Source organism: Polyangium fumosum, assembly GCF_005144585.1.
Taxonomy (GTDB): Bacteria; Myxococcota_A; Polyangia; order Polyangiales; family Polyangiaceae; genus Polyangium; species Polyangium fumosum.
The window spans coordinates 1-43,355 of record NZ_SSMQ01000091.1 but is presented as its reverse complement, the minus strand read 5'-3'; the positions used below and the strand labels follow the sequence as shown (position 1 = coordinate 43,355).

The following is a 43,355-nucleotide window of genomic DNA, read 5'->3' as shown; positions in this document are numbered from 1 at the left end:
TGCCCGAACTCCTCCTGTGCCCACGCTTCCGCCGACGAGGCCACCTCTGCATCCAACATCTCCCTCGCTAAATGTCGTCAGAGGGGGGGAATGTACCGATCGGAGATGGAACCAATGCTCAGGGCACGGCCTGGACCGGGCTCGATGAACTGCGCGATGCGCAGTTCATCGAACAGCCGGTGGCAAGACCGGCGACGACCCCGCCCACCAAGGCCACAGCGCTGACGGCTCGACCGGCAACGTGGCCGTTGCCAGCTTGAAACCCACCTCCGCGGTCTTGCCACGGGCCCGTTGGAAGAACTGCGCGGAGCGCAGTTCTTCCACCCCCGGTCCAGGCCGTGCCTGGTCCGGGGTCGAGGGGGCGGACAGCCCCCCGCGGGGTCCGGGGCAGCGCCCCGGCGCGACGTCACCCGCCAGCTCAGCCGAGCTTCTTCAGCAGGAGTTCGTTCACGCGCTCGGCGTTGGCCTTGCCGCTGGATGCCTTCATCACCTTGCCGACGAAGAAGCCGAGGAGCTTGGTGTTGCCTTCCTTGTAGCGCTTCACCTCGTTCGGGCTCTCGGCGAGGACCTTGTCCACGATGGGCTCGAGTGCCGAGGCGTCTGAGACCTGGCGCATGCCCTTGCGCTCGACGATCGCGCGTGGGGCTTCGCCGCTCGTGAGCATCTCGGCGAGGACCTCCTTCGCGATGGTGGGCGTGATCGTCCGGTCGTCGATGAGGGATGCGAGCTCGCCGAGGGCTGCTCCGTTGAAGGGGAGTGCGCTTGGCTTTTTGCCGTCGAGCTTCCGGGCGAGCTCGTTCACGACGAGGCTTGCCACCGTCTTTGGGCCTGGGTGGGCTGCGACGGCTTGGTCGTAGAAGGCGCGGAGATCGGCGTCCTCGGCGAGCACGATCGCGTCTTCGCGGCCGAGGCCTCGGGACTCGAGCGCCTCGGCGATCGCTCGCGCTTCTGGCGTGAGTTTTCCGAGCCGCTCCTCTGGGCTCGTCTTCACGGCGGGCTTTGCCTCGTCGGCCTTTTTCCCTGCTGGCGATGCTTCCTGCTTCCGCTCTGCGATCTTCGCCCAGGAGTCCTTGAGGGAGACCGTGCGGTTGAAGACGGGCGCGCCGGGCTTTGCGTCGATCGGGTCGACGAAGAAGAAGCCTTGGCGCTCGAACTGGAAATGCTGCCCGCCCTCGGCTGCGGCGAGGCTCGGCTCGACGGCGGCGCCCTGGATCGTCACGAGCGAATCGGGGTTCAGCCCTGCTTTCCAGTCCTGGCCTTCCTCCACGAGGTCCGGCCTTTCGTCGCGGAAGAGCCGGTCGTAGAGGCGCACCTCGGCCCGCAGCGCGTGCGCCGCGCTCACCCAGTGCAGCGTGCCCTTCACCTTCTTGCCGGCTTGTGCTGCGCCCTCGCGCGTCTCCGGGTCGTACGTGCAGCGGATCTCCGTCACCTCGCCCGTCGCGGGATCCCGCACGACGTCCTTGCACGTCACGATGTACGCGTACCGCAGACGCACCTCGCGTCCCGGCGCCAGGCGGAACCACTTGTCCGGCGGATCGAGGGTGAAGTCGTCGCGCTCGATGTAGACCTCCCGCGAGAACGGGATCTTCCGGCTGCCGCCTTTGCCGGGCTCGTCCGGGAAGAGTGGCGCCTCGAACTCCTCGACCTTGCCTTCGGGGTAGTTCTCGAGGACGAGCTTGATCGGCCGGAGCACGGCCATCACGCGGCCGGCGCGGCGATCGAGGTCGGCGCGGATGCAGGACTCGAACTTCTCGACCTCGACGGTGCTGTTCGTCTTGGCGACGCCGATCTCCTCGCAGAAGGCGCGTAGCGAGTCGGGCGTGATGCCGCGGCGGCGCATGCCCGCGAGCGTCGGCATGCGCGGATCGTCCCAGCCGCGCACGAGGTTGCCCTTCACGAGCTCGAGCAGCTTGCGCTTGCTCATCACGGTGTATGTGAGGTTGAGCCGCGCGAACTCGTATTGCCGCGGCCGCGCGGGCACGTCGACGTTCTCCACGAACCAGTCGTAGAGCGCGCGGTTGTTGTCGAACTCGAGCGTGCAGATCGAGTGCGTGATGCCCTCGATCGCGTCCGAGAGGCTGTGCGCGAAGTCGTAGAGCGGGTAGATGCACCAGGTGTCGCCCGTGCGGTAGTGGTGCGCCCGCTTGATGCGGTACATCGGCCAGTCGCGCATCTTCATGTTGGGCGAGGCGAGGTCGCCCTTCATCCGCACCACGTGCGCGCCCTCGGCGAACTCGCCCTTGCGCATGCGCTCGAAGAGGTCGAGGTTCTCCTCGATCGAGCGGTCGCGGTAGGGGCTCGGCTTGCCCGGCTCGTTCACCGTGCCGCGGTACTCGCGGATCTCGGCCTCGTTCAGGCTGTCGACGTACGCCTTGCCCTTCTTGATGAGCTCGACCGCGAACGCGTAGAGGCGCTCGAAGTAGTCGGACGCGTAGAAGAGCTTGTCGCCCCAGTCGAAGCCGAGCCAGCGCACGTCGCGCTGGATGTTCTCGACGTACTCGACGTCCTCCGTCGTGGGGTTCGTGTCGTCCATGCGGAGGTGGCAGACGCCGCCGAACTCGCGGGCGAGGCCGAAGTTCGTGCAGATGGCCTTCGCGTGGCCGATGTGGAGGTAGCCGTTCGGCTCGGGCGGGAAGCGGGTCACCACCTTGGTGTGGCGCCCCTTCTCGAGGTCCTCGCTGATGATGGCCCGGATGAAGTTCTGGGCCGCGCTCTCTTCGCGCTCTTCCGGGCGCCTTGTCGTCGTCACGGTGGGCTCTCCAGGGCAAAGCGACGCTCGTGGCCGCTCCGCGGACGCGGGAACCTACTCCACGAGGCGCTTTCCTGCTAGCGCCGCTTGATCCGCTCGATGACGTCCTCGACAGCGGCGGCGATCTCGTCGGGGACCTCTTCCTGGAGGAAGTGGCCCGCCTGGGTGGTCGTGACGCTCGCGCGCGGCAAGACGCGCTGGTGCCGCGCGAGGGCCTTGCCGAGGATCGGATCCCGCTCGCCCCAGACGAGGGCGACGGGCCCGGAGAAGTCGCGGATCCAGGCCTCGACGCGCTGGAGCGCCGGGAGGCTCGGGTGCTCGGGGCTGTCCGGGACCATCCGCGCGAGGGCGAGGGGGCCGATCCGGTCGGCGAGGCTGCGCAGCGGGTAGGTGTAGGCGCGGGCGGTGGTGCCGCGGATCGAGTGGCGATCGCCCTGGGCGATGGCGAGCAGGTTCTGCGGGAAGCCGAGGCCCCGGAAGACGACGTCGCTCACGACGGGGACGCGGGCGAAGCGGTGGAACAAGGTGCCCCGCGGGCGCGCCGGGGCGAGGATGGAGGTGTTCGCGAGGACGACGGCGGCGATCCGGTCGGGCACGAGCGAGGACGCGAGGACGCCGATCGGCCCGCCCCAGTCCTGCCCGACGAGGACGAGGTCCGAGAGGTCGAGCGCCGTGACGAGCTCGGCCACGGCGGCGGCGTGGCGCTCGACGGAGTGGTCTTCGAGGCGGGCGAGTCTGTCGGAGAGCCCGAACCCGAGCAAGTCGGGCGCGATACAGCGCAGCTCGGGCAGGCCGGCGATGACCTTGCGCCAGAGGAACGACCAGGTCGGGTTGCCGTGGACGAAGAGCGCCGGGCGCGCCCGCTCCGGGCCGTGGTCGACGAAATGCACGAGCTTGCCGGCGTCGTCCGTGTGTTCGAGCCGGTAGGCGCGGCGGCGCAGGGGCATGTCGGCGGCGAGGAAGCCGGGCAGGGGGGGCGGAGGCGCGAAGGGCATGACGAGGCTCGTTCGTGGGGCTCTCCCGAGCGATAGCCCGAGGGATCCGCGAAAAGCAAGGGAAAGAGCGCGCCGGGAGGGGCGGTCACCTTGGCGCGGAGGGGCTGGCTCGGCTACGAACGAGGGGCGTGATCTCGCGTCGATCCCTGCTTTTCGGCCTCGCCGGCGCGGGCGCCGCGGCCGCCACGACGGCCGTCGCCCGGAGCCGCGGCGGGCGCGCCACGCGGCTGCCCGATCCGTTCGGGCCGCTCGCCGCGCTGACGCCGCGGTTTCCCGTGGGCTTCGGGGTGCGGCGGGTCTTCGTGGATCCGGGGCACGGCGCGGCGGGAAACCCCGGGAACTCGTCGTGTTTCTGCCGGGAGGAGCAGGATTTTACGATGGCCGCGGGCCGTGCGCTCGCCGCGGAGCTGCGGGCGACGGGGGCGTTCGAGGTGCGCCTCGCCCGGGAGGGGCCGGGGCCCGTGGCGTACCAGGCCCGCGTGGAGGACGCCGAGGCGTGGGGGGCCGAGGTGTTCTTGAGCCTGCACTCGGACGTTCGGGGCCAAACGGGCGAGCGCTGGAACCCCGCGCCCGGACGCGAATGCGTGGTGAACCTCGCGGCGCCGGGGTATTCGGTGCTCTGGTCGGACGAGGGGGAGCCGAAGCTCACCGACGCGCGCCATGCGCTCGCGCGGGCCGTGGCGCGGCGGATGCGGGAGGCGGGGTTTTCGGCGTACGCGGGCGTGGAGTACGGCGACCTGTACGCGGTGGATCCGGAGCAGCCCGGGGTCTTCGTCGACAGGCACACGCCCGAGCGGCGGATCTTCGTGCTGCGGCGGCCGAAGATGCCCTCGGTGCTGGTGGAGACGCACCACGCGCTCGATCCGCGTGATGCGCGGCGCTGGGACGAGCCGGCGACGCTCGTCGTGTTCGCCTCGGCCGTGGGCGCGGCGCTCGTGGACGTCCTCGGCTCCTAGGGACGCCCGCTACGGCGCGGATGACGCCGCAGGGTCGGTACGCCGGTTGCCGGTGCCTCGCCCGGCGCCCTCGGTGTGTGCACCGGCACGCCATGCGGAAAGGATCGGTCATGGATCGGCGGACGTCCCTCGGGGTGGTGGCAGGTCTCGCAGGCGCGCTCGTGCTCGCGGGGGCAGACGCGCAGGGCGCGAAGGCCGCGGGGGCGTACGGGATGAGCGCGCCGGTCACGGGCTCGGTCGTGGATGTGTTCGGCCATGTGACAGGGCAGCTCGCCGGCACGGTGACGGTCGAGCATTTTGCCGCGCAGAGCGGGCAGCTCGTCGCGAACGGGAAGGTGACGGCGCGGCTCACCGACCTCGCGGGGAACGTGATGGGGACGGTGAGCATCGGGGTCGCGATGGGCGCGTCGATCACGCACGCGACCTGCACGCTCCTCGAGCTCGAGCTCGGGCCGCTCTCGCTCTCGGCCCTCGGCTTGCAGATCGATCTGAGCCGGGTCGTGCTCGTCCTGACGGCGAACGCCGGGGGCGGGCGCCTGGGTCAGCTCCTCTGCACGTTCGCCGATGCGCTCGGCGGAGGCGGGATGCCGCCCTCGCTCGTGGACATGCTGAACGACGTGCTCGTGCTCTTCGCGCGGTAGGGATCAGGTCCCGAGGACGAGGCCGCCGTTCACGTCGATGACCGCGCCGGTGATGTACGAGGCGTCATCACTCGCGAGGAACGCGTAGACCGAGGCGATCTCGGCGGGGTCGCCGAGGCGCTTCAAGGGCGTCTGGCCCGCGATCGCGTCGAGGTTCTCCTTGGGGACCTTGCGGACCATGTCGGTGAGGATGAAGCCCGGGGCGACGGCGTTCACGCGGATGCCGGCCCGACCGAGCTCGCGGGCGAGGGTCTTGGTCAAGCCGATCACGCCGGCCTTCGTGGCGACGTAGTTCGCCTGGCCGAAATTGCCGTAATGGGCGACGACGGAGGCGGCGTTCAGGATGACGCCGCTCTTCTGCTCTTTCATGAAGGCGGCGGCCATCTGGCAGAGCTTGAAGACGGCGGTGAGGTTGACGGCGATGACCTGATCCCAGTCCTCGGCCGAGAGCTTGGCGAGGCTCTTGTCGCGGGTGATGCCGGCGTTGTTGACGAGGACGTCGATGCCCTTCTTGTCGCGCACGGCCTGCTCCAGGGCGGCGAGGCCCTCGGGGCGCGCGACGTCGGCCGGGATGTAGGTCATGCGCTCGGGGAAGGCGGAGGCGAGGTCGGCGCGCTCGGCGGGCACGACGTCGTTCAGAAGCAGCTCCGCGCCCTCCTCGTAAAACCGCGTCGCCGTGGCGCGACCGATGCCGCTCGCCGCCCCCGTGATGAGCACCTTCTTGCCGGACAATCCTCGCATCACTTCCGTCCTCCGTCATGCTGCGGCGCACAACGGTACGCGCAGGCAGATCGAGCCCCTGCCGGGGGCGCGCGCCCGCAGCAGGGCGTAAAATGGGGCTGAGCTGATCGATAGGGGATCGAGCAGCCAGTCGCCGGTCAGCGTAGGGCGGCGCGGGGAGGGGCGTCAAGGAATTTCATGTTGCGGCGCAGCATGACGGGGGAGGTGGCGCCGCCGGTCGGGCGCCATGGCGGCGCCATGCTTTTTCGATCACGTCGCGCGGTGTTTCCCCGCGATTCTCGTCGGGCACGGCGCTCGCTCAGGGCCCGGGCATGGCGGGGAGCGAGGAGGACGACGAGGAGGACGACGAGGAGGACGACGAGGAGGACGGCGACGACGACGTCGACCTGACCCTGCGCCACGTGTCGCAAAAGCTCCCGCTGGCCCTGGCGAGGGCATTTTCAAAGACACGCGCGCCGATCACGTCGGCGACGTGGTCCGAGACGCAGCTCACCTCGCGCCAGCGGCGGCTCGATCGGGCGCTGCTCGTCAAGGCGGGGAGCGAGGAGCGGCTGCTCCACGTGGAATGGTCGCTCGTGATGCCGCGCGACCTGCCATGGCGGGTCTTCGAATACCACGTGATGACGGCCATGGCGCTGCGGGACGAGGCGCGCGCGAAGGGGGTGCGAAGGCTTCCGTGCATCGAGAGCGTCGTCGTGCTCCTGTCCGGTCGGGACGACCCCTGGCCCTGAGCATTGGTCTCATCTCGGGGCCGCCTCGCTGGGGCGTTGCCCCAGGCCCCACCCGGGGCTATCCGCCCCGGGACCCGGACCAGCGCCAGCGCTGGACCGAGGTTCGATGAACTGCGCATCGCGCCGTTCATCGAACGGGCCGAGTCAAGACCACGAGCGACCCCGCCAGCCAAGACGGCAGCGCTGACGGTTCAGCCGGCAACGAACGGCCTGTGGGAAGAACTGCGCATCGCGCAGTTCTTCCCCAAATGGTCCAGGGCTGGCCCTGGTTCGGGTCGAGGGGCGAACAGCCCCCGCGGGGCCCGGGGCAGCGCCCCGGCGCGGCGGCTTGCGATGAGACCAATGCTCAGCCCCTGGCCCGAGGAGGGGGAGTATCGCACCTCGTCCGAGGAAACGGGTTTTTCCGGGGTGCGTTTTCGGATCGAGCCGGTCTATCAGCGGACGGTGGCGGAGCTCGAACGCAGGGCGGCCGAATCCGCGAGCCCGCTGTGGACGCTCTTCACGCCGCTCGCCCGGGACGCGGATCCGGCCAAGATGCGGCGAATCCTCGATAGACTCCGCGAGGGCAGTTCGGCGGAGAGCTTCGAGGAGATGGGGGTCGCGATGGCCGTCCTGGCCCGGCTCAACAGGCGTGACACCACGCTGCGCCGTGTGATACGCTCCTGTTTGCCGAGGGTGCTCGTCATGAAAAACTGGATCTATCGCGAGGGTCGAGAGGAAGGACGGAAGCTCGGACATATCGAGGTCGCCGCCAGCCTGATCGAGCGGCGCCTCGGGCGGACGTTGTCCGCAGAGGAATGCGCGCGCCTGGCCCTGCGGATCGGCAAGCGGGAGAACAGACTCCGGCTCGTGGATGCGGTCCTCGACCTGTCCACGCCGGACCTCGAAGTTTGGCTCGCCGCACCCGTCGACGGATGACCCCGGGGGCGCGGCGAGCGTCCCTCGCTCATTCCTCTTCGATCAAAATCCCGAACCCCGGATCCTCGTAAAGCCGGTCGAAGACCTGGGCGAATTTTTTCTCGATGGTCTTGCGTTTCACCTTGAGCGTGGGCGTCACCTCGTCCTCCTCGAGGGAAAAATCCCGTTCGAGCAGGTGAATCCGCTTGATGCCCTCCACGCGCGCGAGCTTCGTATTCGCGCGGCGGACCGCCGACGCGATCCGCTTTTGCACCTCCGGATCGGTCGTGGCCTTCTCCATCACCGGCGCGAGCCCCGGCGGACGGGAGAGCGGGCTCGCCAGAAGGGCGCGGCGTAACGCGTCGGCTTGCGCGTCCCCGAGGTGGCCACGCGCCTTCGCCCATTCCACGGCTTCGAGCGGGTGAATCGTCACGATCGCCGTGCAATAGGGCCGCCGGTCGCCGTGCGCGTGCACCTGGCTGATGAACGTGTCGCTCGCCTTGATCTCGTTCTCCACGTTCGCCGGGCTGATGTTTTTCCCGCCCGACGTGATGATGAGGTGTTTTTTGCGATCGACGATGAACACGAAACCATCCGCGTCCTTCCTGCCGATGTCGCCCGTGTGCAGCCAGCCCTCCTCGTCGATCATCTCCCGCGTCGCCTCGGGGTTCTTGTAATACCCCTTGAACACGTTCGGGCCACGCACGAGGATCTCGCCGTCCTCCGCGATCTTGTCCTCGACGAACGGGAGCGCGCGGCCAACGGAGCCGAGGCGGACCTGATCGGGGCGATTGCCGTGCGTGACGACCGTGGCCTCGGTCATGCCGTACATCTCGTAAATGGGAAGGCCCGCCGCCCAGAAAAACGCGAGGATCGGCCGCGGGATCGGCGCCGCCCCCGTGATGAAACGTTTCACCCGGCCGCCGAACACCTCGCGGACCCGGGAAAACACGAGCTTGTCGGCCACGCGATGCGCGAGCCGCGCCGGGAGCGACGGCTCGTCCCCGCGTTGCCAGGCCTCCACGACCGCGAGGGCCGCCGATTCAGCCCACCGAAAGACCCGCTTTCGCGCCGGCGGGGCTTTGTCGACCTCGGTCTGGATGCGGGCGTAGGCCTTTTCGAAGATGCGCGGGACGCTGCCGAAGAGCGTCGGGCGCACCTCCTTGAGCTCCTCCAGCACCGCGGGCACGCTCGTCGCGTACGCGGTGGCGATGCCGAAATCGATGCGGCCCCAAAACGCGAGGATCCGCTCGGCCGCGTGCGCCATCGGCAAGAACGAGAGCGAGATGTCCGAGCGCGAGAACGCGTTGAAATGGACGCCCCCGAGCGTCACGAGGATGTTGCGGTGCGAGATCATCGCGCCCTTGGGCGGGCCGGTCGTGCCGCTCGTGTAAATGAAGAGCGCCGTGTCGTCGGGGTCGATGGCTTCGACGCGGGCCGCGACGAGGGACGCGTCGCCCGGCGCTTCGAGGGCCTCGTCCCAGCCCATCAGCCACGCATGCTGGCGCAAGGTCTCTTCGAGGCCCCGCGTGTCCCACACGACGACGAGCTCGAGCTTCGGGACCTCGTGCTTGACGGCGAGGATCTTCTCGACCTCGTCCTTGCCCTCGACGAACACGACCCGCACGTCCGCGTGATCGAGGACGTACGCGAGTTGCCCCGGGGCGAGCGTGGGGTAGGCGCCGACCGTGACCACCGCGGCGAGCTGCCCGCCGACATCACAGATGCACCACTCGGGGCGGGTGCTGCCGACGATGCCGATCTTGTCGCCGGGCGCGAGGCCACGCTTCGCGAGGAAGGTCGCGAGGGCCATGGCGCGCGCCTTGAACTCGGCCCAGGTCGTGGACCTCCATTCCCCGTTTTTTTTCGCCTTCCAGGCGACGGCCGTCGGCGTGGCGGCGGCGCGGCGCAAGAAGAGGTCGGCCAAGGACCGCGCCTCGTTCGCGAGTGGTACGGCGGGATCGAGCGGCGGGACGACACGATCGAGCATGAGCTCAGCCTCCGGCAGGTGCCTTCACGAAGGAATCGAGGAGCGCGACGAGGGTCTCGGGCGCTTCGAGGTTCGGCGAGTGGCCCACGTCGGGGACGACCTCGTGGCGCGCGCCGAGCAGATCCGCGGTCCGCGCGCCCACCTCGCGCGTGGAGAGCATGTCGCGCGCGCCGCTGACGACGAGCGCTGGCACGCCCGCGAGCGCGCGGAGCCGCTCGCCGGGCGCCCAATCGCGGAGCGCGTCGAGCGTGGCCATCGTCGCCTCGGGGGCTTGCTGGTGGCTCGCGGCGACGAGCTCCTGGAAAAACGCGTCGTTCGGCGCCGTGGGCGCGATGCCGCGGAACGCGGCGGCGAAGAGGGCGAGGTTCTCCTGGGCGAGGCGCTGGCGGTCCGGGACGTGGTAGGCGCGCGGCATGCCGTCGGGCCAGGCGGGCGCGACGAGCGTGAGGGAGCGGGCGCGGGCACGATCGGCGAGCGCGAGCTCGAGGACCACGGCCGTGCCGAGCGAATGCCCCACGAGGTGCACCGCGGGTAAGCCCAGCGCGTCCATCAAGACGGCGAGGTCCTGGGCGAGGCGGGAGACGCTGTAATCATGTGGCTCGGCGCGGGTCTGCCCCCGGCCGCGGAGGTCGGGTGCGACGGCGCGGTAGCGCGCGGGCAAACGGTCGAAGACGGGGCGCCAGAAGAGGCTCGTGGTCCAGTTGCCGTGCACGAACACGAGGGGCTCGCCGTGTTCGTCCCCGCGCGTCGACCAATGGATCGTGAGTGATCCGGATTGGAGGGAGGGCATACCGGCATCATCTTCGACCCGCGGCCCTTCGTCTATGCGCTTCGACGATTGGGCTGCGCGACCCCCCATGCCCCTTGTGTACCCACCACGCGCCCCCTAAGCAGGCGCCATGAAGAGCCTTCGGGTTGGATCGGTCGTCTTTGCGGTGCTCGTGGGGGCCGCGGCGCTCGTCGGTTGCGACGGTGGCTCGCAACCTCCGACGTCACCAAAAGCCGGGACGGATCCGGCCGGGGGAGCCGCGGCCCAGGAGGGCCCGAAGGGGAGCCTGCACGATTTCAAGATGAAGACGATCTTCGGGGAGGAGCGCTCGCTCGGCGACTTCCGGGGCAAGGTCGTGCTCGTGGTCAACACGGCCTCGGAGTGCGGCTACACGCCGCAATACGCGGGCCTCGAGAAGCTGCACGAGCGCTTCGAGGCGAAGGGCTTTTCCGTGCTCGGCTTCCCCTCGAACGACTTCGGCGCGCAGGAGCCCGGCACCGACGCCGAGATCGCCACGTTCTGCACGAGCAAGTTCGGCGTGAAGTTCCCCATGTTCTCGAAGATCACCGTGAAGGGGAGCGACAAGCATCCGCTCTACACGTTCCTCACGCAGGCCGCGCCGGCGGGCGAGGTGAAGTGGAACTTCGAGAAATTCCTCGTCGGCAAGGATGGCGTGGTCCTCGGGCGCTTCCCGTCGGCCGTCGAGCCCGAGGACGAGAAGCTCGTCGGGGCCCTCGAAAAAGCGCTCGGAAGCTGAGCCCGCTCGGCGGAACGGCTTCCCACCCTCGCTTCGATCGAACAAGATCCCGGACATGACGCTCGACGAGGAGCTGCTCGATGCGGCCCGACGCGGCGACGAGGCGCGCGTGAAGGACGCGCTCGCGCGTGGGGCGAACGTGGACGCGACGCGGAGGTACACGACGAGCGTCGATCGCGAGGTGCTCGAAGGGACGGCCTCGGCGTTGATGCTCGCGATCATGAACGGGCACGACTGCGTCGCCGAGCTTTTGATCGAGCGCGGCGCCGATCCCGATGCCGCCGACGAGCTCACGGGCCGCACGCCGCTCGTGGAGGCGGCCGCGCGTGGAGAGATCAGCGTCGTGGAGGCGCTCATCGACGGCGGCGCGAGCCTCGACGCGCGGGACGCGAGGGCGAAGGAGAACGCGGTGACGGCGGCGGCCGCGGGTGGACACGCGGGGATCGCGCGGCAGCTCGTCGAGGCGGGCGCGCCGATCGAGCCGCGGGCCTTCGAGGAGGCGACGCGGCGCGGGAAGCTCGACCTCGCGGCGTTTTTCGTGGATCGCGGGCTCGATCCGGACAAGACGGAGGCGCTCGAAGGGGCCGCGACCGCGGGGCGCGTGGACGTGATCCCGTGGCTGCTCGCGCGCGGCGTGGACCCGAGAAAACACGGGAGCGCGGCGCTGCTCGCGGCGGCAAGCGCGGGCCAGGCCGAGGTCGTGGAGCTGCTCGTCGCGGCCGGCGTGCCGATCGACGCGACGACGAGCTACGGCTGGATGCCGCTGCACCTCGCGGCCTACAACGGCGACACGAAGACCGTGCGCGTATTGCTCGCGCTCGGCGCCGATCCACGCGCCGACGACGGGACGGGCAAGACGGCGCTCGACTGGGCGCGCGAGGCGGGCAAGGCCGAGAGCGCCCGGCTGCTCGAAGAAGCGCTCAGAAGGTGAGCACGAGCTTGCCGACGGTGCCGCCGCCTTCGATCGCGCGGTGCGCGTCGGCCACGCGCTCCACGGGGAACGTCGTCACGGGCGGCGCCGTGATGCGGCCCTCGTCGATCCAGCCGACGAGCTTCGTCATGTACTCCTCGAGCAAGTCCTTCCTGTGGAAGAGGTAGGAGAGGTTGAACGCGAGCACGCTCTTGTTGTCGTTCGTCAGGTCGAGGGGGTTGTAGCGGGGCGTGCGCAGCCAGTCGCGGGCGAGCTTGAGCCAGTTCGGCCGGCCTCCCTTGCGCGGCATCATCGTGTGGAAGCCGTAGACGACGAGCTTTCCGGCCGAGGCGAGGTGGCGGTAGCTCTCGCCGAGCGTCTCCACGCCGTTCGCGTCGAACACGGCGTCGTAGCCCTCGGGCGCGAGGCGCTCGGCCACGGCCCAGAGCGGCTCGACGCTCTTGTCGATGACCGCGTCGGCCCCGAGCTTGCGCGCGACGGCGACCTTGTGGCTCGCGCCGACGACGCCGACCACGCGGCAGCCCGCGATCTTGCCGAGCTCGACGAGCGCGCTGCCCACGCCGCCCGCCGCCGAGTGGACGAGCAGGTTCATGCCGCGGCGCACGTTCGCGAGCTCGAAGAGCGCGTAATACGCGGTCAGGAACACCGAGGGGAAGCCCGCGGCCTCGGCGACGGAAAAACCCTTCGGCAGGGCAAACACCTGGTGTGCGGGGATGGCGGCGCGGCTCGAATAACCGTCGAACCGGGTGACCGCGAAGACGGGCGTCCCCGGCGCGGGCCCTGCGACGCCTTCGCCGAGCGCGGCGACCTTGCCGGCGACCTCGAAGCCGGGCGTGATGGGCCAGCCGACGTATTTCTTCGCCGACTCGTAGAGGCCCATGCGCACGATGCAATCGGCGTAGTTCACGCCCGCGGCCTCGACGTCGACGAGGATCTCGCCGGGACCCGGGCTGGGATCCGGGTGCTCTTCGAGCTTCAACCGATCGTAGCTGCCGGGCCCATGGATCACGACCTTTCGCATGGGCCCACGCTAGCCTGCGGGCAGGCTCAGCGCGAGGGCTGGCCGACCGGGAGCGCGACGATCGTTTTGACGCTCTTCTCCTTCAGGTCGAAGAAGACGATGTCGTTCGAGTCCGCGTCGTCGAGCACGAGCCGGTCGCGCGTGGGCAGGATGTTCACGTGCTCGGGCGTGAACGTCGTCTTCACCTCGGTGATCTCGCCGGCCGCGAGATCCAGCCGGAAGAGCGACTGATCGTCGACGGCCCACATCTCCTTGTGGCCGACGCGGCTCACGAACTCGGTGAGGCCCACGGAGGGGCCCTCCATCTGCGTGGATTTGTCCTGGTCCACGTCGTAGAGCACGAGCCGCTGATCGCCGTCCGAAGAGGCGACGACGACGAAATTGCCGTCGCGGCTCACGAAGTACGAGAGGCCGCCCTCGATCGTCACGGGCTCCGGATCGACGTCGAGCGTCGCGGCATCGACGAGCCAGAGCTCCTGGTTCCCGTTCATGTCCTGATCGCCGTAGGACACGATCGTCGAGCCGTCGGGCGTGAAGCCCACGGGGCCACGCGCGCCGGGGACCTCGCGCAGCGCCTTCGTCGCCGGTTCGAGCACGAGCAGCTCGTTCGTGTAGACGATCGCGTCGTTCGGTTGGACCTCGGCCTTGCGGACAGGAAAGACGATGTACTTGTCGTCCGGGCTCATGCCGACCCACGTGAACGAGGCTCCGATGTCCGCGGTGATGTTCGGTACCTCGATGTCGAACAGGGGCGCCGCCCAGAAGGAGCCGCCCGCCTCGACCTCGAATTCGCGGCTCACGACCTCCTGCATCGACCACGCGAGGAGGCGCGCGCGCGGGGCGGGCGTGTTTTGATCGTAGAAGACGATCGCCACGAGCGTGTCGCTCTTGTTCAGGAACATCGCTTCGAGCCCCTCGCCGTCGTGCGGGATCACGTGCCGGTCGAGGGTGTCGGCTTCGAGGATGTGGATCGGGGTCTTCTCCGAGGTGTTGTCCGCGACGCCGATGAACTTGCGGCTCGGGCTCATGCGGGTGCCGTTGTACCGGACGTCGAGGTCCACGCTCTTCTTCAGCACGAGCGTCTCGTGATCGTAGAGATCGAGCCGATCCTTGTCGCTCGCCTCGCTCATCACGAGCAGGCCCGAGGCCGGGAAGAGCAGGCGCGGATCGTCGCGGCCGGTGAGGTTGGCAGCCTCGCGCACGAGGCCCGTGTCGGGGTCGATCGCGAAGAGCGTGCTCGCGGGGATTTTTCCGGGCTCAGCCGCGTTCGTGGTGTCGCTGGCGAGGACGAAGGACGTCTCGGTGCGGTCGTCGACCGCGATGGCGCCGTTGCCGAGCCAGGTGTCCTGGCCCGGGTTGTTCTCGCCGAGCGAGAGGCCCGTGCAGCCGGTGAGGGCGAGCGTCGAGGCGAAGGCAAGGTAGGGAAGTCGAAGCATGCAAAGTCCTCCTGAAAGCGCGTCGCGCGGGCCCGCGGTCGGCAAAAAAGGTGCCACCGCCGGCCTGTGACCAACGCCCGGGGACGGGGAGGACAGCGCGCGGCGTGCACGCGTCGCCTCCCTGACAACGACGTCATGCCCGAGGAGCGCGCTTTTTACGGCGGTGCGCCTCGGCGGCCGAGCGGAGCAGGCCCGTCCGCGGACAAACATAGAAGGATTGCCAGAGGCCATGGCTGCGGAGCGGGAAGAACTCCTCCCGCCGCGGGCCGCGGCCGTCGGGCGCGTAGGGAATGCCGTCGATGAGGACGGGGTTCCGCTCGACGAACTGGAGGACGTGATCAAAGACGTGCTTCTGCACGGCGCTGTTCGGCGAGAGGGACGCGCGGATCTCCGACCACACGGCGTCCCACGGGCGGCCCACGCGGCGCGCGAGGAAGCGCCGGAGCGGGGCGAGGTTCTCGTTCAGATCCCGCGTGCGGCCGCGATACTTCATGCCCTCCTTGAGCGGCGCGGCCTCGGGATCGGCCTTCATGCGCGTCGCGTAGCGCCCCTTGCCCGCGCCGCGCCCGCGGCCCCAGTCGTACCGCGGCCGCTCGATGATGAGCTCGAACATGTCTTTTCGCATCGTTCACCCCTGAGGAATCACGTCTCCACGAGCGCGCCCTCTTGCGAGAGCGCGTACGAGCGCACCGGCGCGCCTCGTTCGAGCCGCGCGTGCGAGGACCAGCGCGCGGCCTCCTTCGCGGCCGCCGCGCGCGCCGACCGCGCCCGGAGCAGCGCCGCGATCCGCGCGAGCGCCCGCCGCAGGTTCGCCCGCTGCGATCGCTCGTCCGCGACGCGCACGACGATCCCCGTCGGCACGTGCTTCGCGCGGACCGCCGTCTCCGTCTTGTTCACGTTTTGCCCGCCGGGGCCGCTCGCTCGCATCGTCGTCACCTCCACGTCGCGCGGGTCGATCGCGGCGCCGTCGTCCGCGCCGAGGTCCTCGTCCTCGTGCAGCACGACGGACGCGTACCAGCGCTTGCGGGCGGCTTTTCCGCGGCCTTTGCTCCGCGCGACGAGCGCGTGCGTGCCGACCTCGCCTTCGAGGAGCGCACGATCCCCCGCGGCGACGAGCTCCACCGAGAGGGGAGACAACTCGTCGCCGTGGGTCACCGTCTCCTCGACGACGAGGCCACGCGCCGCGCACGCGTCCGCGAGCCGCGCCGCGAGGAGCGCGACGAACCTGCGCACCTCCACGGGCCCGTAGCCGGCCGTCACCTGCACGACGAGCCTTTTCATTGCTTCACCGTGACGAGCGGCACGAGCGAGGCGATCGGCGCGGCGAGGCCCTCGTCGACCAGGCTCGCGACGACCGGCTCGATCGGCTTGTAGGCGTCGGGGTGCTCCTCGTAGAGCAGGTCCGCGTCGTCGCACACGATGCGGCCCCCGTGCGCCGTGCGGCCGAGCTCGGCGCGCTTGTACCGCGTGGCGAGCTTGGCCCGCGCCTCGGTGCGGGTCATGCGCCGGCCCGCGCCGTGCGCGACCGACGCGAGCGCGCCCTCGTGCCCGTGGCCGAGGAGCACCCAGGAAGGCGCGCCGCGGCTGCCGAGCACGACCGTGGCCTCGCCGCGGCTCGCGGGCGCGGCGCCCTTGCGGTGGATCCACACGGGGCAACCCGCGATGTCCTCGCGCCGGATCGTGTTGTGCACGATGTCGAGGACGCCGCGCACCTTGTCCCGGCGCAAGGCCGCGAGCGCGCGGAGCAGCCGGCAAGCGACGAGGAAGCGGTTCGCCTGCGCGAACCGCACGGCGCCCGCGAGATCCGCGAGGTAGACGTCGATCGCCTCGCCCGTGAGCGTGGCGTCGCCGTAGCGGCGCCCGATCTGCGCGCCGAGCCCCCGCGAGCCCGTGTGCACGAGCGCGACGAGGCCGCCTTTTTCGAGGCCCATCGCGTCCGCCGTGGCCTCGTCGCGCACCTCGGTGACGCGCGTGATCTCGGCGAAATGGTTGCCGCTGCCGATGCTGCCGAGCGCGCGGCCGTGCGAAGGATCGCGGTAGGCCGCGGGATCCCCGCTCGGGACGAGGTCGAGCGCGCACTCGCGCTCGGCCATCGCGGCGATGTCGTCCGGCACGTGCGCGACCTCGGTGAGGCCCTTCGCGCCCTTGTGCCAGCAGGCGTCGAAGACCTCGAGGGGGTCGCAGTCTTCGAGCAGGTCCTCGTCCATCGCGGTACGGACGCGGCGCTCGAGTTTGTCCACGGCGCGCGGCGAGGCGGTCGTGGCGAAGAGGAGCACGCCGCACCCGGCGTCACCGCCGACGAGGTACGGCAGCACGCGCTCCTCGAAGGCGAACGCGGCGCCGATGGGCCCGCGTCCGGAATGAAGGTCGGGCATGCCCGCGGCGCGCACGCAGCCGGGGAGCTCGGCGACGCGCGTGAACTGCGTGATGGCGTCGCCCTCCATCCAGACATCGGGGCGGGCGAAGATGCGGGCGTGCGGGGGAAGGGTCGGTTGGGGGAGAGAAGAAGTGCCCATGGCTGGTATCTCGAACTGCGCGTTGATTGACTTCGCAGACCCCTAATGCGGAAAGCGTGCCAGCCAGATTTCGCGGGAATTTCGGGGGTGGCTGCGGCGAGGTGGTGCACGGCGCATCAGAAGGACGGTGCATGGCGCACCATGGATGGTGTACGATGCACCAGGTGAAGCGGGCGCTCCTGACGTGGTCGGATGCGGGGGTGACGGGGAGGGCGCCGTCCCACCACGCGCCGCGGCCGTCGAGTGATCGGGGGCCGGTGCTGCGGCTGCTCGATCAGGACGAGAGCCGCTACGAGGTCGCGTGGGTGCTGACGATCCCCGAGGGCGAGGCGCCCGCGCGCTCGCTCTGCCGCTCGATCGAGGCGCGGATCGGCAAGGTCGAGCTCGTGATCGTGCCCGTCACCGACCCTTCCGATTACGGGATGCTCTTCCGCGCGCTCGGTCCGCTCGTGGGGCGGGCGAAGGCGGAGCTTCTGGCCTCGCACGTGGCGCTCGACGTCCTGCTCTCGGCGGGCACGCCCCAAGCGCAGACGCTCTGGGTGATCCTGGTGCAAGCGGGCCTCTTGCCCGCGCGGATGCTCCAGGTGATCCCGCCCGCGTTCGTGCCCGTGCCGCACCCGAAGGCCGTGCGCGAGGTGCGCCTCGACATCGAGGGCTTCCCGGAGATCCGCGCGCTGCGCGACGAGCTCGCCCGGCTCCGGGCCGCGGCGCAAAAGGGCGCCTCGTCGTTGCTCGGCGAGAGCGCGCCGATGGTGGAGCTGCGGGCGAAGATCGAGCGGGTGGGGGCGAGCGACGCGCCCGTGCTGGTGCTCGGGGAGACGGGCACGGGCAAGGAGCTCTGCGCGCGGGAGATCCACGCGCTCTCGCCGCGGAAGGACGGCCCGTTCGTGGCGGAGAACTGCTCGGTGTTCGCGGAGGGCGTGCTGTCGAGCGAGCTCTTCGGCCACGAGGCGGGCGCGTTCACGGGCGCGGGGAAGCGGCGCCGCGGCGTGTTCGAGCAGGCGCACGGCGGGACGCTCTTCCTCGACGAGATCGGCGAGATGCAGCCGCGGGTGCAAGCGGCGCTCTTGCGCGTGCTGCAGGAGGGGACCTTGCGGCGCGTGGGCGGCGAGGGGAAGGTCGACGTCGACGTGCGGATCGTGGCCGCGACGCACCGGGAGCTCGGGGCGATGGTGAAGGCGGGCGCGTTCCGGGAGGATCTTTATTATCGGCTACGCGGGGCGACGCTCTTGGTGCCGCCGCTGCGCGCGCGGCCAGGGGACGTGGAGCTGCTCGTGGAGTCGTTCCTCGCGGAGATCCGGGGGAAAAAGGGCGGGCGGCGGCTGCGGGTGACGCGCGAGGCGATGCGGGCGCTCGCGAGCCACGTGTGGCCGGGGAACGTGCGCGAGCTCAGGGCCGAGGTGATGCGCTGGGCCGTGTTCTGCGATGACGTGGTGAACGTGTCGGATCTGGCCCCGGAGATCCGAGGCGGAAGCGGAAGCGGGAGCGGAAGCGGAAGCGGGAGCGGGAGCGGAAGCGGGAGCGGAAGCGGAAGCGGAAGCGGGAGCGGAAGCGGGAGCGGAAGCGGGAGCGGAAGCGGGAGCGGAAGCGGAAGCGACGGCGGGAGCGGGAGCGAAAGCGGGGTGCGGCCGCTCCGGGACGTGGTCGAGGCTGCGGAGCGTGCGGCGCTCGTGGCCGCGCTCGCGGCGGAGGGTGGCAACCTGAGCCGCGCCGCGCGGGCGCTCGAGATCGATAGGAATACGCTGAAGCGAAAGATGCGGGCGTTCGGGATGGCGGGCGCCGACGAGGGCTAGCTTAGCAGCCTGTGGACTTATCTGCTGCGCGCCCCGAATCGTCGGTCGACATCGCTCGAAATCCTTCAGGATTCCTCGCTCCGTCGCCCTAGCTTCGGGGCGCTCGCGACGATCATTCCACAGGCTGCTAGAACCGCGCGCCGCCGTGTGCCGAGGCCGCGTCGATGCACGAGTTGAGGGCGTCCCGCTCGTCGTTGCACACGTCGTTGTTGTCCTTCTCGGTCGTGTAGCGGGCATCCGTCTCGTTGCACGTGCCCTGCTCCTCGACGCACGTCGTATAGGTCACCCAGGCGTCGCCGCAATCGTAGGCGTCCGCCACGTTCTCCTGCGTCGCGAGCTGCTCGCAGGTCTGGATCTCGCTCTCATCGCTGCAGTGCTCGCACTCACAGATGATGTCGCAGATGACCTGCGCCCGGGAGCACCCCACCGAAGCGGAGGCGAGCCCCAGGAGGAGAGCGGCATTCACGAGGATCGTTCGAATCATGCTCCTACCTCCTTCAATTGCAGCGCGAAAGCGCGTTCCGCTCGGCTTCGCAGGCGTCCGCGTCGGAGATGGCGAAGGCCTTCACCTCGCATTCCCCGTCGCTGTTGCAAATGGCGTTGCCGCCGCAGTCGCTGCTTTGCGTGCACGTCCCCCCCGAGGGGTTGCTCGTGCACTGGAGCAAGGGCTCGGTGCACGCGGCGAGCGTGTCGAACTCGTCCCCGCAGCCGATGCCGTGCGCGGTGTCGCGTGCCCCCTCGTACGACGCGATGCAGGCGTCGATGTCAGCGTCGTTGCCGCCGAAACACGCCTCCTGCGCCTCGCACGTCCCCGCGATGTCAGGCCCACACCCCGTCCCGAGGACCAAGACGAGGCCGAGCCCCGCGAAAAGCAAGTGTTTCTGGTTCATCCCTGGCTCCTTCCACGAGTATAGACGCTTCGACGCCAAAGGAACGCAATTTCCGTCGGGGTAGGCAAAGTCCCAACGATGGAAACTCGAATGACCACTCCCCGATCGCAGCCTGGGAAATCGAAGGACCAGCCGGCGAGCGCTCACTCGATACGGAAGCCGCCGTGCGCCGACGCCGCCTTGATGCAGTCGTCGAGGCCCCGTAGCTCTGCGCCGCACCGGTTCCCGATCCCGTTTTCGATCGTCGTGAACTCGATCTCGTCGCAGGTGCCTTTTTCCTCGATGCAGATCGAGAGCGCCGACCATGCCTCACCACAGCCGTACGCGTCTGCCAGGTCCTCCTGGTGGGAGTATTGTGCGCACACCAGGATCTCGTCCTGATCATTGCAGTGCATGCAATCGCAGACGAGCTCGCAGATTACCTGCGCACGGGAGCAGTCGGCCGACGCGCCGACGAGGGAAAGGAGAAGGAGGGGCTTCACCAAGAGACGTCGATGCATGTTCCTGCCTCACCGGATGCAACTCTGATACGCGTCCTGCTCCGCCTTGCAGGCGTCCCGGTTCGAATCGGGGAGATCAAACGAGTTCCGCTTGCAAGTCCCCTCGCTGCATACGTCTTGGCGGCTGCAGTCCGCGTTCGACGTGCACGTGATCCCCCCGTCCAGGGTCGAGCACGCGAGCAGGGGCTCCCTGCACGCGAAAGACATGTCGAACTCCTCGACACAGCCGATGTCGTACGCCACGTCGCGGAAGGCCTCATAAGATACGATGCAGGCGTCGAGGTCGGCCTCGTTCCCGCCGAAACACGCCTCCCGCGCCTCGCACATCGCCGCAATGTCGGGCCCGCATCCGGTCGCGAACGCCGCGACGAGGGCGACGCCCACAAAAAGGAAGATCCTACATTCCATCCTGACTCCTGCTGCAAACCGCAAAGGCCCCCCCATCACCGCGGACGCGGTGTACGAACGAGCTTGTCGAGCAATCGTTCCAGCACCACGTCCGGCGCGTCGCAGAGGCCCACGTGCACCGCCGACGTCTGGATCATCGTGCTGCGCGTGGCGACGAGCCAGGAGAATCGCTCGCCCCGCGGGAGCAGCCCGATCGGCCCCGCGTCGCGCCCGCCCTCGCAGATCCGCGGGATGGCCGCGAGGTGGCGGCGCACGGCGTCGAGGTCCACGTCCGGCGCGAGCGCGAGCAGCCGCGCCTCGTCGAGCTCGATCCGCGCGCCGAGGTACTCATGCTCGGCGCAATGAAGGAGGACGCCCGCATTGATGCATTCGCCCCGCTCGACACGAGGGACGACACGCACGATGGCGTACTCAAACGAGTTCGGCACGGGCACGCTCAGCCTCCGCGAGGATCAAGGGGAGCGCGGCGAGCCGCGCCGAGAGCCACGCGCCATACGCCGCGCGGTGGGCGTCGGGAGACGCAAATCCCATGTCGTCCGTGAGGAACGCGTCCGGGATCGCCTGCGCGACCCGCGCGAGGAACACCTCCGACCACGAGGCCCGGAGGTGCGCCGCGGCCTCGGCGAGCTTGCTCGCCCAGGGCAAGAGGACGTGCTTGCGCACGAATGTGAACGGATCCCGGCTCTCGGCGAGCGGATCCGCGGGGCCCCAGCCGTGGTGGAAATAAAGCGACGCGCCGTGATCGATGAGCCAGATCGCTCGGTGCCAGGTCAAGAGGTTCGGGTTTTTCGGCGTGCGGTCGACGTTCGTGACGAACGAGTCGAAGAGCACGAGGCGCGAGGCGAGGGCCGGATCCGGCGTCGGTCCCGCGACGGGATCAAAGGTGACGCTGCCCGGCAGGTAATCGAGCGCGAGGTTCAAGCCCACGCTCGCGTCGAGCAGGTCGCTGATCTCGCGGTGCCGCTCGGCGCGGCCGAGCTCCGCGTCGAGCGTGATGAGCACGAGCTCGGGGACGGCGAGGCCCGCGGCGCGCGCGAGCTCGCCCGCCACGAGCTCGGCGATGAGCGCCTTCGGCCCCTGGGCCGCGCCGCGGAGCTTGACGACGTAAAGCCCCTCGTCGTCGGCCTCCACGAGCGCGGGCACGGACCCTCCCTCGCGCAGCGGGGTGACGTACCGGACAGCGTTGACAGTGCGCAGCATGTGCGGCGCAGTCTAGAAGCACTGTGCCACGAGAGACAATTTTAGTTCTCCGCCGGCACCCAGGTCTGGCCGCTCTCGCACTCCGCCTTCGCGGTCGCCTCGTCCGGGTACTTGTCGTCGCCCTTGTAGTACCAGTTCGTCTGCTCGTGGCCGTCGATGTTGCTCGACTGGCAGCCGCCCCAAGCATCCGAGAGGTCGCAGACCGCGCCCTCCTCGTACGATCCGCTCATCGTCGCCGCCTTCAGCGTCGCGCAGACGCCCTCGAACGTGATGAGCGAGGGGCCCTTGAAGTTACGAATGTCGGTACACTGCGGCCGGTCGGGGCGGAGGTCACAACGAGCCTGCCGCGTGCCGAGCGGCGCCTGATCGAGGAGGTCCCCACACGCAAGGGTGCCGAGGATCGGGAGGAGAAAGAGAATCGTTCGCATCGTAGCGATATCGCACATCCGCAAGCCCGAGGGATAGATCCTGCCGCAGCCAGAATCCTGACGGTCGCGGACGCGGCAGCCCTCACCGCGTCCTGGCAAAGCCGCTTCGCCGGCAGCGCGCTTTCCCCATGCCGCACCACGCGCTAAGGAGGCGAGGCCATGACCCTCCGCGGCTTCACGATCGACGGTTTTCTCCTCGCGCTGATCGCCGTCGTGGCCCTCGCCCTCGTAATGCCCGGGCCCGGCGCGACAGGCGGCCTCCTGCACATGAACGAGGTCGCGACCTACGGCGTCGCCGTGGTCTTTTTCCTCTACGGCCTGACCCTCGCGCCCGAAAAAATGAAGGCCGGCATCAAGCACTGGAAGCTGCATCTCTGCGTGCAACTCTGCACGTTCGTGCTCTTCCCGGTGGTGGTGCTGCTCGTCGGCGCGCCCCTGAAGGCCTTCCTGCCGCAAGAGGTCTGGATCGGCTTCTTTTACACCGCCGCGCTGCCCTCGACCGTCTCCTCGTCGGTGGCGATGACGTCCCTCGCCCACGGCAACGTGCCCGTCGCCATCTTCAACGCAACCCTGTCGAGCCTGATCGGGGTCTTCGCGACGCCCCTCTTGATGGCCTGGTTTCTCTCGACGAGCGGCGAAGCAATGCCCCTGCTGCCGGTGATCGGAAAAATCGTCCTGCTCGTGCTGCTCCCCATCCTCGTCGGCCAAGCCGCGCGCCACTGGCTCGCCGCCTGGGCACAACGCAACGAAAAAAAGATCAAGCTCGCCGACCGCGCCATCATCCTCGCAATCGTCTACAACTCGTTCTGCGACTCCATGATGGAAGGAATCTGGCAAGGCCAAGACCCCCTACGCATCGTGGCCATCCTCGCCGGCGTCATCGCCCTGTTCGGCCTCATCTACGCGCTGATGATGATCCCCTGCCGTCTGCTCGGCTTCAACCGCCCCGACACCATCGCCTGTCTCTTCTGCGCCTCCAAAAAATCCCTCGCCACCGGCGTGCCCCTCGCGCCGATCATCTTCGGCGCAAACCCAGCTCTCGGCCTGATCCTGGCCCCCCTCATGCTCTACCACTTCTGTCAGCTCGTCATCGTCAGTGTCATCGCGAACCGACAGGCACGCTTCGCATTGGCAGAAGCCTGAGCAGAGGTTGTCTCCGGAGGGCGTAGAGCTGGGGCGTTGCCCCAGGCCCCACCAGGGGTTGTCCACCCCTGGACCCGGACCAGCGAGGCGCTGGACCCAGGGTCGATGAACTGCGCAACGCGCAGTTCATCGAACAGCCAGGGGAAGACCGGCGACGATCGTGCCCGTCGAGGCCGCAGCGCTGCGGGTTCCAGTGGCGACGGGGCCCGTCGGCCGCCCGTTCTCGATCGAGGAGATCCGGCCCCTTGCCCGTGCGCATGCCCGACACGCGGCATCGGCGTTCGTCCCCGTCTGTTCGGCGCCCTAACAAGCCCACGTCCCCGCCGCAGGGGATGGGGCACAAAACCAGACAAGGTACGTCGGCGCGACAGAGGACGTGTCCCGCCGCCGGACAAGGGCGAAGCGCGTTCCCAGGGAAGAGGTCGAGCCCAAAAACAAGGGCCAGGCGCGGCCGATGGTGCGTGTCGAGTTGCCGAACACGGACCGTCAGCCTCCGCCGTCCCTCGTCGCGGAGGCCCACAAGCCAGGCGTCGAGCCCATGCCAGGGGTTCGGGCCGCGCGCCTCGGGCCGTCGCCCAGCAGAGGCCCCCGTCACGCCGCCAAACACGCGCCGTCGACGCCCAAGGGCACGTGTTCGGCGGCGCCGCTGCGCCGGGGGCGTCGCGCCGGGGCGCTGCCCCGGACCCCGCGGGGGCTGTCCGCCCCTCGACCCGGACCAGGCACGGCCTGGACCGAGGATGGAAGAACTGCGCGATGCGCAGTTCTTCCACCGGAGCCCGGTGGCAAGACCTCAAGGGTCGTCGCACGCAACGGCAGCAAGTACGTTGGAGGTCTCGCCCGGCGGCGCCCCTGCCCACCAAGACAGCCGCGCTGCGGGTTCGGCTGGCACCCCGGCTTCTTCGTCGGCCTGTTTGAAAAACTGCGCACCGCGCAGTTTTTCAACCCTGGGTCCAGCGCCTCGCTGGTCCGGGGTCGAGGGGGCGGACAGCCCCCCGCGGGGCCCGGGGCAGCGCCCCGGCGTGGCGCCCCAGCCCTAGTTTCGGTGGGCGGCGTCTTCTTCGAAGATGCGCTCGAGTTCGGCGCCGTATTGTTTTGCGGATTCGACGAGGGCTTTTTCGTCGTGTCGGAGGACGAAGGCTCTGCGGACTTGGGCTTCGTCGTATTCGCCGAACCTGCGGACGGCTTCTCTTGCGCTGTCGGAGGGGAGACCGAGGGCTTCGAGGGTGATGCGGGCGGCGTCGAGACTGCCTGCGAAGGTTTCTCGGATGATGTTGGTCACGCCGGCGTCGAGCAGGGCGTAGGCGTGTTGCCGGTTGCGGGCGCGCGCGACGATCGTGAGGTTGGGGAAATGGGATTGGACCACGTGGAGCGTGCGCATCGAGGCGTCCATGTCGTCGATCGCGAGCACGATCAGCCTCGCTCGCTCGGCGCCGGCTGCGCGGAGGAGGTCGACGCGGGAGGCGTCGCCGTAGTAGATTTGGTTGCCGTAACGACGGACGAAATCGACGTGGGTGGGGCTCGCGTCGAGGGCGGTGAAGGCGATGCGCTTCAGGCGCAGGACGCGGCCGACGATCTGCCCGAAGCGACCGAAACCGGCGATGATCACGCTGCTGCCTTCGTCGTAGATTTGATCGAAGGAGCGACGGTCGGCCGCGGCGAGACGGGCCAGGATGCGGTCGCGGGCGACGAAGAGCAGCGGCGTCAGGGCCATCGAGAGGGTCACGACGACCACCAGCAGCTCGGTCGTCTCGGGCTTCAGCACCGTCGCGCCGCGGGCCACGCCGAAGATCACGAAGGCGAATTCGCCGCCTTGGGAGATCGACGCTCCGAGGCTCGCGGCGCCGCGCTGGCTCAGCTTCGTGATGCGGCCGAGCACGTAGAGGACCGTCATCTTGACGGCGACGAGGCCGAACACGAGGCCGATGACGACGAGGGGACGGTCCTTTAGCAGCCGCAGGTTTGCGGACATCCCGACGGCCATGAAGAAGAGACCGAGGAGCAGACCTTTGAAGGGCTCGATGTCGGCTTCGAGCTCGTGCCGGTATTCCGAGTCGGCGAGCAGCACGCCGGCGATGAAGGCGCCGAGCGCCATCGAGAGCCCGATGTGCTCCATCACGAGCGCTGTGCCGAGCACGACGAGCAGCGCGGTGGCCGTGGACAGCTCGTGGCTTCGGGCCTCGGCGATGAACCGGAAGGCGGGCCGCAGGAAGAATCGGCCTGCGATGACGAGCCCCGCGATCACGCCCACGATGACCAGACCGTGCGTGAGGGGGCTGCCGGTCGTGGCGGCGGGTGCGGGGCCGAGCAGCGGCACGAGCGCGAGGACGGGGATGGCGGCGACGTCCTGGAAGAGCAGGATGCCGAAGGCGTTGCGCCCGTGGGGCGCGCCGAGCTCGTTTTTTTCGCCGAGGATCTGCGTGGCGAAGGCCGTCGAGGACATGGAGACGCCCACGCCGGCGACGACGGCGGCGGGCAGGGGCGCGCCGAGCAGGAGGCCGATCCCCGTGATCGCTGCGGTCGTGAGGGCGACTTGGGCGCCGCCCAGGCCGAAGACCGTGCCTCGCATCGTCCAGAGACGGCTCGGCTGGAGCTCGAGGCCGATCAGGAACAGGAGGAAGACGACGCCGAGCTCGGCGACGTGCAGGGTCTGGTCGACGTCGTGGATGAGCCCGAGGCCCGAGGGGCCGATCAGCGCGCCGGCGGCGAGGTAGCCGAGCACGGTGCCGAGCCCGATACGCTTGAAGAGAGCGACGGCGACGACGGCCGCGACGAGGAAAATGGCGGATTGGGTCAGCATTGCGGAGGCATCGGGGAGGGGGACGGGGGACGGGGGGGTTCGGAGGAGCTTTCCGGGACCATCAGGGGAGCGCTGCGACGCCGACGATCGCTTGCGACACGTCGGGCCATTTCGTCGACGAGGGTTCGATCATGTCGAAATGATCTCCACCTTCGACGACCTTCAGGGGGATGTCTTTTTCGCCGGCTGCCTTTGCGGCGTCCTGGTAATGGGTGCTCATCACGAGGGGGACGATGTTGTCGTCCGCGCCGTGCACGAGGATCTGGCGCACGCCGAGCGGCAGGAGCGCCCGCGGGGAGGCTTCGGCGTACCGCGCGGGGACGTCGGTCGGGCTGCCTCCGAGGAGCTTTGCGGCGGCGCCGCCGCAGACGCCGAGGTCGACGGATTCGGCGAGATCGAGGACACCGGCGAGGGCGACGGCGCCGGTGAGGGGGAGCGGGTCGGCGCCGCGGAGCGGGTGGCCTTCGGCGAGGTTCGGACGCGCGGCGACCCAGACGGCGAGGTGACCACCTGCGGAGTGGCCCACGGCGAAGACCTTCGTCGTGTCGAGGTGGTGCGTCGGGGCGAGATCGCGGAGCGCGTCGACGGCGAGGCCCACGTCGGTGAGCGTGCCTGGATAGCCGCCGCCGGCGTGGCCGAGGCGGCGGTATTCGACGTTCCAGGTGGCGAAGCCTGCCTTCGTGAGGGATTCGCTCATCCCGTCCATGAGGTCCTTGCCGTATCCGCTCGACCAGCAGCCGCCGTGGAGGATCACCATCACGGGGTGCGGGCCTTCGCCTTGCGGGAGGCGGAGATCGCCGATCTGCGAGGGATCGGGGCCGTAGGCGAGGTGCAGGGGCCCGGCCGGCGGCCCGCCGGCGCTGGACGAGGAGGCCGCGGGCTCCGGGGGTTTGCTGGCCTCGGGGCCGGCGCATCCGGCGGAGAGGACGAGGGACACGACGAGGCCGACGCGGCGACGGGCGTCACGAAGACAGGAGCGCGGCGGGCGCATGGAGGCCTTGTACCAGAACGGGCCCGGGCCGCGCAGCTCAGGGAAGGGGACAGAGCGTCGTTTCCTCGTCGGGCCGCGCGTCCCGGACCACACTTCCCGCGCCGTCGAGGATCCGCAGCGGGCCCTCGGGGCCGCGCTCCGCGAGCAGGTGATTCTGCGCGTCGTACACGAGCGTGTGTCGGCCGCGGATCTCCTTGAGATTGCCGTTGGTGCAATAGAAAAACTCTTTCGCGCCGAGGCCCTGCTCGTCGTGGACCAGCGCGGAGCGGGCGGCGCCTTTGCCGTCGATGCGGCGCACCCATCGCCCGACGCGCCGGCCGCGCTCGTAACGGCCGGAGAGCTCGATCCACCGGTCGCCGTCGCGCTCCCAGGTGACCGCGGGGCCGTCGAGGTGCAGGTGATCGATGCGGAAGCTGTCGCAATGCGTGGCGTCGGCGCAAACCTGGAAAACGCCGCTCGCCCAGCCGCCCTCGTAGTGCCCGGACCAGCGCAAGGCCCCCGTCGCCGCGTCCTTCACCGTCCAGTCGCCTACCATTGCCCCGTCCGTGCAGGCGCCGGAGACGTGGGCGCCTTCGGCGAGGCGCTCGCAATGGCCGTCGGAGACGTTTTGGCAGAGGTTTTCCTGGGCGAGCACGTGCGCGGGCACGAGCGTGGTCTCCACCGCGGGCGGCGACGGCGTCACGGCCGCACATGCACGGGGAAACACGCGGGTGAGGGGACCGAGGAGCGCGCGCCCCTCGAAGACGAAGAGGGCGACGAGCATGGAGGCCGTGAGGACACGCAAGGTGATGCGGAGGCGTTTGCCTTTGTCTTTCATCGGGTGAGCGCGTCCCTGCAAAGCCGGTCGACGCGGGCGAGCAACGTCGGGAGCCGGTGGGGGCCGTGCATCGAGCGGATCCACGCCGCCGCCTCGTCCGGCGTCGCGCCCGCGGCCGTGACGTGGAGCGGTTTTTCGCTCTTTCCGCGCTTCACCGCGACGGACGGCGCGTCGCCGTGGAAGGCGGTCTTCGCCACGCCGACGACCACGACCCGGCCGCCGAGCGCCTCGAAGAGCCGCGCCCCGAGCCCCGGCCGCCCGTCCGCCGAGAGCCACACGTACCCGTCCACGACCACGACCTCGGGCAGCGGGTCGATCGCGCGGAGCAAGCCGAGGAGCGGGGGCAGCTCGCGCCGATAAAACGCGCCGGGCTCGTAAGGGGCGACTTCGTCGATGCGGGCCGTCCGCTCGTCCGCGGCGGCCGCGTCGTCCCAGCGGCGGAAGAGCAGGCCGGCGGCGACGGCGAAGCTGTCGTCGGGAGCGTAGGCGACGTCGACGCAGGCGAACATGCGGCGAAGGGTAGCCGGTTTTCAGCGCGGGGGACGAGCGCCTTCGTGCCACGCGGCGGGGGTGGGTTTGCGTTGTGGTACCGCGTCGAAGTTGGCATCATCCTGCGATGGGGACCTTGCCGCCTGGGCCGCGCACCAGCATCCCGAGCCTCGTGCGCTACATGCGTGATCCGATCGGCTGCATGCAGCCGCTCACGCAAAAGTACGGCGATCCGTTCTGCTTCCCGGGCAAACCCCCGCTCGTCATGACCGGCGATCCGGCCGGGATCAAGGCCATCTACACGGCCGATCCGGATACGTTCGAGCCCCTCAATCAGGACCTCGGCGTCTTCATCGGGCCCCGCTCGCTCATCCTCGCGAGCGGCGCCCCGCACAAGCGGGCGCGCAAGCTCATGATGCCCCCGTTCCAAGGCGCCCGCATGCGCGCCTACGGCGAGCAGATGGTGCGCCTCGCCGAGGAGCGCGCCGCCACCTTCCAGGTCGGGCAAACCGTCACGATGTCCGATGTCCTGCAGGAGCTCTCGCTCGCCGTGATCTTGCAGGTCGTCTTTGGCGTGACCGAGCGCGCCGGCATGGACGCGCTGGCCAAGCTCTTGCTCGAGTTCACGAATGGCATCTCGCCGCTGCTCGCGCTTTTCCCCGCGCTGCGCCGCGAATTCGGGGGCATCGGCCCCTACGCGCGGTTCCTCGGGCGCCGCCGCCGCCTCCACGCCGCGCTCGACGAGCTCATCAAAAAAGGCCGCGCCACAGGGCCACGCGAGGACATCCTGAGCCTCTTGCTCGCCGCGCGCACCGAGGACGGCGAGCCGATGGACGACGACGAGATCCGCGATCAACTCATCCTCCTCGTCGTCGCCGGGCACGAGACCACCGCGATCGCCATCGCCTGGGCCCTCTACGCGCTGCACCGGCCCGAAAACGCCGCCACGCTCGGGCGCCTGCGCGAAGAACTCGCATCCCTCGGGCCCGATCCCGAGCCGGAGAAGCTCGGAAAACTCCCGTACCTCGAAGCCGTGTGCAACGAGACGCTCCGCCGCTTCCCACTCGCGCCCGCGCCCGCCCCGCGCAAGCTGCTCCGGCCCCTCGATGTGATGGGCTACAACCTGCCAGCCGGCACAGGCGTGGTCGCAGCGATCTCGGTCGCCCATTTCCGCGAGGACGTCTACCCGGAGCCGATGCGGTTTTCCCCCGAGCGTTTCCTCGACCGCTCGTATTCGCCGTTCGAGTTCCTCCCCTACGGCGGCGGCGCGCGGCGGTGCCTCGGCGCGGCAATGGCAAGCTACGAGATGAAACTCGTGCTCGGGACATGGCTCCGGCGCCATCGATTGCGGCTCGCGTCCTCGAAGCCCGACAACGGCGCCGTGCGCGCGGCCAATGCAGGGCCAGCGAGCGGGGTGAAGATGATCGTCGAGGGGCCGCTCGGCTGAAGGAAGCGCCGCGCGCCGGGGCGCCGCCCCGGACCCCGCGGGGGGCTGTCCGCCCCCTCGACCCCGGACCAGCGAGGCGCTGGACCCAGGGTTGAAAAACTGCGCTCCGCGCAGTTTTTCAAACAGGCCGACGAAGAACCCAGGTCGCCAGCCGAACCAACAGCGCGGCTGTCTTGGTGGGCAACGCCGTTGCTGGTCTTCACCGGGCCTGTTCGATGAACTGCGCATCGCGCAGTTCATCGAGCTTGGGTCCAGCCCCTGGCTGGTCCGGGTCCAGGGGCGGACAGCCCCTGGTGGGGCCTGGGGCAACGCCCCAGCTCTGCGGCTTCACTCCGTCGGCGTGTTTGGCCGTGGCGGCTTGGGCCCACGCGGGGGGCGGGTCCGCCGCGGGAGCTTTCGCTCTTCCGGTGCGAGGTTCGCGTCGCGGACGCGCTGCATCAGGGTGCGAAAGACACGCGAGAGGCCTGCCTCGATCTCTGGGTTCTCCCCGCAGAGCGTGAGGGCGGCTGCGACGGATTCGAGCGTCGAGACGTACTCGCGCCGGGGCTCGGCGCGCAGCCGGCCGTAGATGGAGGGTTTTGTCGGCCGCAGGTTCATGCGGTTCAGCTTGTTCAGCCAGGGATTGCGCCACCACAGGGTCTTCGCCTTCGACCAGGTCCCGTCGAGCACGAGGATTCCTTCGAGATCGTGGGGATCGAGGGGGGCGCCGCGCCTCGTGGTGACGTCGCTTTGCGCCTCGTTGTCGGGGAAGAGGACGGCCCACTTGTGTGGGTCGACGTCCTCCTCGCCGAGCGCGTGGCCGAGGTTGCGCCAGCTCAAGCCCACGACGAGCTGCGCCCGCGGCAGGCTCGCGAGCACGATCTGCGCCGAGCCGAGCAGCGCGTCCTGCTCTTGCGGGTGCTGGAGGATCAATACGCGGCGGTCTGTCGGGTACGAGACGATACGGTCGCACACGCAGGCGACGGTCGGGCGGCGGCAGGTGTCACAGGCGGGGAGCACGGCGTGACGTTACCACGCCGTGGGGGCAGGGGGCCGTGATCTGCGATCAGCGCGTCGTGGCTTCGCAGACGGTCACCTCGGGGACGAACACCGAGAGCACCTCGCCGCAGCGACAAGGCGAGTAGACGCTCCCGACGAACGTGCTCAGGTTGCGCCGGGATTCGAGCTCCTCGCCGTCGGGGAGGTTCACGACGAGCGCGCGTTTCTTGAAGGTGACGGCGAGCCCGTCGGCCTCGTGCTTGCCGGCGAAGGAGCCGTGGTCGAAGGCGCCGAGCAACGTGAAGAGCCCGTCCTCGCGCAGCTTGGTTCGCGTGGGCGAGCGGAAGCCGCGCGAGACCTGGAGGACCGGATCGAGCTGCGGCACGTCGCCTTCGAGCGGGAGGGTTTCGATCCGGGTCAGCTCTTGGTTGCCGAACCAGTGAATACCCCGGCGCCCGTAGAGCTGGAAGAAGTAGGGAATGTCGCCGCGGGCGAGCTGCTCCTTCTCGGCGTCGAGCAGCGGCGGCCAGAGCGAGGCGGGGCGGGCGCGCACGTACTCTTCGGTCCCGCGTAGGCACACCCGGATGGGCATCTCCCCGAGCTCCGGGAGGCCCGCGAATACGCCGGCGATCGCGCGCGCATGCCGTTCGAGAAAGACGAGCGTGCTCTGGTAGGCGCTCGCCATCGCGACCAGATCCGCCGGGTCGACTGGCTTGCCGAGGTAGGGCAGGGCGCGACGAACGCCGGCGGCGTGGCGACAGATCGCGGCGACCTCGGGATCGGCGTCCGGCAGGAGCTTCGTTTCGGTCGGGAGCGACAGGTCCGCGAGGATCATCTCCACGTCGAGCGGCGTGAACACCACGCGGCCGCGCCCATCGACGCCGAGCACGAGGTTCTCCCAGTGCAGATCGGCGACCCCGAGGAAGCTCCACAACGCGAGCGAGCGGCCCACGATCCGCGCGAGCTCACGCTTCTGGGCGGCGCTCGACGGCGCGGGCAGCGGCGAAAGCGTGACGGCCTCCACCTCGCCGCCGTCCCGCGCGCGGGGGGAGGAGAACGTCAGATCGGGGAGAAAGCCGAACACGTCAGCGCCGAGCCCCTCCCGCTCGACGGTCTCGGTGAGGAAGCGCCGGAGCGGGCTCTCTGCCGCGAGCAGGAGCCACTCCCAGAAGACCGTGCGGGGCTTGAGGATGCGGCCGTCGCGCCGCGTGACGCGGCGCCCGAAGTTGTGGGCGTCGCCGAGGTGGGTGCGTGCGTCAGCCATCGGGGGCGATTTTACACGGAAGTTGTTTGTCGGCACGGCACCGGGCGCGAAATCATCCTGGGTGGGGCACGACGAGCACGCACGTGATGTTGTCGGCTGCGTCGTGATGGTTTGCCCGGCCGAGGAGGCTCTGCACGGCGACGTCGAGGTCGCGATGCGCGCGAATCATCGCGACATCCATGGCGCGGGTGTCCCGCCCTGTGCCGCGGCGATACGGTTCCCCGTCCGCGTGTCGCGGACCGCCCACACCGGTCCGGGTTTGGCGGCGCGTCCCCTCGATTCCTCCTCATCACGAACGTGCCACGGGCGCCACACCACGCGCGCACGGCCGTGTCGCGCCCGACATCACGCGCGGTAGCTCGTTCGCACCCGCCTCATGGCGCGCCACGCATGCTTCGCAGGCCGAGCGGGCACGTGAATTGCCAGGGCAATACGAACGAGGAGCTTGCCATGAAAACGCGATTGTCGAAGACGTGCTTGGGGATCAGCGCTGCATTCCTGCTCTGTGCCGCGCCGGCTGCCGCGCAGGATGCCGTGGACGTGGACGCCGCGAAGGCGGGCATCGTGCCGTCCCGCGACGTCGCGGTGGGCGCCTACACGGGCCTTTTTGACGGCTACAATCGCGGCGGCCTGCTCGGCATCCAGGCGCGGTATCGGCTGGGGTTGTTCGAGGCCGGTGGGTTTGCCGAAGTCGGCACCGAGGCCTTCACGCATTATGCCGGTTTCGGGGCGACGGCGGGGCTCGCGTGGCGCACGTCCTTCGGCCTGCGCCTCGCCGCGAGCGGCGCGCTCGGGCTCCACGCCTATGAAAACGTGGGGGCCCGCTTCTTGAGCGCTGATCCGGGGGCCGACGGAACCACGCCTTTCGCGGGCGCGCGTGTCGGCGCGAGCTACATCTTCGGCCGCCGCCAGAATCACGTCGAGCTCGGGCTGATGGGGGTGTACGAGGGGGACCTCACGCGCTCGACGGTCACGACGTATTATACGCAAGAGGACTGGTTCGACGACACGCCTCGGGCCATGACGTCCACCCACACCCTCGGGACCCACCGGTTCGGCGCGCTCGTCACGGTCGGCTGGACGCGCGACTTGTTTTGACCTCGGCGGGGCACTTTGCTGCGAGCGCGCGCGCGGCGTCGCTGCGATCGACCTCGGCCACGCGGGAAAGCGTATGGTCGGGCTCGCGCCAGTACAGGCGCTCGGGCCAATCGGTGGGCGGCGCGAGTTGCGCCACGTCGAAGCAATGGACGTGCACGCCGCCGTCGCCCACGCTCGCGAGGCCGGCGTTCACGACGACGCGGCCCTCGTCGAGCGTGGGCGGGTAGGGGACGAGCACCACGCCCGGCGGGTCGCGGACCGTCATCACGAGGGTATCGCCGACCGCGAAGAAACGTGCTTCGCGGTCGGCGCGGACCGAGGCGTAGCCGACCATCGACGACGTCGTCGGGCTGCAGGCGCTGATTCCGAGGACGGCGAGGACGAGCGACGAGCGGAGGGCGCGGGTCATCCCGGGAGCCTTACCTGGGATGGGCCCCGGACGCGAGGGGTTTGCGACGTCCGGCGCCACGCAGGAACGCCGGCGGGGAGGGGACGAAGGGCTCCGCGGAGCGAGCTACTTGGCCTGATGGAGCCCGAGGAGCTGCCACTCCCAGGCGGTCACGACGCCGGTCGCGCCGCCATGTTGTCCCAGCAGATCGGCCATGCCCGCCACCGTCTTCTCGCGCGCCCAGTCGCGCTGCCATTCCCCGCCCACGGCCATCCACGTGATCGGCACGGCCCCCGCCTGGACCATACGCCGCACGGCCATATCGTGCGCCTCGGCCGTCACGCCGCCCGACGCATCGGTCACGATGTAGACGTCGTAGCCCTCGCCGAGCGCGTGGATGACCGGCATGGCGAGACAAATCTCGGTCCAGAGGGCAGCGATGATGAGCTTCTTTCGGCCCGTCTTCTCCACGGCCTCGACGACGCGGCGGTCTTCCCAGGTGTTGATGAACGTCCGGTTGATCGGCTTTTGCTCCGGGAACACGTCCTGCAGCCCCTTGATCAGGTAGCCGCCCCGCTCTTCGAGCACCGTCGTCAGGAGGGTCGGCACGCCGAACGCCTTGGCGAGCTTGGCCAGGCCGATGACGTTGTTCACGATCATCGTCGGCTCGTGGCTGTGAAGATTGGCGAATTGATACGGCTGATGGTCAATCAGGAGGAGCACGGAGCTCTCCGGCGTCAGCAGCGCATCGAGCCCGACCTTGGCGTTCCTTGAACCGCTCATGAAATCTCCTTTTTGGCGCTCGTCGGGCCCCGCGCACGCACGCGGGATGCACGTCACGAGCGCCTCGTCGTCGAAGACGCGTGCGGACCATGCCGGTGTTCATGCCCTTGCACTAGGGGGGGATTCCGGGTAGGACCGTTCCACCTCCGGAACGACATGGACCTGAACCAGATCCTCGTCTTCGTGCGCGTCGTGCAGGCCGGCAGCTTCAGCGCAGCGGCGCGGCACCTGGGCCTCCCGAAGTCGACGGTGAGCCGAAAGGTCTCCGAGCTGGAGGAACGGATGGGCGCGCGGCTCTTGCAACGCACGACCCGCAAGCTCAGCCTCACGGATGCAGGACGTATCTATTACGAGCGCACCGCGTCCCTCCTCGGCGAAATCGAGGAGGCCGAGCAGGCCGTCGGTCGCCTGCAAGCAGCCCCCCGTGGCCTCTTGCGCATGACGGTCCCGCTCGGGTTCGACATGCTGGGGCCCATCGTCGCCGAATACCTGGAGCGACATCCGGACGTGCAAATCGAAATGGTCTGCACCGACCGTCGGGTCGACCTCGTCGAAGAGCGCTTCGACATGGCGATCCGGGCCGGACCGCTCCAGGACTCGATGCTGGTCGCGCGCCACCTCGGCACGGCGAAGACCGCCCTCGTGGCGGCGTCGAGTTATTGCAAACGACACGGCACTCCGCAGACCCCGGCCGATCTTCAGAAGCACACCTGCGTCGCCTTTGGTGTCAACGCGACGCCGAACGTCTGGGTCTTCGAATCCGGCGGCGAGCGGAGCGAGGTTCGTATCACGCCGCGGCTGACCGCGAACGACCAGGAGCTCATTCGCGAGGCCGTCCTCGCGGGTGTCGGCATCGCCTGGCTCCCCGAGCACCTCTATACGGACGGCCTTCGCAAAGGACATTTGCGCCGCCTGCTCCCCGAATGGGGCACACCCGCCCCCGTGCCCGTGCACGCGCTCTACCCGACGACACGCCAGCTCTCGCCGAAGGTGGTCGCCTTCATCGATCTCGTCGCCAAGCGAATCCGAATTCACGGCTGATGGCCACGCTTCTGGAAGGCGCAGAGCTGGGGCGTTGCCCCAGACCCCACCGGGGCTGTCCGCCCCTGGACCCGGACCAGCGAGGCGCTGGACCCAGGGTCGATGAACTGCGCGATGCGCAGTTCATCGAACAGGCCCGGTCAAGACTGGCAACGGCGTTGCCCACCAAGACAGCCGCGCTGCGAGTTCGGCTGGCCCCCCGGCTTCTTCGTCGGCCTGTTTGAAAACCTGCGCACCGCGCAGGTTTTCAACCCTGGGTCCAGCGCCTCGCTGGTCCGGGGTCGAGGGGGCGGACAGCCCCCCGCGGGGTCCGGGGCAGCGCCCCGGGCGCGGCGGCCCCAAGCACAGACCCCTCCTCCCCCTCCGCTCCCTCGACCCTCCTTCGAGTCTCCTCGGCGTATGCACGCGCCTCCTCTAGGCTGCGCCGCATGAATGCCTGGAAAAACGTGTCCGACGTCGGCATCGACGCGATCGCTTTGAGCGTGCCCCGCGGGTATGTCGACCTCGCCGAGCTCGCCGAAGCGCGCGGGGTCCCGCCGTCGAAGTATCTCCATGGGCTTGGCACGCGCCAGATGGCGATCGCCGCGCCCGACGAGGACCCCGTCACCCTCGCCGTCAACGCGGCCCGCCGCCTCTTCGAGCGATCCGGCGCGAGCCCTGCGGAGATTGGCCTCTGCATCGTCGGCACCGAGACGGCCGTCGACCACTCGAAGCCCGTCGCCGCGTTCGTCCACGGCCTGCTCGGGCTGCCGAGCGCGTGCCGGATGTTCGAGGCCAAGCATGCTTGTTTTGGCGGCACCGCCGGCCTCCTCAGCGCCGTCGATTGGATCGCCTCCGGCTCGGCCCGCGGGCGCGCCGCCCTCGTCGTCTGCACGGACATTGCACGATATCCCCTTCGATCGGCCGGCGAGCCGACGCAGGGGGCGGGCGCCGTCGCCCTGCTCGTCCGGGAAAAACCCCGGCTGCTCTCGCTCGAAGTGGGCCAGACCGGCACCTTTGCGCGCGACGTGCACGATTTCTGGCGCCCGCTCCACCACAAGGAGGCCCTCGTCGACGGGCATTATTCGGTGCAATGTTATCTCGACGCCCTGGAAGGCGCTTACGATGCGTGGCGCCGCCTCGACGGCGCCACGGACGAGCCACTCGTGCGGACCTGTTATCACGTCCCTTATGGGAAAATGGCCCGCAAGGCCCACCGGCACCGCCGCATGCTGGATGGCGCGACCGAGCAGGCCGCCGACGCGTCCTTCGGGGTGGAGGTAGAGCCCTCCCTCGACCTGCCGTCCCGGATCGGCAATGTCTATACGGGCTCGCTCTACCTCGCGCTCGCGTCCCTCTTGAACACACAAGCGCGGGAGCTCGCCGGGCGACGCATTGGGCTCTTCAGTTATGGATCCGGCTGCTGCGCGGAGTTTTTCGCGGGCCGGACGGCGCCGGAGGCCGCCGCGCTCGTGGATCGATTGGACATCGACGGGCCGCTCCGCGACAGCCGGCAGATGACGGTCGCCGACTACGAGCGCCTGCGCGCGGAGGACGCCGCCGCCGACCGCCGCACGGCGCCGGAGAGCGCGCGGCCACGAGGCAAGGCGAATGAATGCGATCGCGCGGTGTATCTCGGGGTCGATGCGAACGAGCGGCGGGTGTACACGTACGCGTGACGAGGCTCCGGGCTCGGAAGCCTCCCGTCGTGCACCTCGCCTGGCGAGGATTGCCCCTGGAACGTTTCCCTCGTCCTTCTCGCTTCCTCTGGAGAGGCTAGGGGACGGCCCCGCTGCTCTCCTCGCCTGGCCATCACGCAGTTCGGAACCTTCCCCCCTCCTCCCAGCTCGCCTGGAACCCCGCCGGGAGCGCCAGGACCCCCCTCCCAGCTCGCCCAGGACCCCGCCGGCAACGCCAGGACCCTCCTCCTCGCCACGCTAGGACGTCGGGGGAACGTTCCCCCCTCGCTCCTAGCTTCGCCCGGACGCACCCCGGAGCACGCCCCGGCTCCTCCCAGCGCGACGAGGACGCCGCCAGGAACGTTTCCCCCTCGTGCGCGTCGCATCCATGCGCTTCTTGCCTTCGAAAGGGAAGGCCTGCTACGTTCGCCGGCAGACTCGGGGGGGAAACACGAGGACCCATGGGCGCCAGCTTGGAGCAGATCCCGCGCGCGGAGAAGCGCGACATCGTCAGGAAGATCAAGGAAAACCTCGAGGTGCGCGCCGCCAACGGCCCGCCGGAGCCGGGGCTCGACATCTACATCGGCGAATGCGCGGACGTCACCCACGCGCTCGACGCGCACGTGACGGGGAACGTGCTCGCCCACGCCGAGCGCGCCGCTCGGCTCGCGCAGCTCGAAGCCGCCGACGACGAGGTCGATACTGGCTATCGCCACATCGAGGGGTACATCGGCGTCGAGTCGCGGCGCCGCGTGAGCCCGAACCTCCTCGGCGCCCTCGCCCTGCACCAGGCCGCCTTTCCCAATGGCCTCGCGCACGTCGACGACCCGATCGCCGACGAGAACCGTGTCTGCCGCGAGGCCCTGCTCGTGCTCCGCGCGCCCGAGCACGCGGCCACGCTGGCGGCCATCGAGCTGCCGATCATTTGGCTGGATCGGTGGGAGGCGGCCATTGCCAAGAGTGATGCCTTGCTCGCCGAGGTCGAGCGGGCGCGCACGGAGAAGCGCGCGCACATCGAAGCAGGCCGGGATGCCGAGACGGAGTGGGTGGAGCTGATGGTGCGGCTGCGGCGCTACGTGTCGAGCCGGGCCAAGCGATCCGATGCGGCGCGAATCCAGGAAGGGAAGATGCTGCTCGCCCCGCTGCTCGATGCGATGGCGAAGCTGCGCGCAGGGGCAGCCGCGCGCGCGACGCGGAAGGAGAACGGCAAGCAGGAGACGCCGGCGGCGGGGGATACGACGGGCTGAGGAAGGCCGCGTCGGCTTCCGCGTCCGCTCCCGCGCCCGCCTTCGCGCCTCTGCCCCCGCTTTTGCGCTTCATCCTCCCGAAGAATCGCTTTACAGGACTCGCGCGAGGGGTCTAGCTTGCTCGATCATGAGACAGTTCCGCGAATTGCAAGCATACGACGGATTGTGGATCCGTCGCTTCTTCGCCGCCGCGGGGATCACCCTTGCCGCGTCGTGCGGAGCTGACACCTCTCCCCAGAGCCCGCCGGAGCCCTCGCAGCCGAAAGCGTCTTCGCCCTCTGCGTCGACCGTGATGCCGAAGGATCTCCGCGCGGCGTACATCGCCGCCGTGCAGGCGGGGGCCTCGGAGGCATTTGCCGCGCGGAGGACCGAGCAGGGTCGCTTCGTGGTCGACAACGAGGCCGCGCACTTCGTGACGACGCTCGACCGCGCGGGGGTGATCGTCTCCTCGGAGGAAGCGCCGTGGTCGTTCTCGATGCGCACGGCGGCCATGGGCTGCGAGGGGGCCATGACGCGTGTCTCCGAGGTCGAGCCGGAGGCCGAGGGAAATCGCGTCTCCTATCGCCACGAAGGGCTCTCGGCGTGGTACCTCAATGGCCCGCTCGGACTCGAGCAGGGGTTTGTCATTGCCGAGGCCCCCGCGTGCACCGGGTCGAAGGTCGTGACGATCGAGCTCCTCGGGGATCTTCGGGCAGAGCTCGACGACGCAGACGGCGACGGGCTCGGGCAGGTGATTCGCCTCGTGGATCCCGAGGGCCACGTCGCGCTCTCGTATGCCGATCTCTTCGTGAAGGACGCGCGAGGCGAGGCGCTCCCGGCGTGGCTCTCCGTGGAGGCGGGGGAGATCTCGATTCATGTCGACGACGCCGGGGCGATCTATCCGATCGAGATCGATCCGCTCCTCGGCACGCAGCAGGCGAAGCTCCTGGCCGATGACGGGCAGGTGGGCGACGGTCTCGGCTCTGCGGTCTCGGTCTCGGGCAACACGGCGATCGTGGGGGCGTACGAGGACGACGACAAAGGCGCCTCCTCCGGCTCGGCGTACGTCTTCGTGCGGAGCGGCGGCGTGTGGACCCAGCAGGCGAAGCTTCTGGCGAGCGACGGCGTGGCCAGCGATCGTTTTGGCTGCGCCGTCGCGTTGTCCGGGAATACGGCGCTCGTGGGTGCGCGGAGCGAGAATGCCAAGGGTACGGAGTCTGGCTCGGCTTATGTGTTCGTGCGGAGCGGCGCCGTCTGGACCCAGCAGGCGAAGATCTTCGCGAACGACGGCGCCGCGAACGATTATTTCGGCGCGACCGTCGCGCTCGAGGGGGACAGGGCGCTCATCGGGGTGTATGGCGACGACGATCTCGGCCCGGAGTCCGGATCGGCCTATGTGTTCGAGCGCAGCGGCACGGTCTGGACCCAGCAGGCAAAGCTCCTGTCGAGCGACATCTCGACAGGCGAGCAGTTCGGCTTTTCGGTCGCGCTGTCAGGCGACACGGCGCTCGTCGGGGCGCGCGTGGAGAGCGGCAAGGGCGCCGCGTTCACGTTCGTGCGCAGCGGGACGGTCTGGAGCCAGCAAGCGAAGCTCGTGGCGAGCGACGGACTTTCGGACGACGAGTTCGGTTTTACGTCTTCGATCGCGGGGGATACGGCGCTGGTGGGCGCGCCCAACCGGTCCGACAAGGGCTACGCGTCCGGCGCGGCGTACGTCTTCTTTCGCAGCGGATCCACATGGACCCAGCAAGCGAAGTTTTTGCCGAGCGACCTGGCGACATGGGACAGGTTCGGCGCCGCGGTCGCGGTGGTGGGGAACGTGGCGCTCGTGGGGGCGTACAACAACAACACCCCAAGCGGGGAGACCGGCGCCGTCTACGTGTACGAGCGCAGCGGCACCGTCTGGACGCAGCAGCCGAAGCTCGTGGCGACCGACGCGGCGGAGGGCGATCTGTTCGGCCTCGGGGTCGCGTTCTCGGGGAGCGTGGCGATCCTCGGCGCCCCGGGGGACGACGACAAGGGCCACATCGCCGGCGCGGCCTATGCGTTCGTGCTTCCGCAGAGCAACGGCTCGGCGTGTACGATCACCGCCGAATGCACGAGCGGCTTCTGTGTCGATGGTGTGTGCTGCAACAGCGCTTGCGGCGGAGGGGGCGCCGCCGATTGCCAGGCGTGTAGCACGGCGGCGGGGGCCGCCGTGGATGGGGTCTGCGCCGTCGCGGCGCCGAACGCGGTGTGCCGAGCGGCCGCGGGGAGCTGCGATGTCGCCGAGGTATGCGATGGCATGAGCGGCGCGTGTCCGAGCGACGTGGTGCTCGCGGCGAATACGGAGTGCCGCGCGGCCGGGGGGAGCTGCGACGTCGCCGAGGTGTGTGATGGGTCGAGCGGGGTCTGCCCCGCGGACGTCAAGATCACGGCCGGCACCGAATGCCGCGCCTCCGCGGGGGTGTGCGACGCGGCGGAGGTTTGCGATGGGTCGAACGCGGCGTGCCCAGCCGACGCGAAGATGCCTGGCAGCGTGTGCCGCCCGTCCGCGGGCGGGTGCGACCCGCTGGAGCTCTGCGACGGGACGAGCAATACGTGTCCCCCGGATCTGAAACATCCGGCGAACACCATCTGCCGCGGGACCTTTGGCGTCTGCGATCCGGCGGAGGTCTGCGACGGGACGAGCGACGCGTGCCCGCCGGACGCAAAAGCCCCGGCGGGGGCGCAATGCCGCTTTGCCGTAGGCGTCTGCGACGTCGCGGAGCAATGCGACGGGACGAACAATGGCTGCCCCGCGGACACCAAGGTCCCGGCGGGCACGTTATGCCGCGCGGCGGTAGGGACCTGTGACGTCGCCGAGACCTGCAACGGGTCGAGCAACAACTGCCCCACGGATGCCAAGGCCGCGGCGGGCACGTTATGCCGCGCGTCCGCAGGCGCCTGCGACGTCGCCGAGACCTGCAACGGGTCGAGCAACAACTGCCCCACGGATGCCAAGGCCGCGGCGGGCACGTTATGCCGCGCGTCCGCAGGCGCCTGCGACGTCGCCGAGACCTGCAACGGGTCGAGCGGGGCCTGCCCCGCCGATGCCAAGGTCGCCGCGGGCACGCAATGCCGCACGGCCGGAGGCGTCTGCGATGTCGCCGAGACCTGCAACGGATCGAGCAACACGTGCCCCGCGGATGTCAAGGTCGCCGCGGGCACGCAATGTCGGGCGGCGGCGGGTCCGTGTGACGTGGTGGAAGCGTGCAATGGGTCGAGCAATGCCTGCCCCACGGACGTCAAGGCCGCGGCGGGCACGGAATGCCGGGCGGCGGCAGGCGACTGCGACGTGGCCGAGGTGTGCAACGGGTCGAGCACGACGTGTCCCACGGATGTCAAGGTCGCGGCGGGCACGGAATGCCGCGGCTCGACGGGCGTCTGCGACAAGGCCGAGGCGTGCAATGGGTCGAGCGCCGCGTGCCCCGTGGATGCCAAGGTCGCGGCGGGCACGTTATGCCGCGGCTCGACGGGCGTCTGCGACAGCGCCGAAGCCTGCGACGGTAGCACGAGCGATTGCCCCGCCGACGCCAAGGTCGCGGCGGGCACGTTATGCCGCGGCTCGGCGGGCGTCTGCGACAACGCCGAGGCCTGCGACGGCAGCACGAGCGATTGCCCCGCCGACGCCAAGGTCGACGCGGGGACGCCATGCCGCGCCTCCGCAGGCGCCTGTGACGTCGCCGAAGCCTGCGACGGCAACACGAACGCTTGTCCGGCGGATGCCAAGGTCGCCGCGGGCACGCAATGTCGCGCCTCGGCAGGCGCCTGTGATGTCGCTGAGGCCTGCGACGGCAGCACGAGCGCTTGCCCCACGGACGCCAAGGTCGCCGCGGGTACGTTATGCCGCGCCTCGGCAGGCGCCTGTGATGTCGCTGAGGCCTGCGATGGCAGCACGAGCGATTGCGCCCCGGATGCCAAGGTCGCCGCGGGTACGTTATGCCGCGCCTCCGCGGGCGCCTGTGACGTCGCTGAAGCCTGCGACGGCAGCACGAGCGATTGCGCCCCGGATGCCAAGGTCGCCGCGGGTACGTTATGCCGCGCCTCCGCGGGCGCCTGTGACGTCGCTGAAGCCTGCGACGGCAGCACGAGTGATTGCCCCACCGACGCCAAGGTCGGCGCGGGGACGCAATGCCGCGCCTCGGCGGGCGCGTGTGACGTCGCTGAAGCCTGCGACGGCAGCACGAGCGCTTGCCCCGCGGATGCCAAGGTCGCCGCGGGGACGCAATGCCGCGCCTCCGCGGGCGAATGTGACGTCGCCGAGGCCTGCGACGGCAGCACGAGCGCTTGCCCCGCGGACGCCAAGGTCGCCGCGGGCACGCAATGCCGCGCCTCCGCGGGCGCCTGTGACGTCGCTGAAGCCTGCGATGGCAGCACGAGCGATTGCGCCCCGGATGCCAAGGTCGCCGCGGGCACGTTATGCCGCGCGGCGAGCGGCGTCTGTGACGTCGCCGAAGCCTGCGACGGCAGCACGAGCGCTTGCCCCCCGGATGCCGTCGCCGATGTGACGACGAATTGCCGACCTGCCGCGGGCCCTTGTGATGTCCCGGAGAAGTGCGACGGTGCAAACAAGGGTTGCTCGCCCGATGTGCTGGCGCCCGTGGGGGCCGTTTGCCGTGCCCCCATCGGCGAATGCGATGTCGCCGAGACGTGTGGCGGCATTTCGGTGAATTGCCCTGCGGACAACAACGCCCCCGATGGTACGATGTGCACGAGCGGCGTGTGCGTCGGCGGCGCGTGCATGAACGGTTCGGGCGGCTCCGGCGGTTCGGGCGGCTCCGGCGGTTCGGGCGGCTCCGGCGGTTCGGGCGGCTCCGGCGGTGCCGGCGGCGGCAGCGGCGGCTCCGGCGGCAGCGGCGGCTCCG

At 69.7% G+C, this 43,355-nt stretch carries 38 protein-coding genes and 1 pseudogene; 14 read left to right on the top strand and 25 right to left on the bottom strand.

Features of this window, described 5'->3' with window-relative positions:
* Positions 1–418 precede the first annotated feature (418 nt).
* Both E8A74_RS46225 and E8A74_RS46220 read right to left on the bottom strand, forming a co-directional pair.
* A complete protein-coding gene (locus E8A74_RS46225; RefSeq protein ID WP_136935567.1) occupies positions 419–2,749 on the bottom strand; it encodes a glutamine--tRNA ligase/YqeY domain fusion protein in 2,331 nt (776 codons plus the stop codon).
* 77 nt (positions 2,750–2,826) lie between these two features.
* Positions 2,827–3,744, bottom strand: coding sequence for an alpha/beta fold hydrolase (locus E8A74_RS46220; RefSeq protein ID WP_136935566.1), 918 nt, complete (start codon positions 3,742–3,744; stop codon positions 2,827–2,829).
* Between the two features lie 128 nt (positions 3,745–3,872).
* Here E8A74_RS46220 and E8A74_RS46215 point away from each other — a divergent pair, with 128 nt between their 5' ends.
* Together E8A74_RS46215 and E8A74_RS46210 are read left to right on the top strand one after the other, a co-directional pair.
* Positions 3,873–4,700: an N-acetylmuramoyl-L-alanine amidase family protein gene (locus tag E8A74_RS46215; RefSeq protein ID WP_136935565.1), complete on the top strand. Its 828-nt coding sequence runs from the start codon at positions 3,873–3,875 to the stop codon at positions 4,698–4,700.
* A 110-nt stretch (positions 4,701–4,810) separates the two neighbouring features.
* The gene (locus tag E8A74_RS46210) at positions 4,811–5,341 is read left to right on the top strand and encodes a hypothetical protein (protein ID WP_136935564.1); all 531 of its coding nucleotides are present in this window, start codon (positions 4,811–4,813) and stop codon (positions 5,339–5,341) included.
* Between the two features lie 3 nt (positions 5,342–5,344).
* Here the strand turns inward: E8A74_RS46210 and fabG are convergent, their stop codons facing one another.
* Positions 5,345–6,082 (bottom strand): 3-oxoacyl-ACP reductase FabG, encoded by a 738-nt coding sequence (fabG, locus tag E8A74_RS46205; RefSeq protein ID WP_136935563.1) that lies wholly within the window; start codon positions 6,080–6,082, stop codon positions 5,345–5,347.
* Positions 6,083–6,393: 311 nt separating this feature from the next.
* Between fabG and E8A74_RS54385 the strand changes: the two genes are divergently transcribed.
* Positions 6,394–6,813 (top strand): hypothetical protein, encoded by a 420-nt coding sequence (locus E8A74_RS54385; RefSeq protein ID WP_211365616.1) that lies wholly within the window; start codon positions 6,394–6,396, stop codon positions 6,811–6,813.
* Positions 6,814–7,155: 342 nt separating this feature from the next.
* On the top strand, positions 7,156–7,731 hold the full coding sequence (locus E8A74_RS46195) for a hypothetical protein (protein ID WP_136935562.1): 576 nt from the start codon (positions 7,156–7,158) through the stop codon (positions 7,729–7,731).
* Positions 7,732–7,759: 28 nt separating this feature from the next.
* Here E8A74_RS46195 and E8A74_RS46190 read toward each other — a convergent pair whose 3' ends face one another.
* The gene (locus E8A74_RS46190; protein ID WP_136935561.1) at positions 7,760–9,700 is read right to left on the bottom strand and encodes an AMP-dependent synthetase/ligase; all 1,941 of its coding nucleotides are present in this window, start codon (positions 9,698–9,700) and stop codon (positions 7,760–7,762) included.
* A 4-nt stretch (positions 9,701–9,704) separates the two neighbouring features.
* Positions 9,705–10,490 carry an alpha/beta fold hydrolase gene (locus E8A74_RS46185; protein WP_136935560.1) on the bottom strand — a complete coding sequence of 262 codons (786 nt, stop codon included), beginning with the start codon at positions 10,488–10,490 and terminating at the stop codon, positions 9,705–9,707.
* A 109-nt stretch (positions 10,491–10,599) separates the two neighbouring features.
* Between E8A74_RS46185 and E8A74_RS46180 the strand changes: the two genes are divergently transcribed.
* Together E8A74_RS46180 and E8A74_RS46175 are read left to right on the top strand one after the other, a co-directional pair.
* On the top strand, positions 10,600–11,226 hold the full coding sequence (locus tag E8A74_RS46180; protein ID WP_136935559.1) for a glutathione peroxidase: 627 nt from the start codon (positions 10,600–10,602) through the stop codon (positions 11,224–11,226).
* A gap of 55 nt (positions 11,227–11,281) precedes the next feature.
* A complete protein-coding gene (locus tag E8A74_RS46175; protein WP_170229887.1) occupies positions 11,282–12,157 on the top strand; it encodes an ankyrin repeat domain-containing protein in 876 nt (291 codons plus the stop codon).
* Here E8A74_RS46175 and E8A74_RS46170 read toward each other — a convergent pair.
* The 5 genes from E8A74_RS46170 to E8A74_RS46150 all read right to left on the bottom strand — a co-directional run bounded on the left by E8A74_RS46170 (position 12,147) and on the right by E8A74_RS46150 (position 17,130).
* On the bottom strand, positions 12,147–13,178 hold the full coding sequence (locus E8A74_RS46170; RefSeq protein ID WP_136935557.1) for a synaptic vesicle VAT-1 family membrane protein: 1,032 nt from the start codon (positions 13,176–13,178) through the stop codon (positions 12,147–12,149). The two genes, E8A74_RS46175 and E8A74_RS46170, sit on opposite strands and share 11 nt — an antisense overlap.
* Positions 13,179–13,204: 26 nt before the next feature.
* Positions 13,205–14,614 carry a TolB family protein gene (locus E8A74_RS46165; RefSeq protein ID WP_136935556.1) on the bottom strand — a complete coding sequence of 470 codons (1,410 nt, stop codon included), beginning with the start codon at positions 14,612–14,614 and terminating at the stop codon, positions 13,205–13,207.
* A gap of 133 nt (positions 14,615–14,747) precedes the next feature.
* The gene (locus E8A74_RS46160; protein WP_136935555.1) at positions 14,748–15,239 is read right to left on the bottom strand and encodes a hypothetical protein; all 492 of its coding nucleotides are present in this window, start codon (positions 15,237–15,239) and stop codon (positions 14,748–14,750) included.
* Positions 15,240–15,256: 17 nt separating this feature from the next.
* Positions 15,257–15,895, bottom strand: a complete 639-nt coding sequence (locus E8A74_RS46155; protein ID WP_136935554.1) for a peptide chain release factor-like protein — start codon at positions 15,893–15,895, stop codon at positions 15,257–15,259.
* Complete coding sequence (locus E8A74_RS46150; protein ID WP_136935553.1) at positions 15,892–17,130, bottom strand: RtcB family protein; 1,239 nt, start codon at positions 17,128–17,130, stop codon at positions 15,892–15,894. Before E8A74_RS46150 ends, E8A74_RS46155 begins: the two co-directional genes overlap by 4 nt.
* A 155-nt stretch (positions 17,131–17,285) precedes the next feature.
* Here E8A74_RS46150 and E8A74_RS46145 point away from each other — a divergent pair, with 155 nt between their 5' ends.
* Entirely contained in the window at positions 17,286–18,923 is a 1,638-nt protein-coding gene (locus tag E8A74_RS46145; protein WP_232380045.1) for a sigma 54-interacting transcriptional regulator, read from the top strand.
* A gap of 127 nt (positions 18,924–19,050) precedes the next feature.
* On the opposite strand, the gene E8A74_RS46140 is transcribed toward E8A74_RS46145, so the two are convergent.
* The 7 genes from E8A74_RS46140 to E8A74_RS46110 form a co-directional block, all read right to left on the bottom strand.
* Positions 19,051–19,407: a hypothetical protein gene (locus tag E8A74_RS46140; protein ID WP_136935552.1), complete on the bottom strand. Its 357-nt coding sequence runs from the start codon at positions 19,405–19,407 to the stop codon at positions 19,051–19,053.
* Between the two features lie 13 nt (positions 19,408–19,420).
* Entirely contained in the window at positions 19,421–19,813 is a 393-nt protein-coding gene (locus E8A74_RS46135) for a hypothetical protein (RefSeq protein ID WP_136935551.1), read from the bottom strand.
* 143 nt (positions 19,814–19,956) lie between these two features.
* The gene (locus E8A74_RS46130) at positions 19,957–20,313 is read right to left on the bottom strand and encodes a hypothetical protein (RefSeq protein WP_136935550.1); all 357 of its coding nucleotides are present in this window, start codon (positions 20,311–20,313) and stop codon (positions 19,957–19,959) included.
* A gap of 9 nt (positions 20,314–20,322) precedes the next feature.
* On the bottom strand, positions 20,323–20,697 hold the full coding sequence (locus E8A74_RS46125) for a hypothetical protein (RefSeq protein ID WP_136935549.1): 375 nt from the start codon (positions 20,695–20,697) through the stop codon (positions 20,323–20,325).
* A gap of 59 nt (positions 20,698–20,756) precedes the next feature.
* Positions 20,757–21,155, bottom strand: a complete 399-nt coding sequence (locus tag E8A74_RS46120; RefSeq protein ID WP_136935548.1) for a DUF3037 domain-containing protein — start codon at positions 21,153–21,155, stop codon at positions 20,757–20,759.
* Entirely contained in the window at positions 21,133–21,921 is a 789-nt protein-coding gene (locus E8A74_RS46115; protein WP_211365615.1) for a HipA family kinase, read from the bottom strand. The genes E8A74_RS46120 and E8A74_RS46115 overlap by 23 nt, the downstream gene beginning before the upstream one ends.
* Before the next feature lie 41 nt (positions 21,922–21,962).
* Entirely contained in the window at positions 21,963–22,349 is a 387-nt protein-coding gene (locus E8A74_RS46110) for a hypothetical protein (protein ID WP_136935547.1), read from the bottom strand.
* Between the two features lie 159 nt (positions 22,350–22,508).
* Here E8A74_RS46110 and E8A74_RS46105 point away from each other — a divergent pair, with 159 nt between their 5' ends.
* On the top strand, positions 22,509–23,492 hold the full coding sequence (locus E8A74_RS46105; protein ID WP_136935546.1) for a bile acid:sodium symporter family protein: 984 nt from the start codon (positions 22,509–22,511) through the stop codon (positions 23,490–23,492).
* A 1,033-nt stretch (positions 23,493–24,525) separates the two neighbouring features.
* On the opposite strand, the gene E8A74_RS46100 is transcribed toward E8A74_RS46105, so the two are convergent.
* The 4 genes from E8A74_RS46100 to E8A74_RS46085 all read right to left on the bottom strand — a co-directional run bounded on the left by E8A74_RS46100 (position 24,526) and on the right by E8A74_RS46085 (position 28,606).
* Entirely contained in the window at positions 24,526–26,289 is a 1,764-nt protein-coding gene (locus E8A74_RS46100) for a monovalent cation:proton antiporter-2 (CPA2) family protein (RefSeq protein ID WP_136935545.1), read from the bottom strand.
* Between the two features lie 61 nt (positions 26,290–26,350).
* On the bottom strand, positions 26,351–27,280 hold the full coding sequence (locus E8A74_RS46095) for an alpha/beta hydrolase family protein (protein ID WP_136935544.1): 930 nt from the start codon (positions 27,278–27,280) through the stop codon (positions 26,351–26,353).
* Positions 27,281–27,317: 37 nt separating this feature from the next.
* The gene (locus E8A74_RS46090) at positions 27,318–28,097 is read right to left on the bottom strand and encodes a hypothetical protein (RefSeq protein WP_136935543.1); all 780 of its coding nucleotides are present in this window, start codon (positions 28,095–28,097) and stop codon (positions 27,318–27,320) included.
* Positions 28,094–28,606 carry an endonuclease V gene (locus E8A74_RS46085; protein ID WP_136935542.1) on the bottom strand — a complete coding sequence of 171 codons (513 nt, stop codon included), beginning with the start codon at positions 28,604–28,606 and terminating at the stop codon, positions 28,094–28,096. The genes E8A74_RS46090 and E8A74_RS46085 overlap by 4 nt, the downstream gene beginning before the upstream one ends.
* Before the next feature lie 107 nt (positions 28,607–28,713).
* Between E8A74_RS46085 and E8A74_RS46080 the strand changes: the two genes are divergently transcribed.
* The gene (locus E8A74_RS46080; RefSeq protein ID WP_136935541.1) at positions 28,714–30,033 is read left to right on the top strand and encodes a cytochrome P450; all 1,320 of its coding nucleotides are present in this window, start codon (positions 28,714–28,716) and stop codon (positions 30,031–30,033) included.
* A 327-nt stretch (positions 30,034–30,360) separates the two neighbouring features.
* Here the strand turns inward: E8A74_RS46080 and E8A74_RS46075 are convergent, their stop codons facing one another.
* Both E8A74_RS46075 and E8A74_RS46070 read right to left on the bottom strand, forming a co-directional pair.
* The gene (locus E8A74_RS46075; RefSeq protein WP_136935540.1) at positions 30,361–31,032 is read right to left on the bottom strand and encodes a tRNA-uridine aminocarboxypropyltransferase; all 672 of its coding nucleotides are present in this window, start codon (positions 31,030–31,032) and stop codon (positions 30,361–30,363) included.
* Between the two features lie 46 nt (positions 31,033–31,078).
* A complete protein-coding gene (locus E8A74_RS46070; protein WP_136935539.1) occupies positions 31,079–32,275 on the bottom strand; it encodes a glycoside hydrolase family protein in 1,197 nt (398 codons plus the stop codon).
* A 450-nt stretch (positions 32,276–32,725) separates the two neighbouring features.
* On the opposite strand from E8A74_RS46070, the gene E8A74_RS46065 reads away from it, so the two are divergent.
* Positions 32,726–33,373, top strand: coding sequence for a hypothetical protein (locus E8A74_RS46065; protein ID WP_136935538.1), 648 nt, complete (start codon positions 32,726–32,728; stop codon positions 33,371–33,373).
* Here the strand turns inward: E8A74_RS46065 and E8A74_RS46060 are convergent.
* On the bottom strand, positions 33,342–33,782 hold the full coding sequence (locus E8A74_RS46060; RefSeq protein WP_136935537.1) for a hypothetical protein: 441 nt from the start codon (positions 33,780–33,782) through the stop codon (positions 33,342–33,344). The genes E8A74_RS46065 and E8A74_RS46060 overlap by 32 nt on opposite strands.
* 105 nt (positions 33,783–33,887) lie before the next feature.
* Positions 33,888–34,544: a hydrolase gene (locus E8A74_RS46055; protein WP_136935536.1), complete on the bottom strand. Its 657-nt coding sequence runs from the start codon at positions 34,542–34,544 to the stop codon at positions 33,888–33,890.
* Positions 34,545–34,700: 156 nt separating this feature from the next.
* Between E8A74_RS46055 and E8A74_RS46050 the strand changes: the two genes are divergently transcribed.
* From E8A74_RS46050 to E8A74_RS46040, 4 genes and pseudogenes are all read left to right on the top strand, one after another.
* Positions 34,701–35,585 (top strand): LysR family transcriptional regulator, encoded by an 885-nt coding sequence (locus E8A74_RS46050; protein WP_136935535.1) that lies wholly within the window; start codon positions 34,701–34,703, stop codon positions 35,583–35,585.
* A gap of 428 nt (positions 35,586–36,013) precedes the next feature.
* Entirely contained in the window at positions 36,014–37,243 is a 1,230-nt protein-coding gene (locus tag E8A74_RS46045) for a hydroxymethylglutaryl-CoA synthase family protein (protein WP_136935534.1), read from the top strand.
* 461 nt (positions 37,244–37,704) lie between these two features.
* Positions 37,705–38,490 (top strand): hypothetical protein, encoded by a 786-nt coding sequence (locus E8A74_RS53485; RefSeq protein WP_170229886.1) that lies wholly within the window; start codon positions 37,705–37,707, stop codon positions 38,488–38,490.
* Between the two features lie 127 nt (positions 38,491–38,617).
* Positions 38,618–43,355, top strand: a pseudogene (locus E8A74_RS46040) (hypothetical protein); the annotation flags it as partial.

What these genes read in the sequence shown, in the direction of transcription:
- E8A74_RS46190 (WP_136935561.1), bottom strand. Translation starts at nt 9,700, where the DNA reads ATGCTCGATCGTGTCGTCCCGCCGCTCGATCCCGCCGTACCACTCGCG.
- E8A74_RS46170 (WP_136935557.1), bottom strand. Translation starts at nt 13,178, where the DNA reads ATGCGAAAGGTCGTGATCCATGGGCCCGGCAGCTACGATCGGTTGAAG.
- E8A74_RS46055 (WP_136935536.1), bottom strand. Translation starts at nt 34,544, where the DNA reads ATGAGCGGTTCAAGGAACGCCAAGGTCGGGCTCGATGCGCTGCTGACG.
- E8A74_RS53485 (WP_170229886.1), top strand. Translation starts at nt 37,705, where the DNA reads ATGGGCGCCAGCTTGGAGCAGATCCCGCGCGCGGAGAAGCGCGACATC.
- E8A74_RS46165 (WP_136935556.1), bottom strand. Translation starts at nt 14,614, where the DNA reads ATGCTTCGACTTCCCTACCTTGCCTTCGCCTCGACGCTCGCCCTCACC.
- E8A74_RS46105 (WP_136935546.1), top strand. Translation starts at nt 22,509, where the DNA reads ATGACCCTCCGCGGCTTCACGATCGACGGTTTTCTCCTCGCGCTGATC.
- E8A74_RS46050 (WP_136935535.1), top strand. Translation starts at nt 34,701, where the DNA reads ATGGACCTGAACCAGATCCTCGTCTTCGTGCGCGTCGTGCAGGCCGGC.
- E8A74_RS46045 (WP_136935534.1), top strand. Translation starts at nt 36,014, where the DNA reads ATGAATGCCTGGAAAAACGTGTCCGACGTCGGCATCGACGCGATCGCT.
- E8A74_RS46100 (WP_136935545.1), bottom strand. Translation starts at nt 26,289, where the DNA reads ATGCTGACCCAATCCGCCATTTTCCTCGTCGCGGCCGTCGTCGCCGTC.
- E8A74_RS46145 (WP_232380045.1), top strand. Translation starts at nt 17,286, where the DNA reads ATGCACCAGGTGAAGCGGGCGCTCCTGACGTGGTCGGATGCGGGGGTG.
- E8A74_RS46135 (WP_136935551.1), bottom strand. Translation starts at nt 19,813, where the DNA reads ATGAACCAGAAACACTTGCTTTTCGCGGGGCTCGGCCTCGTCTTGGTC.
- E8A74_RS46095 (WP_136935544.1), bottom strand. Translation starts at nt 27,280, where the DNA reads ATGCGCCCGCCGCGCTCCTGTCTTCGTGACGCCCGTCGCCGCGTCGGC.
- E8A74_RS46220 (WP_136935566.1), bottom strand. Translation starts at nt 3,744, where the DNA reads ATGCCCTTCGCGCCTCCGCCCCCCCTGCCCGGCTTCCTCGCCGCCGAC.
- E8A74_RS46185 (WP_136935560.1), bottom strand. Translation starts at nt 10,490, where the DNA reads ATGCCCTCCCTCCAATCCGGATCACTCACGATCCATTGGTCGACGCGC.
- E8A74_RS46110 (WP_136935547.1), bottom strand. Translation starts at nt 22,349, where the DNA reads ATGCGAACGATTCTCTTTCTCCTCCCGATCCTCGGCACCCTTGCGTGT.
- E8A74_RS46180 (WP_136935559.1), top strand. Translation starts at nt 10,600, where the DNA reads ATGAAGAGCCTTCGGGTTGGATCGGTCGTCTTTGCGGTGCTCGTGGGG.
- E8A74_RS46175 (WP_170229887.1), top strand. Translation starts at nt 11,282, where the DNA reads ATGACGCTCGACGAGGAGCTGCTCGATGCGGCCCGACGCGGCGACGAG.
- E8A74_RS46090 (WP_136935543.1), bottom strand. Translation starts at nt 28,097, where the DNA reads ATGAAAGACAAAGGCAAACGCCTCCGCATCACCTTGCGTGTCCTCACG.
- fabG (WP_136935563.1), bottom strand. Translation starts at nt 6,082, where the DNA reads ATGCGAGGATTGTCCGGCAAGAAGGTGCTCATCACGGGGGCGGCGAGC.
- E8A74_RS46065 (WP_136935538.1), top strand. Translation starts at nt 32,726, where the DNA reads ATGAAAACGCGATTGTCGAAGACGTGCTTGGGGATCAGCGCTGCATTC.
- E8A74_RS46160 (WP_136935555.1), bottom strand. Translation starts at nt 15,239, where the DNA reads ATGCGAAAAGACATGTTCGAGCTCATCATCGAGCGGCCGCGGTACGAC.
- E8A74_RS46210 (WP_136935564.1), top strand. Translation starts at nt 4,811, where the DNA reads ATGGATCGGCGGACGTCCCTCGGGGTGGTGGCAGGTCTCGCAGGCGCG.
- E8A74_RS46115 (WP_211365615.1), bottom strand. Translation starts at nt 21,921, where the DNA reads ATGCTGCGCACTGTCAACGCTGTCCGGTACGTCACCCCGCTGCGCGAG.
- E8A74_RS46140 (WP_136935552.1), bottom strand. Translation starts at nt 19,407, where the DNA reads ATGATTCGAACGATCCTCGTGAATGCCGCTCTCCTCCTGGGGCTCGCC.
- E8A74_RS46080 (WP_136935541.1), top strand. Translation starts at nt 28,714, where the DNA reads ATGGGGACCTTGCCGCCTGGGCCGCGCACCAGCATCCCGAGCCTCGTG.
- E8A74_RS46070 (WP_136935539.1), bottom strand. Translation starts at nt 32,275, where the DNA reads ATGGCTGACGCACGCACCCACCTCGGCGACGCCCACAACTTCGGGCGC.
- E8A74_RS46130 (WP_136935550.1), bottom strand. Translation starts at nt 20,313, where the DNA reads ATGCATCGACGTCTCTTGGTGAAGCCCCTCCTTCTCCTTTCCCTCGTC.
- E8A74_RS46150 (WP_136935553.1), bottom strand. Translation starts at nt 17,130, where the DNA reads ATGGGCACTTCTTCTCTCCCCCAACCGACCCTTCCCCCGCACGCCCGC.
- E8A74_RS46060 (WP_136935537.1), bottom strand. Translation starts at nt 33,782, where the DNA reads ATGACCCGCGCCCTCCGCTCGTCGCTCGTCCTCGCCGTCCTCGGAATC.
- E8A74_RS54385 (WP_211365616.1), top strand. Translation starts at nt 6,394, where the DNA reads ATGGCGGGGAGCGAGGAGGACGACGAGGAGGACGACGAGGAGGACGAC.
- E8A74_RS46155 (WP_136935554.1), bottom strand. Translation starts at nt 15,895, where the DNA reads ATGAAAAGGCTCGTCGTGCAGGTGACGGCCGGCTACGGGCCCGTGGAG.
- E8A74_RS46085 (WP_136935542.1), bottom strand. Translation starts at nt 28,606, where the DNA reads ATGTTCGCCTGCGTCGACGTCGCCTACGCTCCCGACGACAGCTTCGCC.
- E8A74_RS46195 (WP_136935562.1), top strand. Translation starts at nt 7,156, where the DNA reads ATGCTCAGCCCCTGGCCCGAGGAGGGGGAGTATCGCACCTCGTCCGAG.